We start from the raw sequence: 56582 nt of genomic DNA on the forward strand, positions 1-56582 counted from the left end.
AGTCTTTGACGACTGCTTGCTTGAATCGTGCGCTGTGCTTGCTCATGAAAAAACACCCCAAATCGTTGGACTGGTGTCCAACTTTTGGGGTGCAGTTCAGATGCGTCACGGGTTTTTCTTTGTCGATGAACATTGTCTGAGCCATGACCGCAATCGGCCCATCCGAGATTCTGCAAAGCGTTGAGAACTTGAACATCTGGCGACGCAATGGCGAGCGAGCGCCTCACAAGCCGCTTCTGATACTGATGGCGCTTGCCTTGTTCCAGCAGGGCGTCAGGGACATAGCTTTTCGCGAATATGAGAGTCGTCTGTGCGAACTCTTGAGAGAATTCGCGCCCCAGCGTCGCACGCTCTATCCCGAGCTTCCCTTCGTACGCTTGAAGAATGACGCGATCTGGGAGGTCACGCTCGGCGCAAATCGCAATATCGTCCTGCGCGAAAACGATTTGACCAAAGGGCAACTGCGAAACCTGGACGCAACCGGACATTTCTCACCCGACGTTCAGACATTCCTGCAAAGCGACCCCAAGGCAATCACGACGATTGCCCGCGTACTGCTCACTGCTCATTTCCCGGAGAGCATCCATAGCGACATTCTTGATGCCGTCGGTCTCGTCCTCGATGACCCAACCGCACACACGAATGGAGCCGATATCGCCGAAGCGAAACGCCGCCGCAACCCCGCATTCCGCGAAGCGGTCCTGACCGCCTACCAGTATCGATGCGCCCTATGCGATCTGGACTTGCGCATCGGCAACATCACAATCGGTCTCGAAGCCGCACACATCAAGTGGCACCAGGCGAGCGGCCCGGATGTCGTCGAGAACGGTATCGCGCTGTGCTGCCTGCATCACAAGCTCTTTGATATCGGCGCCTTCACGCTCGGCGATCATCGGCGCGTGCTGGTTTCGGAGAAAGCCCACGGCGGCCGAAGTTTCGAAGAGATTCTCCTCCGACACCACGGCGGCCAACTAAACGCGCCCGTGCGAACCGAACACCACCCGGCGGGAAGCTTCGTCGAGTGGCATCGAGAGCAGGTGTTCAAGGGCAGCGCGCGGCCGCTCTGAAGCCCAAGCTCAAACCACCTCCGCCCCTCGCGCCGTCAACAGCTCCCGCAACACCGAGCGATGACACCGCGCCTCATCCTCGCAATAGCATCCCAGCGCCATGTTCGTCTGATGCGACAGTGCGGCCAATAGATCCAGCGTCCTGCTCGCATCCGGCGCGGCCATCTCCGCCTTGAACTTCCTCACGAACGCGTGCCATTCCTTGTCGCTCTCGGCATGAAGCGCTGCGGTCACCAAGTCCTGCGTCGGCGACAGCACCGGATACCACACGTCATAGAAATCGCGCTTCGCGAATTCCGCCTTGGGCACCCCACGCGGCGGCCTGCGCACCGTGCCGATACGCAAGCCTTCATCCGCTGCGCGCGGCGTTCCCAGTCTCACGATTCGAATCGCCATCTCTCGTTCCCCCTTGGCAGGCGCCATCGCCCGAGCATAACCCCGGAAAGCCATCTGAAAGCCCTCCATCCCTGCCTCAGCGAAAACCGCCGTCATCCCGTATCGTTTCGGATTATTCCTCTTCCGCTTAATCCGGATTCAGCGCCGTGCCCACCGACGAACGTCCTCAAGACCAAGACCTGCCCCACGATCCCGACGCCCCGATGACCCCGCTCGAACGGCGCGGCATGGCGGCGATCCTGTTGTCGGTCGCGCTCGCGACGCTCGACACGGCCATTGCCAACACCGCGCTGCCGGCCATCGCCGCCGATCTGCATACGACGCCCGCCGCGTCCGTCTGGATCATCAACGCGTATCAGCTCGCGATGGTCGCGACGCTGCTGCCGTTCGCCGCGCTCGGCGGCATTCTCGGGCATCGTCGCGTGTACCTGGGCGGCCTGGTGCTGTTCCTGATCTCGTCGGCGCTGTGCGCATTCTCCTGGTCCCTGCCGACGCTCGTCGCCGCGCGCCTGCTGCAAGGGCTCGGCGCGAGCGCCATCATGAGCGTCAACGCCGCGCTCATCAGCGCCATCTTTCCGCCGCATCGGCTGGGGCGCGGCGTCGGGCTGAATGCGCTGGTCGTGGGCATCGCATTCGCGGTCGGGCCGACGGTCGCGTCCATCGTGCTCTCGCTCGGCACCTGGCCGTGGCTGTTCGCGGTGAATCTGCCGGTCGGCGTGTTCGCGCTGATGATCGCGTGGCCGTCGTTGCCGCAGACGAAACGTGCCGAGCACGGCTTCGATCGCGTGGCCGCCTTGCTCAACGTCATCACGTTCGCGTCGCTGATCTTCGCGCTCGGCGAGGCGTCGCAGCGCGCGCCTACGCAGATCGTGATCGCATCGTTCGGCGTGACGCTGGTGGCGGGCGTGCTGCTGTTGCGCCGCGAACGCGGTCATCCCGCGCCGATGCTGCCCGTCGATCTCTTCCGCCGCCCCATGTTCGCCCTCTCGACGATGACCGCCATCTGCTCGTTCGCCGCGCAGGGGCTCGCGTTCGTGTCGTTGCCGTTTTTCTTCGAGAGCGTGCTCGGCCGCAGTCAGGTCGAAACCGGATTCCTGATGACGCCGTGGTCCGCGCTGGTCGCGCTGATGGCGCCGATCGCCGGCCGTCTGTCCGATCGGCAATCGCCAGGCTTGCTGGGCGGAATCGGGCTCGCGCTGCTGTGCGTGGGGATGGTGTCGCTGGCCATGCTGCCCGCGCAGCCGCACGTGCTGGAGATCTGCATCCGCATGGCCATCTGCGGCGCGGGCTTCGGATTCTTTCAGTCGCCGAACCTGAAGGCCTTCATGTCGAGCGCGCCGCGTGAACGCAGCGGCGGCGCGAGCGGCGTGATCGCGACCTCGCGTCTGATCGGACAGGCGACGGGCGCGGCGCTCGTCGCCTTGTGCTTCAGCATTGCCGGCAAGCATGGACCGACGCTCGCGCTGTCGCTGGGCGCGGCCTTCGCGGGCGCGGGCAGTATCGCGAGCGGCCTGCGGTTGATGACGCGCAATCCCGCGAACCCGACGTCCAAGCCGGACAACATCGCCGGCGGTCCCTCGCAGAAAGTCTGAACCTGCCTACATGCGGCGCACTTTCACCTTGCGCCCCTTGAGCTTGCCATTGCCGAGCCGGCGCACGGCGTCATCGGCGACGCCGCGTTCGACCGCCACGTAAGTGACCATGTCCATCACGTTGATCTTGCCGATCTGCTTGCCGTCGAAGCCCGCTTCGCCGGTGAGCGCGCCTAGCACGTCGCCGGGACGGATCTTGTCCTTGCGGCCGCCGAGGATCTGAAGCGTCGCCATCGGCGGCTTGAGATGCCCGGGCTCGGCCGACGTCAGTTCGGCCAGCGGATGCCACTCCACCTCGGCGCGCTGCGCCTGTTCGATCGACCCGACGCGCCCCATTTCATCCATGCTCGCCAGCGACAGCGCCCAGCCTTCCTGATCCGCCCGTCCCGTCCGGCCGATGCGATGCACGTGCACTTCCGGATCCGGCGTGACATCGACGTTGATGACCGCTTCGAGCTGGGCGATGTCGAGACCGCGCGCGGCGACATCGGTTGCAACCAGCACCGAGCAGCTGCGGTTGGCGAACTGCACGAGCACCTGATCGCGCTCGCGCTGTTCGAGTTCGCCGTGCAGCGTCAGTGCTTCAAAGCCCTGTGCAAGGAGGACATCGAGCAGATCGCGGCATTGCTGCTTGGTGTTGCAGAACGCGAGCGTGCTGACCGGGCGATAGTGATCCAGCAACAGGCCGACGGCATGCAGGCGTTCGTGATCGGCGACCTCATAGAAGCGCTGCTTGATTTTCGCGTTGCTGTGTTGCTCGACGAGCTTGATCTCGCGCGGATTGCGCAGGAACTGCTGGCTCAGCTTGGCGATGCCTTCCGGATAGGTTGCCGAGAACAGCAAGGTCTGGCGATCCTTCGGACATTGACGCGCGACCGATGCGATGTCGTCGAAGAAGCCCATGTCGAGCATGCGGTCGGCTTCGTCGAGCACGAGGGTGCGCACGGCGTCGAGTGCGAGCGTGCCGCGCCCGAGGTGATCCATGATGCGCCCCGGCGTGCCGACGGCAATATGCGCGCCGTGTTCGAGGCTCGCGATCTGCGGGCGCATCGGCGTGCCGCCGCAGAGCGTCAGCACTTTCACGTTGTCCTCGGCGCGCGCGAGACGGCGGATTTCCTGCGTGACCTGGTCGGCGAGTTCGCGGGTCGGACAGAGCACGAGGGCTTGCACGGCGAATTGCTTCGGATCGAGCTTGGCGAGCAGCGGCAGCGTGAACGCGGCGGTCTTGCCGCTGCCGGTCTTCGCCTGCGCAATGAGGTCGTGGCCCGCGAGTGCCGGCGGCAGACTGGCGGCCTGGATCGGCGTCATCGATTGATAGCCGAGCTGCTGCAGGTTCGCCTGCATCGCGGGCGTGAGCGGCAGGCTGCTGAAAGAGGTGTCGGTGGTCATGTCGATCAGCGCTCGCCGTGGGGCGGGACGTCGCGAAGTTGTTCGTAGGAGACTTGGCCGTCGGCCGCTTCGTGACGGGCGACGTAGTTGCGCGCGCCGCACATCGGGCAGCGGAACAGGAGGCCTTGGCCCTCGTTCTTGATGACGACGTCCGACGGCTCCCACTGTGCTTCGCAGGACTGGTTTCGGCAGGTGAACATGTTCGATGGTTCTCGTTGTTGCATCGCGCGCGGGCGCGGTGTGCGCTCGGCGGCGTGATTGCTTCGTTCAAACACGGAAGTGTACGCGTCTCGCGAGGCGAGGCGGGCGGTCGGCGTGGGCTTTTGGGGCGTCGTGGAAAGTCAGCAAGAAATGCTAAAGCGGGTCGTGCTACTTTTTGAGCATCGAACTGACTTGTTCCCGGAGCACGGCATGAGCGAGAAGCTTTACGAGACGCGGCTCGCGCGCGTGGTGACTTATATCCACGATCATCTCGACGACGAACTCGATCTCAATCGTCTCGCCGAGGTGGCGTGTCTGTCGCCGTATCACTGGCATCGGATCTATCACGGATTCTATGGCGAGACGGCGGCGGCGACCGTGCGGCGCTTGCGTTTGCATCGTGCGGCGAACGAGTTGCTGCATGGTGAGGCGCAGATCGATTCAATCGCCACGCGGGCCGGATACAGCAGCGCGCAAGCGTTCTCGCGGGCGTTTCAGGCGAGTTACCGGATGGCGCCGGGGCAATTCCGGAACGAGGGCGGCGCTTCGATGTTCGGAGCGATCGATGGAATCCGATCGGAGGAGGGAGCGATGCAACAACATCAGGTCGATATTCGTACGCAGGAAGGATTCAGTGTCGCGGCGATCGAGCATCGGGGCGATTACATGGGCATCGGTCGCGCGTTCGAGATGCTGTTTCACTGGCTGGCGACGCGCGGTCTCATCGATCCCCGGGCAAGGTCGCTCGGCATCTATTTCGACGATCCCTCAGCGGTGCCGGCTGAGGAACTGCGGTCGATGGCATGCTGCGAGCTGTTCAAGCCCGATGAAGTGACATTCGAGGCGCCGGTGTCGCGCGTCGAGGTTCCGGGTGGGGAGTTTGCGGTGCTCACGCATGTCGGGCCTTATGCGCAGCTTTGCTTCGCGTATCAGTGGCTGTATGGGGCGTGGCTGCCGAAGTCGGGCAGGGAAACCGGCGATGCGCCGGTGTTCGAGGTGTATCTCAATGACCCGAGAGAGACCGCGCCGGCGGATCTTGTGACGGAGATTTGGGTGGGGGTGAGGTAGGTGATTCGACAGATCCCCGGAAAGCAAAAAGCCCAGTCACGAGGACTGGGCTTTTGCATGAATCGGGTGGTGGGGCGTGAGTGACTCGAACACTCGACCTACGGATTAAGAGTCCGCTGCTCTACCAACTGAGCTAACGCCCCAACAGAAGCGAAATTATAGCGGTGGTTTTCTGGACAGCGCAAGCCCATTTGCGCAAATTTCTGAAAAATTCCTGTGCATCGCGTCATCGCGGAGAGGCCCAACCCACCTCACCCGCCCGTTATCATTGGCGAATTCCCCGCCCTACGCCCAAGCCAAAACAAACCTCATGGACGATCCCGCCATCCGCGCCTTGCTCGACAGCATTCTCGCGCCCTGGGTCAAAGACCTGCACCTCACTCCGGCCGATATCACCGCCGACGCCGTCACCCTCCGCCTGCCCCATTCCGATCACTTGCGCCATGCAGGCGGCGTCATCTGCGGCCAGGTCTTCATGGCCGCCGCCGATACCGCAATGGTCGTCGCCATCTCGCACGTGATGGGCGGTTTCTCGCCGATGACCACCGTCTCCCTGAACACCACCTTCATGCGCCCGGTAAAGTCCGGCGACGTCCTCGTCACCGCCCGCGTGCAAAAGCGCGGCCGCAATCTCGTTTTCGGCGACATCGAAATGCGCGACGCGCAAGGCGAGCTCGCCGCCCACGCCACCACAACCTACGCACTCATCAACCAATAAATGTTCGACCAAGTCGTATTCGCGGGCGGCGGCAACCGCTGCTGGTGGCAAGCCGGCTTCTGGGACGTCATCCGGCCCGAGCTGAATCTGAAGCCGCGAATCATCGCGGGCATCTCGGCGGGCGCCGCCACGGCCTGCATGCTCTACACGAACGAATCGCGCCGCGTGATGGCGTACTACGCCCACGTCCTGCGCGACAACACGAGAAACGCCTACTGGGGCAACCTGCTGCGCGGCGAGTCGGTGTTCCCGCATTACCGCATCTACCGGCAGGCGCTGCTCGACATCTTCGCGGACCGCTTTGCTGAACTCCGGCATGCGCCCGAGATCCGCATCGGCGTGTCGCATCTGCCGCGCTGGCTCGGCGCGCGCAGTGCGGTCGCGGCCGGTCTCATCGCGTACAACATCGAGAAGTACCTGCGCAAGACGCTCCATCCGACGCTCGGCCAGACGCTCGGTTTCCATCCGGAGTTCGTCAAGGCACAGGACTGCGCCACGGTCGAGGATCTCGCCGACCTCATCCTGCAATCGTCGAGCACGCCGCCGTTCACGCCGATCCTGCGCCGCCAGGGCCGTCCCGTGCTGGACGGCGGCATGGTCGACAACGTGCCCGTCTCCGCGCTCGATGCCGCGCCGGGTCTCGTCCTCGTCATGGTCACGCGGCTCTACCCGCGCGAGCGCATGTTCGTCGTGCCGCATGGCGCGCAGCGGCGCATCTACATTCAGCCGTCGCGCAAGGTGCCGATTTCAAGCTGGGACTACACGAGTCCGTCCCAGATGCAACATGCTTACGACCTGGGCCGCGCCGACGCCGATGACTTCCTCGAACGCCTGCCGCGTCTCATGGAAACCGCATCGCAACCTGTCTGAAGATGAGGAGCACATCGTGGCGAAGCAGCACACCTATGAACTGACCGTCGACTGGACGGGCAACCTGGGATCGGGCACCTCCGCCTACGACGCCTATTCGCGCGATCACCTCGTGCGCATCGGCAGCAAGACGGCGATAGAAGGATCGAGCGATCCCGCCTTCCGCGGCAACCCCGCGCGTCACAATCCGGAGGAGTTGTTCGTGGCGTCGCTGTCGTCGTGCCACATGCTCTGGTATCTGCATCTGTGCGCGACGAAAGGCATCGTCGTGACCGGCTACGTCGATGAAGCCGTCGGCACCATGCAGGAGGAAGCGCAGGGCCATGGCCGCTTCGTCGATGTGCTGCTGCGCCCGCACGTGACCATCGGCGCGGGCGGCGACCCGGCTCTCGCGGCGCGCCTGCATGAAGAGGCGCATCGCTATTGCTTCATCGCCAACTCGGTGAACTGTCCGGTCCGTTGCGAGCCCGCCATCGATATATCAACGCTATGACACCGCGCTAGCGCCGTCGCACGTGCTGCAACGCTTCCTTGTTTGAGACGCTCGACGTGTCGCCCGCATCGAACGCAAGGATGTTCTTGAACGCGGCGCTGAAGTACAGCTCGTAGCTCTCGCGCTCCACATACCCGATGTGCGGCGTGCAGATCACGTTCTCCAGCCGCAGCAGGCCATAGCCTTGCAGGATCGGCTCGCTCTCGAAGACATCCACCGCCACCATGCCCGGCCGGTTGTGATGCAGCGCGTTCAGCAGCGCATTGTCTTCCAGCAGTTCGGCGCGGCTCGTGTTGACGAACAGCGCCGTGGGCTTCATCCGCATCAGATCGTCTTGCTTGACCATGCCCGTGGTCTCTTCGGACAGACGCAGGTGCAGCGTCAGCACGTCGCTCTGTTCGAAGAGCGCTTCGCGGCTCTCGGCGACCGCATGACCGTCTTCACGCGCGGCAGTCTGTGAATGCTCGCGGCCATACACGAGCACGTTCATGCCGAACGCCTTGCCATAGCCCGCCACCAGCTTGCCGATCTTGCCGTAGCCCCAGATGCCGAGCGTCTGGCCGCGCAACACCTGGCCGAGACCGAAATTCGGCGGCAGCGCCGACGTCTTCAGGCCGGATTGCTGCCACGCGCCCTGTTTGAGATTGGCGACGTACTGCGGAATGCGTCGTTGCGCCGCCATGATGAGCGCCCACGTAAGCTCCGCCGGCGCCACCGGCGAACCCGTGCCCTCGAGCACCGCGATGCCGCGTTCGGTACAGGCATCGATATCGATGTGCCCGCCGCCCGCGCGTCCGGTCTGGCTGATCATGCGCAGCTTCGGGCACTTGTCGAGCAGCTGCGAACTGATGCGCGTCCGTTCGCGAATCAGCACGAGGGCGTCGACTTCCGAAAGTCTGCTGGCCAACTGTCCGAGCCCGCGCACCGTGTTATTGAAGACTTTTACCTCATGGTCATCGAGCAGATGGAAGCAATCGAGCTTCCGGACGGCGTCCTGGTAGTCGTCGAGGATGGCGATTTTCATGGGCATTGGTTGGCTTTTGTTAGGCATCAAACGTGCTGTATTTCGGGCAAGCGCGAGAATAGAGCACTTGAATTCGGGTTAATACCGACAAATTGTGCTCCGGCGGCCCTGCTGCGATGCATCACGGCACCCGCGCGATGCGATGTTATGCTTGACTCCCACATTTCAGGAGCCCTGTATCTCAGCGCCAAAAGAAAGAATTTCAGCGCAACTTGCGGAAACCACGGTAATCCGCGACGAGACCGGCCACTTAGTATCTCTTTTTAACAGTTTGTTCCTTCGCGACGCAAGCCGTGGAGCAGTACGGCACTTATGCTGAAGGATTCATGCCCGTGACGCCGCAACGGCTGGCGAACCGCATTTCGTGCGATGAATCCGTCCATCGCGACCGCACGAAAACGCCCGGCGGTTCGCCTCGCAAGCCTCTCGCACGCAGCGTCTGAGGGCCCAGGTTTTCATTGCAGAGAACGGAGACAAGCTCGATGAACCAGCCCGCAGTAGTCGAAGATCACAATAACAAGTCCATCGAAGTCGATGCGCCGGCGCATGTCCGGCACCGCAAGCTCATCGAATGGGTGCAGCGCATCGCCGCCGTGACCAAGCCGGACCGTATCGAATGGTGCGACGGCTCGCAGGAAGAATACGACCGGCTCTGCCAGCAGATGGTCGATGCCGGCACGATGAAGAAGCTCAACCCCGAGAAGCGCCCCAACTCTTTCCTCGCGTGCTCGGATCCGTCCGACGTGGCGCGCGTCGAGGACCGCACGTTCATCTGCTCGCAGCGTCGTGAAGACGCCGGCCCCACAAACAACTGGATCGATCCGCAAGAAATGCGCGTCACGCTCGACGGCCTGTTCGACGGCTGCATGCGCGGCCGCACCATGTACGTCGTACCGTTCTCGATGGGCCCGCTCGGCTCGCCGATCGCGCATATCGGCGTGGAGTTGTCGGACAGTCCGTACGTCGTGACGAACATGCGCATCATGACGCGCATGGGCCGCGCGGTGTACGACGTGCTCGGCGAGGAAGGCGAGTTCGTGCCGTGCGTGCACTCGGTGGGCGCGCCGCTGGCGGACGGTCGCCAGGACGTGCCCTGGCCGTGCAACGACACGAAGTACATCGTCCACTTTCCGGAATCGCGCGAGATCTGGAGCTTCGGCTCGGGCTACGGCGGCAATGCGCTGCTCGGCAAGAAGTGCTTTGCGCTGCGCATCGCCTCGACGATGGGCCGCGACGAAGGCTGGCTCGCCGAACACATGCTGATTCTCGGCGTGACGTCGCCGCAGGGGCGCAAGTATCACGTCGCGGCGGCGTTTCCGTCGGCGTGCGGCAAGACCAACTTCGCGATGCTGATTCCGCCGAGCGACCTGAACGGCTGGAAGGTGACGACCATCGGCGACGACATCGCGTGGATCAAGCCGGGCCGCGACGGCCGCCTGTACGCGATCAATCCGGAAGCGGGCTACTTCGGCGTCGCGCCGGGCACGAGCGAGAAGACCAACTTCAACGCGATGGCCACGCTGAAGGAGAACGTGATTTTCACGAACGTCGCGCTCACCGATGACGGCGATGTCTGGTGGGAAGGCATGACGGATACGCCGCCCGCGCATCTGATCGACTGGCAGGGCCGCGACTGGACGCCGGCGATCGCGAAGGAAACGGGCGCAAAGGCTGCGCATCCGAACGCGCGTTTCACGGCGCCGGCGTCGCAGTGTCCGTCGATCGACGCGGACTGGGAGAATCCGGCCGGCGTGCCGATCGACGCGTTCATCTTCGGCGGCCGCCGCTCCAACACGGTGCCGCTGGTGACGGAAGCACGCGACTGGAACGAAGGCGTCTACATGGCCGCGACGATGGGCTCCGAAACCACGGCGGCCGCGGCGGGGCAGCAGGGCGTCGTGCGCCGCGACCCGTTCGCGATGCTGCCGTTCTGCGGCTACAACATGGCGGACTATTTCGGCCACTGGCTCAAGATGGGCGAGCGCCTGGACGCGATGAACGCGAAAGTGCCGAAGTTCTTCTGCGTGAACTGGTTCCGCAAGGGCGACGACGGCAAGTTCGTGTGGCCGGGTTTCGGCGAAAACATGCGCGTGCTGAACTGGATGATTGGCCGGATCGAAGGCACGGCGCAGGGCGAGGAGCACGCGTTCGGCATTTCGCCGCGCTACGAGGACATCGACTGGGGCGCGCTCGGTTTCTCGCGCGAGCAGTTCGAACAGGTCATTTCGGTCAATGACACGGCCTGGCGCGACGAACTTGCCCTGCACGACGAGCTCTTCACGAAGTTGCAGCAGGGACTTCCAGGCGCTTTGCCGCAGGCCAAGGCAGGGATGGAGAAGCGTCTGGCGGCTTGAACCGGTTTGATCGGCGGGGCGATCGGTCGCGGCATGTGCCGGATTGGTAACGCCGATCAAATCAATCCCCAATATAGGGCCCGCCGTCGCGGGCCCGTTTTCTGCGCATCTACACCGGCAAAATCCGCCGCGCCAGCCTCGACAAAATTCCGCCTGCAGGAATCCGGCCGATCAAGCGTTGTGTGATCCGCAACAATCGGTGATCTTTCATCTGCGTAACAGGTCCCGCCGACCGTTTTTTTTCGACTTTTTCCGGTTTCCCGGCAACTTCTGCACGAAACGCCCAGTCCTAGGATAATCCTGAATTGCGTTGCAGCAGAATTCAAGCCGCATGGCGGCAGGAGTTGTCTTATGGATCATTTGCAGTCGATGAGAGTGTTCGTCCGCGTCGCCGATCTGGGGAGTTTCGCCCGGGCCGCGAGCGCGATGGACATCTCCAATGCAGTGGCGACCCGTCACGTTGCGGACCTCGAAGGTCGCCTCGGCACGCGTCTTCTGAATCGCACGACGCGCAGTCTCTCGCTCACCGAGTCCGGTCAGGTTTATCTGGAGCGGGCGCGGCAAATTCTCGACGAACTCGAAGACGTCGAACAAATGGTGGTGGCGCGCAATCACGAACCGCTGGGTTCGCTGCGAATCGTCGCGCCGGTGGTCTTCGGCTTGCACAATCTCGCGCCGGTGTTGCAGACCTACGCCCAGCGCTATCCGAAAGTCATTCCGGACGTGACGCTGGTGGACCGCCAGGTCGATCTGGTCGAGGAAGGCTTTGATGTCGGCATCGTCATCGCGCGGCAGGTGAAGAGCGCGAGCGTCGTGACGCGGCGCCTGACGACGGGTTGCATGACCGTCTGCGCGACGCCCGCGTACCTGGAGAAACACGGTACGCCGACGCGCCCCGAACATCTGCTCGAACATCCGTGCCTGAGCCTGCCTTCGGAATACTGGGGCGACGAGCGCGTGTTCACGGGTCCGGAAGGCGAAGTGCGCGTGCGGCCGCAGAACGTGATCATCGCGAACAACACCGAGATGCTGAGACAGTTCGCGCTGCTCGGCATGGGCATCGCGATCCTGCCGAGTTATCTGATCGGCAACGATACGACGCGCGGCCAGCTCGTGCGCCTGCTCGGCGATCATCAATTGCCGCAGGTCGAGATCAATGTCGCGTATCCGAGCCGGCGTCACTTGCCGGCGAAGGTGCGTACCTTCATCGATCATCTGGTCGAGCATTTCAGCCAGACGCCGAATCACCAGCTCGGCGAGCAATGGATTCGCGACGGCCGTGGCCAGCCGGTCGCGCCGGCGGCTCAGTCGCACTACGAGCACGCCGACGACGAACCGGCCCCGCCTCCGCGTGCGCGTCCGATCGATGGCGAACTGGGCCCCAAGCTCGCCAAGCCCTCACGGACGCGTGGGCGGGTGCCGGCGGCATCGCCGTTCTGAAAGGCTCGCGCCAGGCGCAGATGAAAAACAACCCCCGCGAAGATGCTTCGCGGGGGTTTTTCTTTGGGACCGGCGGAACCGGCTGAACCGCCGGCCAGGGAACTGAAACGCGCTCAGCTCGTCTTGCGCGCCGTGGTCTTCTTCGCGGCAGCTTTCTTCGCGGGCGCCTTCTTGGCGGCGGCAGGCTTGACGCGCGTGGTCTTGGCGGCCACGGCGACGTCGCTGTCGCCGGCATCGTCGCCGCTGTCCACCGGCGCTTCGGCCGACGCCGCGCCACGCTTCGCAGCGGCCGACTTCGCCGCCGGCTTGCCTTCCTTCTTCTCGAATTCGAAGCCGATCTTGCCGTCCGGCTGCTTGACGAGAAACGCCTTGAAGTTACGTCCGGTACGCGACGACTTGAAACCCGTCAGCAGGTCCGTGCGGCCTTCGCCGAGCAGCTTCTGCATCTGCTCACGCGCGATTTCCTGCTGCAGGATGACCTTGCCCGAACGGAAGTCGCAGGTCTTCGGATTCGCGACCGAGTTCTCGCAGACATAGCTCATGCCGTGCTCGAACACGCGCGCCCGGCACTTCGGACAGGCGCCGACCGGCGTCTGCTCGGAGAAATCGGGCGGTTCGCCGTCTTCGCCGCCGCTGTCCTGGCCGAAGTCGAATTCGAGCTTGTAGTTCTTGATTTCGTCGTCGAGCGCGAGTTTGAGAATGGCCGAGAACGGCCGGCCCATCTTGCTGCGGAAACCCGACAGCGGGCCGATGGTCTTCTCGCGCAACAACTCCTCGACTTCCGGAATCTCGAACTGCCGGCCGCCCGGAATCTTCGAGATCGAAAATTCGCACTTGGTGCAGGCGAAGCGGCGATAGTTCTCCTTCACCTGCGAGCCGCAGTGCGGGCAGGGCGTTTCGAGCGTCGCGTAATCGCCGGGGATCGTGTCGGAGTCGTATTCCTTCGCCCGCTTGACGATGGTCTGCGTCATGCGCGCGATTTCCTGCATGAAGGCATCGCGATGCAGGTTGCCGCGTTCCATCTGCGAGAGCTTGTGCTCCCATTGACCGGTCAGCTCGGGCGCGGTGAGTTCCTCGACGCCGAGACCGCGCAGCAGCGTCATCAGCTGGAACGCCTTGGCGGTCGGAATCAGCTCGCGGCCTTCGCGCACCATGTACTTTTCGCCGAGCAGCCCTTCGATGATCGCCGCGCGCGTGGCCGGCGTGCCGAGCCCCTTCGCGGCCATCGCATCGCGCAATTCTTCGTCTTCAACGAGCTTGCCCGCGCCTTCCATGGCCGAGAGCAGCGATGCTTCGTTGTAGCGCGCCGGCGGCTTGGTCACGAGGCCGTGAGCGGCGACCTTCTCGACATCGACCTTCTCGTCCTTCTGCACCGGCACGAGATTGCCGTCCTCGCCCGCGGCTTCGCGGCCGTAGATCTGCAGCCAGCCCGGCTCGACGAGCACCTTGCCTTCGGTCTTGAAGTGATGCCCGGCGACCTCGGTGATACGCGTGGTCACGAGGAATTCCGCAGCCGGGAAGAACACGGCCAGGAAGCGCTTGACCACCAGGTCGTACAGCTTCTGCTCCGGCTCGGACAGCGCCTTCGGGGCCTGGAGCGTCGGGATGATGGCGAAGTGATCGCTGATCTTCGAGTTGTCGAAGATGCGCTTGTTCGGCTTCACCCAGCCCTTGTCCAGCACCTGCTTGGCAAACGGCAGATAGTTATTGCTGTCCTTGAGCATGGTCATGGTGTCCTTGACTGTGCTCAGGTAGTCCTCGGGCAGCGCGCGTGCATCGGTACGCGGATAGGTGAGGACCTTGTGCTTTTCGTACAGCGCCTGCGCGAGACCGAGCGTGTTCTTCGCCGAGAAGCCGAAGCGGCTGTTGGCTTCGCGCTGCAAGCTTGTCAAGTCGAACAGCAGCGGCGACATCTGCGTGGACGGCTTCGATTCTTCCGTGACGGTGCCGGTCTTGCCACGGCAGGCCGCCACGACCGATTCCGCCGCCGCCAGGCTCCACAGGCGCGAATCGCGCTGCTCGGGGTCGTTCTCGACCCGCTTGAACTTCGGATCGAACCAGCGACCTTCATACAGGCCCTTCGCGGCGATGAATTCGGCGCGCACTTCCCAATAGTCGCGCGGCACGAAGCGACGGATTTTCTCTTCACGTTCAACAACGATCGACAAGGTTGGCGTCTGAACGCGTCCGACCGTGGTCAGGAAGAACCCGCCGCCCTTGCTGTTGAACGCGGTCATCGCGCGCGTGCCGTTGATGCCGACCAGCCAGTCGGCTTCGGAGCGGCAGCGGGCGGCGTCGGCGAGCGGTTGCATGTCGGCGTCGCTGCGCAGGTTCGCGAAACCTTCGCGGATCGCGGCGGGCGTCATCGATTGCAGCCAGAGCCGCTGGACCGGATGCTTGGCCTTCGCGTGCTGCGCGATCAGGCGGAAGATCAGTTCGCCCTCGCGCCCCGCGTCACATGCGTTGATGAGACGGTCGACGTCCTTGCGCTTCATCAGCTTGGTCAGCACCTTGAGGCGCGACTCGCTTTTGGCGATCGGATTCAGGTCGAAATGCGGCGGAATGACCGGCAGATTGGCAAAGCTCCACTTGCCGCGCTTGACGTCGTATTCCTCGGGCGCGGCGATCTCCAGCAAGTGGCCGACGGCCGACGAGAGCACGTAGTCGTCGCTCTCGTAGTACTCGTCATGCTTGGTGAAGCCGCCCAGCGCCCGCGCGATGTCGTTCGCGACGGAGGGCTTCTCAGCGATGATCAGGGCTTTGGACATGACTCAATAAATTTGGTAACTGGCAGCGGCCCAGTTTGGGCTGCTTCAACGACCGCTTTATAGCACAGGCTTTGCGCGGTGGGCGCCGAAGCGCGATGGCGGCGTTGCGGCCGGCTGCCTGAAAAGGTGAATTGAACATGGCGTTGCGCGCGATTCGTGCCCGCATTTTGTCCGCTCCCTGTCCCTTTTTACGCGCTCGCTTCACATCCCGCGCCGGGCCGGGCGACGGTCACGCCATGGCAAGCGTGGGCCGCAGCTTGGGCGCGCCGGCCATATCGGGCAGCGCGGTGAGATCGGTCAGCAGACGCTGGACGATCGACGCTTGCGGCAGCACGGTGCCGAAGAAACGGGTCGTGACCGAATCCTCGATCAGAATCGTCGGAAAATTTTCCACGTCGAGGTCGTCGAGAAGGTCGGCATGATTTTCAATGTCGATCCACGCGAAACAGATGTCGGGATGAGAGTCCGCCAGCGCGTTGAACCCATCCAGATACTCGCGGCACGTGCCGCACCATTCGGCGCACAGGCAGGCGACGAACAGCGTGCCGGGCTCGGCGACGCGCTCAGCGATGCGCTCGGCATCGGTATCGAGATTCAGCGCGGGCATGGTTTCAACGAAATCCTCTTGTTCGACGGCGGGGACAGCGCATTTTTTCGCGAATGTAGCATGACGCCGCGTTACGGTCGCCCTACTGCCATGTAGCGCCCGCCCGGCAGCGGCGCCACGTGGCCGCTCATCTCGAGCTGTAGCAGCATGCCTTGCAGCGCCGCGCCGTCGAACTGGGTGCGCGCGGCGAGTATTTCAAGGGTTGCCGGCGCGTGGCCGAGCGCGGCGAGCACTCGCGCGGTCTGTTCGCCGGGTTGGCTTTCCGAGGGCAAGCGCGCCGAAGCCCACGACGCGCTGACCGGCTGCGGTGCCGTGCTGCGGCTTGCGGCGGCGGTGGCTGGCGTCGGAAAGCCGAATTCCTCGAGGATCTCCTCCGGCGTTTCCACAAGCTTGGCGCCTTGCTTGATCAGCCGGTGGCATCCCTGGGCCAGCGGCGCGTGAATGGAACCGGGAAGCGCGAAGACGTCGCGCCCCATTTCGTTGGCGAGGCGGGCCGTGATGAGCGAGCCGGAGCGCATCGCAGCCTCGACGATCAGCACGCCGCCCGACAGGCCCGCAATCAGCCGGTTGCGTTGCGGAAAGTTGGCCGACCGCGCGGGCGTGCCGAGCGGCCATTCGGACAGGATGGCGCCGTCCCGGGCGATCTCGTGCGCGAGCCCGCGATGCGCAGCCGGATAGACGAGATCCGCGCCCGTGCCGATCACGGCGACGGTGCCGGCGGCGCTGCCCAGCGCGCCGCGATGCGCGGCGGCGTCGATCCCGAGCGCCAGCCCGGAAATCACGGCGAGCCCCGCGCCCGACAGCGCATGCGCGAACCGGCGCGCGTCCTCAAGACCTTGCGGCGTGGCATGCCGACTGCCGACGATGGCCACCGCGCGTGCCTGCAGCCGCTCGAGCCGGCCTTTTGCGTACAGCAGCGCGGGCGGATCGGGCATGTTGAGCAAGGCCTGCGGATAGTCGCTGTCGGCGAGCGTCAGGATGCGGTTGCCCGGCTCGGCCGCCCACGCCAGCGCCCCTTCAATATAGCGGCCGAACGGTGTCCCTTCGATTTCGGCCGGCGGCCCCAGCACGGCTTCGGCGGCGCCCGGACCGGCGACCTGCGCGAGCGACGCGAAACTCTTCGTCAGCACTTCGCACGGCCCGCCGAAAGCCGCGAGCAACAGACGCAGAGCGAGTGGCCGCAATCCGCGGGCATGCGCGAGCCGCAGCCACGCGCGAAGTTCTTCGGCGGCGGGCGTCGAGGCGCTGGCCTCGGTCGGCGGGGCGGCGGTCGTCATGTTAAGATTTTTGATCCGAAAGGCATTGAAAGACGTCGCTTGGCCTCTTGCTCAGGCCTGATGCGACGCGTACGGGCCGCTTGCCGGCGGCGTTGAATCCAGCAGATTCACCCGCATATTTTTTGGCAGGCCGCCCCTTCCCCGCAACCTGGCCGAATGGCCGATTTACACGCGTCGCGGCGCGCGTAGACAATCCGAATCATGGCTCTGCTCAAGATACTCAACTACCCGGACAAGCGCCTGAACAAGGTGGCGAAGCCCGTCGCCGTCGTGGACGACCGCATCCGCAAGCTCGTCGCCGACATGGCCGAGACCATGTACGCCGCACCGGGCGTCGGCCTTGCCGCAACTCAGGTGGACGTGCATGAGCGCGTGATCGTGATCGACACCTCGGACGCGCATGACGAGCTGATGGTCTTCATCAATCCGGAAATCGTGTGGTCGAGCGAGGGCAAGAAGGAGTGGGAAGAAGGGTGTCTGTCGGTGCCGGGCATCTATGACTTCGTGGAGCGGCCGGACAAGGTGCGCGTGAAGGCGCTCAACGAAAAGGGCGAAACCTTCGAGATCGACTGCGAGGGGCTCCTTGCCGTGTGCATCCAGCACGAAATGGATCATCTGGCAGGTCACGTGTTCGTCGAATACCTGTCTACGCTCAAGCAGACGCGCATTCGCGGCAAGATGAAGAAGCTGGAAAAGGCGCTGTAATCCATGAGCCAGTCGCTGCGTGTGGTTTTCGCCGGTACGCCCGAGTTCGCTGCCGCCGCGCTGGCGGCCATTCATGCAGCGGGCTTTGCCGTGCCTCTTGTGCTGACGCAGCCGGACCGGCCAGCGGGACGCGGCATGAAGCTGACTGCCAGCCCGGTCAAGCGTTTTGCCGTCGAGCACGGTCTGGCCGTCGCGCAACCTACGTCGCTGCGCCGCGCGGGCAAGTATCCGCAGGAAGCCGCCGAAGCCATCGATCTGTTGAAGGCCACGCCGCATGACGTGATGGTGGTCGCCGCGTATGGCCTGATCCTGCCGCAGGAAGTGCTCGACATTGCGCCGCGCGGCGCCATCAACATCCACGCGTCGCTGCTGCCGCGCTGGCGGGGCGCCGCGCCGATCCATCGCGCGATTGAGGCGGGCGACGCCGAAACCGGCATCACGCTGATGCAGATGGACGCCGGCCTCGACACGGGCGCGATGATCCGCGAAGGGCGCACGGCCATTCTTCCCGACGATTCCACTGCGTCGCTGCACGACCGGCTCGCGCAGATGGGCGCGGAACTGATCGTGGCTGCGCTGCGCGACCTGGAACGCGACGGCGCGCTGCCGTCCACGCCTCAGCCGGAAGAGGGCGTCACATATGCCGAGAAGATCGCCAAGAACGAAGCGGCGCTCGACTGGCGACGCTCCGCCACGGAACTCGGGCGCCAGATCCGCGCGCTCGATCCCTTCCCCGGCGCGGTCGGCACGCTGGACGGCGCGGCGATCAAGATCTGGGCGGCTCGGCCCGTCGAGTCTGACGCGTCTCAGGGCGACGCCGGCACGATCGCAGAGATCGGTCCGGACGGCATTGTCGTGACGTGCGGCAGCGGCGCGCTCAGGCTCACGCAACTGCAAAAACCGGGCGGCAAGCGTCTGCCCGTGCGCGAGTTTCTTGCCGGCGCACCGCTGGTCAAGGGGCAGCGTTTCACGCTGATCTGACGGACGTTCAAACAGGCGCGGCGCTAAAATAAAGAGTGGTCAACACGCGCCTGTCGGTCTGGAGTTCCCGATGCTCGGCATCACCGGTTTCACCCTCTTCCTCATCGCTGTTTTCCTGCTGAACGTCACGCCGGGTCCCGACACGGCCTATATCGTCGGGCGGAGCGTCGCGCAGGGGCGCGGCGCGGGCGTCGTGTCGGCGCTCGGCATTTCCGCAGGCTGCATCGTGCACACGCTTGCCACTGCGTTCGGCCTGACGGCGATTCTCGCGGCATCGGCTACGGCTTTCACCGTCGTCAAGATTGCCGGCGCGATTTATCTGATTTATCTCGGCGTCCGTTTGCTGTTCGCGACGCACGAGGACACGGCCGCTTCCCGCGAGGCGCAAGCGCCCCAAAGGTCCGCGCCGAAGCCGCTGCACCGGCTGTTTGCGCAAGGCTTCATCACCAACGTGCTGAATCCAAAAGTCGTGCTGTTCTTTGTCTCCTTCTTTCCGCAATTCGTTGCCGCCGATAGTCAGCACAAGACGCTCGCCTTCCTGACGCTCGGCATGGTGTTCATTGCCATGAGCACGGTCTGGAACAGCTTCGTTGCCTGGATTGCAGGCAGCGTGACTGAACGCTTCGCCGGCAAGACGGGGGTGCGCAAATGGCTCGACCGCACGGTCGGCGGCGCCTTTGTCGGGCTGGGCATCAAGCTCGCGACGTCGCATCGATAAATCTCGTCCGGCCAATTGAATTATCGACGAACACCCCTATCTAACATTTTGCTTACAATCATCGTTCCGGCCACCTTGGCCGGGAGCACCGCGCCTCGGGCGCACCGTACATAGGGAGAGGAGTTCCGCGTATGTTCAACTGGGTCAAAACCGCGATGCTGATGGCTGCGATCACGGCCCTCTTCGCCGTGATCGGCGGCGTGATCGGCGGGTCGAAGGGCATGATGCTCGCGCTGCTCATCGCGCTGGGCATGAATTTCTTTTCATACTGGTTCTCGGACAAGATGGTCCTGCGCATGTACAACGCGCAGGAAGTGGACGAGACAACCGCGCCGCAGTTCTATCGCATGGTGCGGGAGCTGGCCACGCGGGCGCAGCTGCCGATGCCGCGCGTCTACCTGATCAACGAAGACGCGCCGAATGCGTTCGCGACGGGCCGCAATCCGGAGCACGCTGCCGTGGCGGCGACCACGGGCATTCTGCGCGTGCTGTCCGAGCGTGAAATGCGCGGCGTTATGGCGCACGAACTGGCGCACGTGAAGCACCGCGACATCCTGATCTCGACCATCTCGGCCACCATGGCCGGCGCCATTTCCGCGCTCGCGAACTTCGCGATGTTCTTCGGCGGACGTGACTCGGAAGGCCGGCCGTCGAATCCCATCGCGAGCATTCTGGTGGCGATTCTCGCGCCGATCGCGGGCGCCATGATCCAGATGGCCATCTCGCGGGCGCGCGAGTTCGAAGCGGATCGCGGCGGCGCCGAGATTTCGGGCGATCCGCAATCGCTCGCGAGCGCGCTCGAGAAGATCCACGCCTATGCGTCCGGCGTGCCGTTCCCGGCGGCGGAAGCGCATCCGGCCACCGCGCAGATGATGATCATGAATCCGCTCTCGGGCGGCGGCATCGCCAATCTGTTCTCGACGCACCCGGCCACCGAAGAGCGCGTCGCGCGCTTGATGGAAATGGCGCGCACGGGCCGCTTCTGACGCTTCCAGGCGTGTGACGAAGGCCGTTCCGGTCATGCCGGAACGGCCTTTTTTTGCGTGTCGAACATGTCTCGCCGCTGCGTGTCCGGGCGCCCGAATCCTGCACGTTACAATCCCCGTTCCACGCAAGCTGTCCGCTTGCCGTCCGACCGTTTCCGTTTCCTCATGACCGAACAGCCTTCCCGCCGGCCCGCCGCCGCGCACGCACGCCTGAGCGCGCTTCGCCTCGCGCCCGATTCACTCGGGTTCGCGCTCGATTGCGCGGCGCAGGCCGTCGGCGCGGTGCGTGCGGGCTCGGCATTGCCGGCGGCGTTGCAGACGGTCATCGCGGCATCGAAGCAGGCGAGCGCGCGCGGCGCGGTGCAGGACATCGCGTATCGCACGATGCGCCGCCTCGCCCTCGCCGACGCCCTGCTGCGCAAGCTCGTGAAGAAGGCGCCGCCGCCGCACGTCGGCAACGTGCTGTGTTGCGCGTTCACGCTACTCGCCGATGACGAAGCCCACGCCGCCTACGCGCCCTTCACCGTGGTGGATCAGGCGGTGGGCGCAATCGCGGCGCGCCGCGAGTTCGCCTTCGCGAAGGGCCTGGTGAACGCAGTGCTGCGCAGCTTCCTGCGCGAGCGCGACGCGTTGATCGACGAAGCCCGCGCGCAGCCCGTCGCGCGCTGGAACTACCCGCAGTGGTGGATCGACGCGGTGCAGCGCGCGCAGCCCGAGGTCTGGGAACACATTCTCGAAGCGGGCAACCATCAGGGGCCGCTGACCTTGCGCGTGAATGCGCGCCGGGCGAGCATCGAAGCGTACCTGGCGCGCCTGCATGAAGCCCATCTCGAAGCCGATGTCGCCGGCCCGCACGCAGTGCGGCTGAGAACGCCGCTTGCCGTGGACCGCATTCCCGGTTTCGACGAAGGCGTCGTCTCGGTGCAGGACGCGGGCGCGCAAGTCGCCGCGCAACTGCTCGGCGCGCAGGACGGCATGCGGGTGCTCGATGCCTGCGCGGCGCCCGGCGGCAAGACGGGTCATATCCTCGAACTGGCGAATGTCGATCTGATCGCGCTGGAGAGCGACGCCGAGCGGGCCAGGCGCATCAGAGAGAATCTCGTGCGTCTGAAGCTCGAAGCGCACATCCAGACCGGCGACGCCGGCGAACCGGCGCACTGGTTCGACGGCAAGCCGTTCGACCGCATTCTCGCCGACGTGCCCTGTTCGGCCTCGGGCATCGTGCGTCGTCATCCGGACATTCGCTGGCTGCGGCGCGAGTCGGACATTGCCGCGCTCGTCGCCGAACAGCGGCGCATCCTGTCCGCGCTGTGGCCGTTGCTGGCGAAGGGCGGCGAGCTGCTCTACGTCACGTGCTCGATCTTTCCCGAGGAAGGCGAGGAGCAGGCCCGGTGGTTTGGAACGGTCCATGAAGATGCGGTACGATTGGACGCGCCGGGGCAATTGCTGCCGACAGCGGCGCACGCAAGCGCGGGCGCGGCGCACGGTTTACCGGACGGTACAAATCTCGCAGGCTCTGTTCCGGTCGAGGCGCCAGGCGCCGGTTCATCGTCCGGTCGGCACGCGGCGGCCATCGCGGATCACGACGGATTCTTCTACGCGCGCTTTCAGAAACGGTGACGATCAAACGCTTCCTTCCGCTCAGGCTCGCGGCTGTCATCTGGACTGCGCTGGCGTTCTGGCTGAGTTTCGCCGCGCCCAATGCCGCCCACGCCGAAACCATCGGCGTGCAGCGCGCATCGTTGCAGGCGGACAGCAACGGCTGGAGCCTCGACGCGCATTTCGACTTCGACCTCAACAGCAGCCTCGAAGAAGCCGTGAACCGCAGCGTGCCGCTCTATTTCACGATCGACTTCAATTTGTCGCGGCCGCGCTGGTACTGGTTCGACGAAGAGCCGGTCAACGTGTCGCAAAGCATTCGCCTGTCCTTCCAGCCGCTGACCAACGAATATCGCGTGTCCACGGGCGGCTTGCAGTTGCGTTTCGCCTCGCTCGACGAAGCGCTCGCCGTCATCAAGCATGTCACTTCGTGGCATGTGATCGACCGCAATCAGGTGCATGGCGGAGAAACCTATACCGCATCGGTGCGCATGCAACTCGACATCGCGCTGATGCCCAAGCCGTTCCAGATCGACGCAGTGAACAACCGCGACTGGAACCTCGCTTCCGACTGGAAGCGCTTCACCTTTACGGCGGCAGAACGTGCGAAATAGATTTCGACGCGGCCGCACGGACATGAAGAGTTTCGTTGTCCGCTTGCTGGTCTCCACGGTGGCGATCACGGCAGTGCTCCTGCTCGTGATGCTCGCGCTCGCAAGCGCGAACACGGAGTTCTTCGACCGCTACTACGGCTGGCTGTATGCGGCCAACGTCGCGGTGGCCATCGTCTTCATGCTGATCGTCATCGCCCTGTTCATCATCATCGTGACGCGGGTGAGACAGGGGCGCTTCGGCACGCGGCTGCTCGCCAAGCTCGCGTTCATCTTCGCGCTCGTCGGCGTGGTGCCGGGCGCGATCATCTATGTGGTTTCGTATCAGTTCGTCTCGCGCAGCATCGAGTCGTGGTTCGACGTCAATGTGGAAACCGCCCTCACGTCGGGCCTGACGCTCGGGCGCGGCATGCTCGAAACCTCGCTCGCCGACTTCAAGAACCGCGGCCGGCAAATGAGCGACCAGCTCGCGAGCGCGGATCCGTCGAGCCTCACGCTCGCGCTGCTGCGTCTGCGCGACCAGTACGGCGTGCAGGATGCCGTGGTGTTCGAGCGGCCGCGCGATCAATACAACCGCGAAGACCTGTCGGTGAATGGCGGCTCGTCGCGCGTGCCGGGATTGCGCACGGTCGCGCAGGCATCGGGCAACTACTACGCGCTGCTGCCCGCCAACGAGCCCACCGGCACGATGCTCAAGCAGGCGCAGGATCATCCGTATGGCGCGATCGAAGGCGAGATCGACGGCGATCCAAGCTCGAACGGGCCGAAGGGCGCATTGCGGCTGCGCGTGGTCACGAAGATTCCCGATCCGTCCACCACGACGGAATTCCAGCACGTCGACCGCTTCCTGCAGATCGAGCAGCCCGTCAGTCAGGAGCTCGCGCGCAACGCGGATGCCGTGCAGCGCGCGTATCGCGAGTATCAGGAGAAGCGCCTCGGGCGCACCGGTCTGCGCAAGATGTATATCGGCACGCTGACGCTCGCGTTGTTCCTCGCCACCTTCATTGCGATGATGCTGGCGCTCGCGCTCGGCAATCAGCTCGCGCGGCCGCTGTTCCTGCTGGCGCAGGGCACGAAGGAGGTCGCGGAAGGCGACTACACGCCGAAGCGGGAAATCAATTCGCGCGATGAACTCGGCTTCCTCACGCAGTCCTTCAACGCGATGACGCGCCAGCTGTCCGAGGCGCGCGCGGCGGTCGAGAACAATCGCATTGCGCTGGAACATTCGAAGGCTTATCTCGAAAGTATTCTCGCGAACCTGACGGCGGGCGTGTTCGTGTTCGATCGCCAGTTCCGTCTCACTACCGCGAATCGCGGCGCGGAACGCATCTTCCGCCAGCAGTTCGGCGCGCTGCTGAATCACCCGCTCGACCAGATCGGCGTGCTGGCCGAATTCGGCGCGATGGTCAGGAAGGCGTTTGCCGAACGCGATGCGGCGGCGGGCGGCAGCGATCATCGGATCGGCGACCGCGGCCACTGGCAGCAGCAGGTGGCGGTGACGGTGCCGGGCGAGAACGATCCGCTTACGCTGCTGGTGCGCGGCACGCAGCTGCTGGGTGTGACCGAGAGCGATTCCGACGATGCGGAAACCACCGGCTACGTGGTCGTGTTCGACGACATCTCCGATGTCATCTCCGCGCAGCGTTCGGTGGCGTGGGGCGAAGTCGCGCGGCGGCTCGCGCACGAGATCAAGAATCCGCTCACGCCCATTCAACTCTCGGCCGAGCGCCTGCAGATGAAGCTCGCCGACAAGCTCGCGCAGCCGGATGCCGAGGTGCTGAAGCGCGCGTCGACCACCATCGTCAATCAGGTGCAGGCGATGAAGCAGATGGTCGACGACTTCCGCGAATACGCGCGCACGCCGCCCGCGGTGCTCGGCAACCTGCAACTGAACGATCTCGTCGCCGAGGTGCTGACCTTGTATGGCATCGAAGACGGCAAGACGCCGATCAAGGTCGATCTCACGAAACTGCCGGTGATCCGCGGCGATGCCACGCAGATCCGCCAAGTGATTCACAACCTGCTGCAGAACGCACAGGATGCGGTGGCGGAGGTCGCGGAGCCGCGCGTGCTGCTCGAAACGAGGACAGTAGAATATGGCGAGCCCGATGCCTCCGGACATGCGCGTGTCGCGGTTCGGCTGACGGTATCGGACAATGGTCCGGGCTTTCCGGCGCGCATTCTGTCGCGCGCGTTCGAGCCTTACGTGACAACGAAGGCGAAAGGCACGGGCCTGGGACTTGCAACGGTGAAGAAGATCGTCGATGAGCACGGCGCGCGCATCGACATACGCAACCGCTCGAAGGCCGCGGATGTGGTTGAAGGCGCGCAGATATCGATCCTGTTTCTCCAGCTGGCGGACGATACCGCGGCGCCCGGCGCCACGGCATCGGGCGGCGGAGCGGCGGCGAGTCACGGAACGACAAAAGCAACAGTGCAGACAAGGGCAGCGTAAATGGCAACCATCCTGGTGGTAGACGATGAAATGGGGATCCGGGAACTGCTTTCGGAGATCCTGAGCGACGAGGGCCATGTCGTGGACGTGGCGGAAAACGCGCAGCACGCGCGCGACTACCGTCTGCAACAGACGCCCGATCTCGTGCTGCTCGACATCTGGATGCCCGATACCGACGGCGTCACCCTGCTCAAGGAGTGGGCCGCGCAGGGCAAGCTCACGATGCCGGTGATCATGATGTCGGGTCACGCGACCATCGACACGGCGGTCGAGGCGACGAAGATCGGCGCGCTCAATTTCCTGGAGAAGCCGATCGCGCTGCAGAAGCTGCTGAAGGCGGTCGAGCAGGGTCTGGCTCACGGCACGGCGCCGGCGCCGGTCGCGATCCCGGCGAAGCCGCCGGCGGGCGCGGGCGCGGTGGGCGTGCCGGTGGCCGCGGCGCTGCCGAGCGCGTCGGGCATGGGCGCCGGCTTGTCGAGCGAGGCGGCAGCGGGCGCGGCGCAAGGGCAGGCGGGACAAACGGCGTCCATCTCGTTCGACATCCCGTTGCGCGATGCCCGCGACGCCTTCGAACGCGCCTACTTCGAGTATCACCTCGCGCGCGAGAACGGCAGCATGACGCGCGTGGCGGAGAAGACCGGCCTGGAACGCACGCACTTGTATCGCAAGCTGAAGCAACTGGGCGTGGACCTCGGCAAGAACAAGAACGAAGTCTGATCCGCTGGCTTCGTCGTGTGCGCCGTGCATTCCAACGCCTCTTTGCACCGCAGCGAGCAAAAAGTTGCGTCAGGGGGCTTGAGGCGTGTGTCGGATGCTGCTATAGTTTCACCTCTTCGTTGGCCCGGTAGCTCAGTTGGTAGAGCAGCGGATTGAAAATCCGCGTGTCGATGGTTCGATTCCGTCCCAGGCCACCAGAATGCTAAAAGCCCGAGAGTCTTATCGCTCTCGGGCTTTTTCTTTGTGGCGTGTCGCCAGAGGGTCCTTCATAGGATCCAGCGCAGTTGCTTTGCAGTTGCGTTATCCGGTCCCGCGCCCAGCTCGGCGAATCCCTGCCTCGCGTGCTAAAATTCGCGCCGAATTAAGGACTTGCCTCGTCCTCGGACCCGCAAGTCCTTTTCTTTTCGACGCTCCGAGCGGTCGCACCGTGCATCGCGCGGCATCATGCGAGCTTTCCCGTTCCGCTATCGACGGCATAAAAGGGCGTGCAGGTCCGGGCGCAGGTCGCCGGCCTATACTGGACGCGCGGGGCGTCGCCGCCCGCGCCGCTCATCGCGAATTCCGGTCGTTCCGACTTCCTGACGGCGCGCGACGCCATTCTCATACACGCAGTACGGAGTTTTCACGGTGACTCGGACAGACGCTAAAGACAGTGCGCTCGTGCTGTTCTCGGGCGGCCAGGATTCGGCCACGTGCCTGGCCTGGGCGCTCGAACGCTACAGAACGGTTGAAACGCTGGGCTTCGATTACGGGCAGCGGCATCGCGTCGAACTGGAATGCCGCGACGGTTTTCGCGCCGCGATCGCGCGCGAATTTCCGCAGTGGAGCGAGCGTCTTGGCGAGGATCACATGGTCGATCTCTCGGTGCTCGGCGCGATCAGCGAAACCGCAATGACGCGCGAGATCGAGATCGAGGCCACCGCGAACGGGCTGCCGAATACCTTCGTGCCGGGCCGCAATCTGCTGTTCATGACGATTGCTGCGGCGCTGGCGTATCGGCGTGGATTGAAGGTGCTGGTCGGCGGCATGTGCGAGACGGATTTCTCGGGCTATCCCGATTGCCGCGACGACACCATGAAAGCGCTGCAAGTCGCGCTCAATCTGGGCATGGAGACGCGCTACGCGCTGGAGACGCCGCTCATGTGGCTCGACAAGGCCGACACCTGGCGTCTCGCGGAAACGCTCGGCGGCGAGGCGCTGGTCGAACTGGTGCGCGTCGAAACCCATACCTGCTATGTCGGCGAGCGCGCGGAACTGCATGACTGGGGTTTCGGCTGCGGTCAGTGTCCGGCCTGCAAGCTGCGCAAGCGGGGTTACGAGGCGTATCGCGCGGGCGAGCAGGTCACCGAAGCGCCGGTCTGATTTTTTATTCGAGGTTCACAGGGCAGTCATGACGTACGCGGTCAAGGAAATCTTCTACACGTTGCAGGGCGAAGGCGCCAACGCCGGGCGTCCGGCCGTGTTCTGCCGTTTTGCGGGCTGCAACCTGTGGTCGGGGCGCGAGGAAGATCGCGCGGAAGCCGTCTGCCAGTTTTGCGACACCGATTTCGTCGGCACCGACGGCGAGAATGGCGGCAAGTACCGCACGCCCGCCGACCTCGTCGCGAAGATCGCCTCGCTGTGGCCGGAAGGCGCGCAACACAAGTTCGTCGTGTGCACCGGCGGCGAGCCGATGCTGCAGATCGACGCGCCCTTCGTCGACGCGCTGCATGAAGCCGGCTTCGAGATGGCGATCGAGACGAACGGCTCGCTACCCGTGCTGGAGAGCATCGACTGGATCTGCGTGAGCCCGAAGGCGGACGCGCCGCTCGTCGTGACGAAGGGCAACGAACTGAAGGTCGTGGTGCCGCAGGACAACCAGCGACTTGCCGACTACGAGAAGCTCGACTTCGACTACTTCCTCGTGCAACCGATGGACGGTCCGTCACGCGACCTGAACACGCGGCTCGCAATCGACTGGTGCAAGCGTCATCCGAAATGGCGGCTGTCGATGCAGACCCACAAATACCTGAACATCCCCTGAAACGCCGTGCAGACGATCACCCGAAAACTCGAATTCGACGCGGGCCACCGCATTCCCGATCACCGCAGCCAGTGCCGTAATCTGCATGGCCATCGCTATGTGCTCGAAATCACGCTGCAAGGCGATCTCGTCGACGTGGAAGGCGCGCCGGACCGCGGCATGGTGATGGACTTCGCCGACGTCAAGGCGCTCGCGATGGAGCATCTCGTCAACCAGTGGGACCATGCGTTCATCGTCTATTCGGGCGACACCAAGGTGCGCGAGTTCCTGCAAACGCTGACGGATCACAAGACGGTCGTGCTCGACCGCATTCCGACGGTGGAGAACCTGGCGGCCGTCGCGTTCGACATCCTCGCCAACGTCTACGATGCGCATTACGGCGTCAATCTGAAGCTGAAGCGCCTGCGCCTGTACGAGACGCCGAACTGCTGGGCCGACGTCGAGCGCAGCTGAAGCGTCGGGCCGTCGCGGGCGAGAGCACGTCCGACGCCCGCGCTTGTGTCACGGTATGATCGTCCGGTAAGTCGCCACCCTCCACGGCGACACGACACGGAGCGCACGCATGCCGTCACTTCTTTCGTCGTTCTTCTCCCTGCGGCCGCGCGCAGTGTCCCTCTCACTCCACGAGGGAGCCGCGCGATGAGCACCTTCACGAATCCCATCAAGCAGCGGCTCGCCGAGCCGGGTCCCCTCTTCGGCCTGTGGCTGTCGCTCGGCAGCGCCGATGGCGCCGAAGCGCTCGCGCACGCGGGCTTCGACTGGCTCTGCATCGACATGGAGCACTCGCCGAACGATAGCGTCGACGTGGTCGCGCAACTCCGCGCGATCGCCGCCGCGCATCTGCCGAGCGAGCCGATCGTGCGCGTGCCATCCGGCGAAGGCTGGCTCGTGAAGCGCGCGCTCGATGCGGGCGCGCGCACGCTGATGTTCCCCAACGTGCAATCGGCGGAAGAGGCGGCGCGCATCGTGCGCCTCACGCAATATCCGACCGAGGCGGCGCTCGATGGCCTGCGCGGCGTCGCGGGCGCGGTGCGCGCCGCGGCCTTCGGCATGCGGCGCGATTACGTGACGACGGCCAACGCGCAGATCGTGACCATCGTGCAGATCGAATCGGTGGCGGCGCTGGACGCCGTCGATGAGATCGCGGCGACGCCGGGCGTCGACTGTCTGTTTATCGGGCCGGCCGATCTGGCGGCGAGTCTCGGCCATCTCGGCGACGGCAAGCATCCCGACGTGCAGGCCGCGATCACGAAGATCGCCGACGCGGCGCAGCGCGCGGGCATCGCGAGCGGCATCTTCGCGATGGATGCCGCCAGCGCGAAGCAGTACGCGCAGGCGGGCATCAAGCTGGTCGCGATCGGCGCCGACGTGATGTGGCTGTTGAAGGCGACGCGCCAGGCGTTGCAGGAGGCGAGATCATGAACACCGCGCCGGCATGGGTGATCGCGGCGATGAGTCTGTCGCTGGCGGCAGCTTGGGCGCATGCCGACACCGCGCCCAAGCCGACCGATCTCGCCACGCAAAACGCCGTCGCCGATTACAACGCCGGCAATCTCGCCGCGGCGCGTTCGGAATTCCGGCGCGCGGCACAAAAAGGCAGCCGGCTCGCCGAGTTCAATTACGCGATGATGCTGCTCAACGGCGAAGGCGGTCCGGCGGATGTGCCCGAAGGCAAGAAGTGGCTGCGGCGCGCGGCGGACGCCAACATGACGCACGCGCAGTACGTGTACGGCAAGATGTACGACGATGGCCAGTTCGTCGATAAGGATCCGGCGGAAGCGCATCGCTGGTTCCTGCGCGCGGCGAATCAGGGGCACGTGCAGGCGGAACTGGCGCTCGCCAACCAGTTTCTCGATGGCCGCGGCACCGCGCGCGACAACACGCAGGCTTTCACCTGGTACAAGAAGGCCGCGCAGGGCGGCGACATGACGGCGCAGTACGTGGCGGGATCGTTCTATGAACGCGGCGGCGATGGCGTCGAACGCAATTTGAACGTGGCGCGGGCCTACTATGCGGCGGCGGCGGCGCAGGGCGATCCGGCCGCGAAGCTCAAGTATCTGCAACTAAGCGCCGAGCTCGAACAGCAGAAACCGCAATAAGTCGCGGTGTGGACTAGCTCTGCATCAGCCGCTTCTGCCGCGCGACGCTCATGATCAGTCCGACCGCCACGCCGAGCGTCGCGAGCGCGGTTCCGCCGTAGCTCATGAACGGCAGCGGCACGCCGACCACCGGCAAAATTCCGCTCACCATGCCGATGTTCACGAACGCGTAGGTAAAGAACGCAAGCGTGAGCGACCCGGCCAGCAGCCGCCCGAAGAAGGTCGCGCCGTTCGCCGCGATGAACAGCCCGCGCGCGACCAGCGCCATGTAGAGGAAGAGCAGCACGAGCCCGCCCGCGAGCCCGAACTCCTCGGAGAACACGGCGAAGATGAAGTCGGTGTGCTTCTCGGGAATGAACTCCAGGTGGGCCTGCGTGCCCTGCAGCCAGCCCTTGCCCAGCGTGCCGCCCGAGCCGATGGCAATGACCGCCTGAATGGTGTGGAAGCCCTTGCCGAGCGGGTCGGAAGTCGGATCGAGCAGTGTGCAGATGCGGTGCTTCTGGTAGTCGTGCATCATCGGCCAGTTGACGTCCGGCTGGCAGATGCGGTTCTGGAACACCGCGACGCACGCAATCACCACGACGCCTGCCGCGAGCACCGGCAGGATCAGCTTGAAGCTGAGACCCGCGAAATAGATGACGAACACGCCCGCCGCGAACACGAGCACCGCCGTGCCGAGATCGGGTTGCTTGGCGATCAGCGCGACCGGCAGCATCAGGATCACGAAGCCGACCACGTAATCCCACCAGCGGATGTTGCTCTCGCGCTTCTGGTAGTACCAGGCGAGCATCAGCGGCATCGCGATCTTCATGATCTCCGAGGGCTGGATCACCACGCCGACGTTGAGCCAGCGTTTCGCGCCCTTGCGCGTGAGTCCGAAGGTGGCGACCGCGATCAGCAGCGCGACGCCGACCGTATAGAGCGGCACGGCGAAGCGCATCAGGGTTTGCGGCGGGATGTTGGCGAGCACCCACATCAGGCCGAAGGTCAGCATGATGTTGCGCAACTGGTCTTCCACGCGCCCGGGCACGTCGAGACTCGCGCTGTACAGCGTCACGATGCCGACGCACAGCAGCAGGAACACGATGAGCGCGAGCGGTTTGTCGAAGCCCGCGAACATGCGCTTGGCGCGGTCGAGCCACTCGCGCTTGTCGAATTGCATGTGCAGTTGCATGACGGTTTCCTTTATTCGTCGATGCCGCCGGTCGGCGCAAGCACGCGCACGCCGTCGTTTTCGTTGCCGCGCACCATCGAGGGCGCGCTTTCCGCCGGGCGTTTCTTCGGCGCGGGCGTGCGGCCGGGCGCGGACGCGGGCAGCGCCGCGGCGGACGCGGCGCGCGGCTTCTGCGCTTTCGCCGCGGAGGCGGGCTGCGCCGGCGCCGAAGCCGCTTTCGCGACAGCGGGATTCGAGGCCGCCTGCGGCGAAAACGCCGGCGACGACTTCGCGACCGACGCGGGCAACGCAGCCGCGGCGGGCGACTCGGTGCCGCCGATCATCGGCAGGCCGGCATCAGTCGTGGCGGACGCCGCGGCGGCCACGGCAGCCGCTTCGGCGCCCGGCTTGAGGCGGTCGACGAGGTAGTAGTCGAGCACCTTGCGCGCGATCGGACCCGCCGATTCCGCGCCCCAGCCGCCGTTCTCGACGATCAGCGCAAGCGCGATCGTCGGATGGTCTGCCGGCGCGAACGCAGTGAACAGCGCGTGGTCGCGCAGATGCTCGGCGAGCGCATGGCCCTTGTAGTTCGAGCCTTGCAGCGAATAGACCTGCGCCGTGCCGGTCTTGCCCGCCGCCTGATACGGCGCGCCCGCGAACACTTTCGCTGCGGTGCCGTTGTTGACGACGCCTTCCAGCGCGCGCTTGATGAAGTCGATGTCCTTCTGCTGCACGTTGATCTTGTTGCTCGGATCGCGCACGACGACGCGCATGGCCTTGCTGATCGGATTCTCGATGTCGCGCACGAGGTGCGGCTTCATCACGACGCCGTTGTTCGCCAGGGTGGCCATCGCGTGCGCGAGTTGCAGGATCGTGAACGAGTTGTAGCCCTGGCCGATGCCCAGGCTGATGGTTTCGCCCTCATACCAGCGCTGCTGTTCCGGCCGGCGATACGCCTTGCGCTTCCATTCGGTGGACGGCAGGATGCCGCGCGCCTCGCCCGCGATGTCGATGCCGGTGATCTGGCCGAAGCCCCACGGCTTCATGAAGTTGGCCATCGCGTTCACGCCGAGGTCGTGGGCCAGCATGTAGAAGTAAGTGTCGTTGGATACGACGATCGCGCGGTTCATGTCCACCCAGCCCTGACCCGAACGCACGTCGTTGCGGAAGGTGTGACCGCCGAAGGTGTACGAGCCCGGATCCTGGAAGCCCCAGCCCGGCGTGCGCTTGTGCAGCGTGAGCGCGGCCAGCGCCATGAACGGCTTGTAGGTGGAGCCCGGCGGATAGGTGCCGTGCAGCGGCCGGTTCAGCAGCGGGTGATCCGGCGAGTTGTTGAGCGCGTCCCAGGTCTGCTGGTCGATGCCGTCGACGAAGGAGTTAGGATCGAAGCTCGGCGCCGAGACGAACGCGAGCACGTCGCCGGTGGACGGCTCGATTGCGACGAGCGCGCCGCGCTTGCCCGCGAAGGCCTGCTCGGCCACCTGCTGCAAGCCGATGTCCAGCGACAGCACGAGGTTGTTGCCAGGCGTGGCCTGCGTGCGCGACATCGTGCGCACCGGACGGCCGCCCGCCGTCACTTCCACTTCCTCGAAGCCGGTCAGTCCGTGCAGCTCGGTTTCGTAACTCTGCTCGACGCCGATCTTGCCTACGTAATCCGTGCCCTTATAGTTGTTGGCATCGAGGCGCGGATCGTAGTGGTCGGAGTTTTCGTCGTTGGCGTCGCTGGCGTCGTCGATGCGTTCCTGATCGCGCTGCGAAATGCGCCCGATGTAACCGATCACGTGTGCGGCCGTCATGCCGAGCGGATATTGCCGGAACAGCCGCGCGCGCACTTCAACGCCGGGAAAGCGGAAGCGCTGCGCGGTGAACTTGGCGACTTCGTCGTCGGTGAGACGCGTGCGGATCGGCAGGCTTTCGAAGTTCTTCGAGTCTTCCAGCAGCTTCTTGAAGCGCCGGCGGTCGCGTGAGTCGATCGGGATGACTTGCGCGAGCTCGTCGATCACTTCGTCGAGCGTGCCGTTGATCTTCGATGGCGTGATTTCGAGCGTGTACGCCGAGTAGTTCTTCGCCAGGATCACGCCGTTGCGGTCGGTGATGATGCCGCGATTCGGGACGATCGGCGCCACGGAGATGCGGTTCTCGTTCGCCTGCAATGAATACTTGCTGAAGTGCCAGACCTGCAGATACAGGAAACGCAAGCCGATCAGCCCGAAGCAGACGAACACGAACAGGCCCGCCGCCGCGACGCGGAGGCGGAACCTGGACAACTGCTGCTCGGTGTTCTTGATTTCGGTCATGCGCGTTGTGTGCTTCTTGTGTGCTTCTCGTGCGATTCGTGTGCGATCCGGTCGGCTCGGGTCTCGCGATTCAAGTGTAGTCCGCGCGCGGGCGCTGCATCGGCTGGCGCCAGATTGCGGCGGCGGGGCCGGTCAGATCGGGCGGGTGTCGTCCGGATCGGCGGCGCGGCGCTGCGGCATCAGCAGGAAGAAGCTCGCGACCGGCCACAGCAGCGCTTCCACGAAACCGTTGATCAGATAGCTCCAGCCCGGAAAGGCGGCGCCCGTCATCAGGCGGATCACGAACGGCACCAGATGCGCGCCGACCAGCAAAGGCGCCACGACGAACATCTGCACCGGCAGCGCCATCCACAGCACGCGACGGTGGATGGTGATCGCGCCGTAGGACAGCAGCGTGTAGGCCAGCGCGTGCTCGCCCAGCAGGTTGGCATTGTGGACGTCCATCAGGATGCCCAGCATGAACGCGATGCCCATGCCGACCTTGCGCGGCTGATGCACGTTCCAGAACAGCAGCACGAGCGCGACGAAGTCCGGCACGCCGATCAGGCGTCCCCACGGCATCAGGTTCAGCAGGAAGGCGGCGGCCAGGCTGAAGGTGATGAAGTACGGATTGACCGGCTGCAGGATGTATTGCGGGCGGTTCATCGCGCGGCTCCCGATGACGCGGGCTTGGGCATGTGCGCTTTCTTCGACGGCCGCGCCGCCGGATTCGATGCCGCCTTCGGCGCGGCGGACTTCGCGGCGGGTTTTTCAGCCGGCTTCCCTGCGGGCTTTTCCGCCGCTGCGGGCGCGGAGCCCGCAGCTGGCGCCGATGCGCCGCTGGCCCCGGCTGCCACCGCCGCCGATTTCGCCGCGGGCTTCTTCTTGCCCTTGTTTTCCTTCGCTTCCTTGGCCGCGGCGGCAGCTTCCACTTCGACCGGATTCGGCGGCTCGTTACGGTTGTAGTGCAGCACGAGCAGCTGGCGCGCGCCGCGCACCGCCGCCACCGGCACACAGACCACGCGTGCGAACGCCGTGTCGGCCTGCTTGTCGACGCGCAGCACCTTCGCGACCGGCAGCCCCGGCGGATAGATGCCGTCGAGGCCGCTGGTCACGAGGTCGTCGCCGGCCTGCACGTCGGCGCTGATGGGCACGAAGCGCAGGTCGAGCGTGTCGCCCTTCGGCGTGCCGTAGATGACGCTGCGCAAGCCCGTGCGGGCGATCTGCACCGGCACGGCCTGATCCTTGTCCGTGAGCAGTGTGACTTCCGACTGCAACGGGAACACGCGCGTCACCTGGCCGATCACGCCGTCTTCAGTGACCACCGGCGCGCCGTCCTGGATGTTCTGCTGCGAACCCTTGCCGATCACGACCTTCTGCGTGAAGGGATCGCGCGTGTCGTACTGGATCTCGGCGGGGGTTTCGTCGGTCGAGGCGCGCGATTGCAGGTTCAACAGCGCGCGCAGATGCGCGTTCTCGACGGCGAGTTGCGCCGCGTCGCCGGCCTTCACGGAGAGTTCGAGGTTCTTGTCGGCGAGCTTCTTGTTCTCGCTGCGCAATGTGGCGCTGGTCACGGCGAGATCCGCCGCGCCCATGAAGATGTCGCGCGGCACGAGCGCGGCGCGCTGCAGCGGATAGAGCCCCGCGCCGAGCATGCCGCGCACGATTTCCAGCGTGCTGAAACGCGCGTCCGAGACGAGCAGTGCGATCGCAAGGACCACAAAGAAGATCAGGCGCGCGAGCGCGGAAGGGCCTTGCTTGAAAAGGGGCGGCGGACTGTATTCCATGGTCGGCGCCGAGGGCGTGAACGGATGGATCGATGCTGCAGGCTTGGCCGCTCGAAGCGGGGCCTGCCCTACGCGGGTTCGACAACGGCCCGGACGCCTGCCGGACCGTGTTCGCGTCGCGTTACGCGGGACATTGTAGTGGCCGTGCCGGAGGCCGCGCAGATTGTCCGCAGACGGGTGTCCGCGCAAGTATCAGCGGGCGTTGCGGCGGCACTGCCACGGAGCGGCACGGAGCGTCTTACTCGTAGGAGAAGATGCTGCCGAGCTTGTCCATGCGCTCGAGCGCCATGCCCGAGCCGCGCACCACGCAGGTCAGCGGGTCTTCGGCGACGAGCACCGGCAGGCCGGTTTCTTCGGCGAGCAGGCGGTCGAGGTCGCGCAGGAGGGCGCCGCCGCCCGTCAGCATCATGCCGCGCTCGGCGATGTCCGCGCCGAGTTCCGGCGGCGTCTGTTCCAGCGCGATCTTCACCGACGACACGATCTGGTTCAGCGGATCCGTCAGCGCTTCGAGAATTTCATTGCTCGAAATAGTGAAGCTGCGCGGAATGCCTTCCGAGAGGTTGCGGCCCTTGACTTCCATTTCCTTGACTTCGGAGCCGGGGAAGGCCGAGCCGATTTCCTTCTTGATGGCTTCGGCGGTTTGCTCGCCGATCAGCATGCCGTAGTTGCGGCGGATGTAGTTGACGATGGCTTCGTCGAACTTGTCGCCGCCCACGCGCACCGAGCCCTTGTACACGATGCCGCCCAGCGAGATGACGCCGACTTCCGTCGTGCCGCCGCCGATGTCGACCACCATGGAGCCGGTGGCTTCCGACACGGGCAGGCCCGCGCCGATGGCCGCGGCCATGGGTTCTTCGATCAGGTACACCTGGGAGGCGCCGGCGCCGTGCGCGGCTTCCTTGATGGCGCGGCGCTCGACCTGGGTGGAGCCGCACGGCACGCAGATGATGATGCGCGGCGACGGCGAGAACATGCGGGATTCGTGCGCGGTCTTGATGAACTGCTTGATCATCTGCTCGGTGACGGTGAAGTCGGCGATCACGCCGTCCTTCATCGGCCGGATGGCTTCGATGTTGCCGGGCACCTTGCCGAGCATCTGCTTGGCTTCCTTGCCGACCGCCTGGATGGTCTTCTTGCCGTTGGGACCGCCTTCCTGGCGAATGGAAACGACCGAGGGCTCGTCGAGGACGATGCCTTTGCCGCGCATGTAGATCAGCGTGTTGGCGGTGCCGAGGTCAATCGCCAGGTCGTTGGAGAAATAGCTGCGCAAAAAACCGAACATTCAAAAATCCTGTCTCGCTGGGGATGGCCGTTCGTCGCTCGGAGCGCCGGAAACGGCAGCGGAAAAGTAACGGTTTGCGGGGCGGCGAACCGACGCCGCAAGCTGCAAAACCGGGAGAAATCTACCGCAGATTGGATGGTCCGATGCAAACGTTTCTCGCAAGGGACGAATCCAGGGAGAAAGCCGCTGACAGGCCGATCCAGAGGTGAGTCGAACGTGTAATGATACCTTATAATTTGGGGGCATCTACAGGAAATGGATGGCATCCGCCGTCATCCCCAAGCCTGGTTCCGAGGGCTCCTTCCAGATTCGTAACTGGCTGACGCAGCTAGAGTTTTCGCAACTGGGGCTGTCCACGCTTTTCTCCGGTGATCCCATGCCTTTGACCCTGACCGACGTAAAACGCATCGCGCATCTGGCGCGGCTCGAACTGCCCGACCACGAAGCCGAACCCACACTCGCGCGGCTCAATGACTTCTTCGGCCTCGTCGAGCAGATGCAGGCCGTCGATACAACCGGCATCGAACCGCTCGCGCATCCGATCGAACAGATCGAGGAAGTCGCGCTGCGTCTGCGCGACGACGCTGTCTCAGAGCGCGTTGATCGCCAAGAGTTCCAGCGTTCCGCGCCTGCCGTGCAGGACGGCCTGTATCTCGTGCCCAAGGTGATCGAATAAGTCACGGCCGCCGGCGCCCTGCGCCGGACTGGGCGACACAGCGACATCGCGCGCGGCCACACCAGGACCGCGCCCATCAGGGAACTGCAATGCATCAAAAAAGCTTGACCGAATTGCGCGCCGCGCTCGACTCGAAGGACATCTCCGCAGTCGAGCTGGCGCAAACGTATCTGCAGCGCATCGAGGCCGCGAAGGACCTGAATGCGTTCATCGGCGTGGATCGCGAACTCACGCTCGAACAGGCGAAGGCCGCCGACGCGCTCATCGCCCAGGGCAATGCCGGCGCGCTGACCGGCGTGCCGGTGGCGCACAAGGACGTGTTCGTCACGCGCGGCTGGGCGTCCACGGCCGGCTCGCGCATGCTGGAAAACTATGCGAGCCCGTTCGATGCCACCGTCGTCGCGCGCCTGAAGCAGGCCGGCATGGTCACGCTCGGCAAGACCAACATGGACGAGTTCGCGATGGGCTCGTCGAACGAGAACTCGTACTTCGGCGCGGTCAAGAATCCGTGGGACACGAAGGCCGTGCCGGGCGGCTCGTCGGGCGGTTCGGCGGCGGCGGTGGCCGCGCGTCTCGCGCCTGCCGCGACCGGCACCGACACCGGCGGTTCCATCCGCCAGCCCGCGTCGTTCTCGGGCATCACGGGCATCAAGCCTACGTATGGCCGCGTGTCGCGCTACGGCATGATCGCGTTCGCGTCGTCGCTGGATCAGGGCGGCCCGATGGCGCAGAGCGCCGCCGACTGCGCGCTCCTGCTCAACGCAATGTCCGGCTTCGACGAGCGCGATTCCACCAGCCTCGAACGCGAGAGCGAGGACTACACGCGCCATCTCGGCACGAGCTGGAACGGTTCGGACGACGCGAGCCAGCCGCTCAAGGGCCTGCGCATCGGCTTGCCGAAGGAGTATTTCGGCGCGGGCCTGGCCGACGACGTGCGCGCGTCCATCGACGCCGCGCTGAAGCAATACGAAGCGCTCGGCGCCACGCTCGTCGACGTCTCGCTGCCGCAGACCGAGCTCTCCATCCCGGTGTACTACATCATTGCGCCGGCGGAAGCGTCGTCGAACCTGTCGCGTTTCGACGGCGTGCGCTACGGGCATCGCGCGGCCGATTACCGCGACCTGCTCGACATGTACAAGAAGTCGCGCGCGGAGGGCTTCGGGCCGGAAGTGAAGCGCCGCATCCTGGTGGGCGCCTACGTGCTGTCGCACGGCTACTACGACGCGTACTACCTGCAGGCGCAGAAGATCCGCCGCATCATCGCGCGTGACTTCCAGGAAGCGTTCACGAAGTGCGACGTCATCATGGGGCCGGTGGCGCCGTCGGTGGCGTGGAATCTCGGCGAAAAGGCCGACGATCCCGTGCAGATGTATCTCGCCGACATCTACACGCTGTCCGTGAGTCTCGCGGGCCTGCCCGGCATGAGCGTGCCGTGCGGCTTCGGCGCGGGCGCGAACGCGCAGCGCCCGGTCGGCCTGCAGATCATCGGCAACTATTTCAACGAAGCCCGGATGCTCCAGGTCGCTGACGCGTATCAGCGCGCGACCGACTGGCACCGTAAGGCACCATCGGCAGCGGGAGTCTGATCATGCAGTGGGAAGTCGTCATCGGTCTGGAAACGCACGCGCAGCTTTCCACCGTCTCCAAGATTTTTTCCGGCACGGCCACGCAGTTCGGCGCGGCGCCGAACACGCAGGCCAGCCCCGTCGATCTCGCGCTGCCCGGCGTGCTGCCGGTGATGAACCGCGGCGCCGTGGAGCGCGCGATCCGCTTCGGCCTCGCCATCGGCGCGCACATCGCGCCGCGCAGCATCTTCGCGCGCAAGAACTACTTCTATCCGGACCTGCCGAAGGGCTATCAGATCAGCCAGTACGAGATTCCGGTCGTGCAGGGCGGACAACTCACCATCCAGGTTCCGGCCAACGAAAAGGCCGGCAAGGAAGCCTATTCGAAGACCGTCAACCTGACGCGCGCGCATCTGGAAGAGGACGCGGGCAAGTCGCTGCACGAAGACTTCGCGGGCATGACGGGCATCGACCTGAACCGCGCGGGCACGCCGCTGCTCGAGATCGTCACCGAGCCGGAAATGCGCAGCGCCGCGGAAGCGGTCGCGTATGCGAAGGCGCTGCACGGTCTCGTGATGTGGCTCGGCATCTGCGACGGCAACATGCAGGAAGGCTCGTTCCGCTGCGACGCGAACGTCTCGGTCCGGCCGATGGGGCAAGCCGAGTTCGGCACGCGCGCCGAAATCAAGAACCTGAACTCGTTCCGCTTTCTCGAAGAAGCCATTCAGTATGAAGTGCGCCGCCAGATCGAACTGATCGAGGACGGCGGCACGGTGGTGCAGGAGACGCGTCTGTACGACCCGGACAAGCGCGAAACCCGCTCGATGCGCAGCAAGGAAGACGCGCACGATTACCGCTATTTCCCGGACCCGGACCTGATGCCGCTGGTGATCGAGGCGTCGTGGATCGAGCGCGTGAAGGGCGAGATGCCGGAGCTGCCGGCGAACATGCAGCAGCGCTTCGTCGAGTCCTACGGCCTCACGCCGTACGACGCGGGCGTGCTGACGGCATCGAAGGCGATGGCGTCGTACTTCGAGGCGCTCGTGCAGAAGGCCGGCGCGAACCAGGCGAAGATCGCAGCGAACTGGATCATGGGCGATGTGTCGGCCCAGTTGAACCGCGAGTCGCTGGAGATCGGCGAGTCGCCGGTGTCGAGCGCGCAACTGGCGCTGATCATCCAGCGCATCGCGGACGGCACCATCTCGAACAAGATCGGCAAGGACATCTTCCTGTCGATCTGGGAAGAGAAGGCCACCGACGAAGGCGCGGCGGACCGCATCATCGAGGCGAAGGGACTGAAGCAGATCTCGGACACCGGCGCGCTCGAAGCGATCATCGACGACGTGCTCGCGGCGAACCAGAAGTCGGTCGAGGAATTCCGCGCCGGCAAGGAAAAGGCGTTCAACGCGCTGATCGGCCAGGCGATGAAGGCGACAAAGGGCAAAGCCAACCCACAGCAAGTCAACGAATTGCTGAAGAAGAAGCTATCCTGAGCATCCGAATCACGCATGAACGGGCTGCTGCCGGTTAAGCCTGGCCGCAGCCCGTTTTCATTGGCGACGCCAAAGAACAGACATGGCAAAGAAACCTGAACTGGACGATTTCCGCGTCCCTTTCTTCGACGCGGACAAGAAGCTGAAGCCCTTCGACCTGAGCGCCGTCGATCCCGCCGCGAAGCCGTTTTCGCTCGGCTCGAAGGACGCGGACCGCGAACGGCTCGCGGCGATCGGCGCGCAGCTCGACGACCTGCAGGAAAAGCTCCATGCGCAGCGTCGTCAGCGCGTGCTGCTCGTGCTGCAAGGCATGGACACGAGCGGCAAGGACGGCACCGTGCGCGCGGTGTTCCATGACGTCGATCCGCTCGGCTTGCGCATCGTGCCGTTTCGCGCGCCGTCGGAACGCGAAGCCGCGCATGACTTCCTGTGGCGCGTGCACGCGCAGGCGCCGATGGCCGGCGAATTCGCGGTCTTCAACCGCAGCCACTACGAAGACGTGCTCGTGCCGCGCGTGCTGAAGACCATCGACGCCGACGAATGCGAGCGCCGTTATCGTCATATCCGCGACTTCGAGGCGCTGCTCGCGGACAGCGGCACGACGATCGTCAAATGCTTCCTGCATATTTCGAAGGACGAGCAGCGCGAACGCTTGCAGGCGCGCATCGACGATCCGACCAAGCACTGGAAGTTCGACGTCTCCGACCTCGAAGCGCGCAAGCAATGGGACGCGTATCAGGACGCCTACGCCGCCGCGCTCGGCGCGACCTCGACGGAAGAAGCGCCGTGGACCATCATTCCGGCCGACTCGAAGACGCATCGCAACCTGATGGTGGCGGAACTGCTGCTGCGCACGATGCAGGGCATGAAGCTGGAATTCCCGGCGGCAAAGGAATCGCTGAAGGGCGTGAAGGTGGAATGAGTCGGGAAGATCGAGAAGAACAACCCAGGCAACGAACCCAACAAAAAGGAAGCGTATGTTCCGCGTGATCACCGCCAATCTCAACGGCATCCGTTCGGCCGCGAAGAAAGGCTTTTTCGACTGGTTCGGCGAGCAGAAATCCGACGTCGTGTGCGTGCAGGAAATCAAGTGCTCGCAGGACGACCTGACGCCCGAATTCCTCGCGCCGCACGGCTTTCAAGGCTACTTCCAGCATGCGGTGAAGAAGGGCTACAGCGGCGCGGGCCTGTACACGCGCCATGAACCGGACGACGTGATCATTGGCTTCGGCTCGGCGGAATTCGATCCGGAAGGGCGCTATGTGGAAGCGCGCTTCGGCAAGCTCTCGGTGGTCTCCGTGTACGTGCCGTCCGGCTCCAGCGGCGACGAGCGCCAGCAGGCGAAGTACCGCTTCATGGACGAGTTCATGCCGCATCTCACCGAGCTTTCGCAAGAGCGCGAAGTGATCGTGTGCGGCGACGTGAACATCGTTCACAAGGAAATCGACATCAAGAACTGGAAGAGCAACCAGAAGAATTCAGGCTGCCTGCCCGAGGAGCGTGCGTGGCTCACGAAGCTCTTCGACGACGTCGGCTATGTCGACGTGTTCCGCACCCTCGACACGCGCCCCGAGCAGTACACGTGGTGGAGCAATCGCGGCCAGGCGTATGCGAAGAACGTCGGGTGGCGTATCGACTATCAGATCGCAACGCAGGAAGTGGCCGCCACGGCGAAGCAGACCTCGGTCTTCCGCGACATCAAGTTCAGCGATCACGCGCCGCTGACCGTCGATTACGACTGGAAACTGGGCAAGAAGAAGTAATGCAGGCGGGGCTCAGCGGCCGGACTTCTTGAACCGGCCGAGTCCCGCATAGTTCGGCAACTGGTCGATGGTCTTGCCGACCGCCTTCGCATACAGCGGCATCATGTCCGGCATGCGCTTGAGCAGATCCTGCCTGCGGTCCGGCCCGTAGGGATGCAGCCAGATGAAACCGTCGTCGCTGCGGCGCGTGCCGGTATCGATCTTGTTCCACAACGTGACGGCTGCGCGCGGATCGTAGCCCGCGCGCGATGCAATCTCGCTGCCGATGACATCGGCCTCGGTTTCGTCGGCGGGGGAATAGCGCATCGACATCAGTTGGTCGCCGATATCCGGCTGTTGCGACCCATAGTTCGACAAACCCAGATACTGCGGCATCGCGCCCGCGCCCAGTTGCGCGGCCTGCTGCCTGCCGAGCCGCTCGCGCGCGTGCTCGCGCAGCGCGTGGGCGATGTCGTGGCCGATCATCATGCCGATCTCGTTGTCGTTCAGATGAAGCCTGTCGATCAGCCCGCTATACACGATGATCTTCCCGCCCGGCAGACACACCATGCGCTCGTCGGACGACTTGATGACGTTGATTTCCCACTTCCAGTTCTTCGCGCGGTCGTTCCACTTGAGCGCGAACGGAATCTCGTGATTCGCGATGTCGCGCACGCGCTTGACCAGCGGATTCGTGTCCGGCAGAAGCGTCTTGTCGCGCTGGGCGTCGTGGATGACCTGCGCGTATTCCTGCGCGGATTGTGCTTCGAGCGTCGCGGGCGGAATCAGATTGCGAAACAGTGCGGTATTGCCGAAACGAATCTGGTTGTTCGGCGCGGTGTACGGCGCCGGCATGCTCTTCTCGTCCTGAGCGTGCGCGGACAAGGGCGCGCAAGTCGCCCATGCCAGTACGCAAAGCAAGGCTCGGCGCGAGTAAGACACCGTCATCGTTGAGTCCTCCAGGGCGCGATTTTGGGCAACAGTAACATGCCCGGCAGCGACAGCGCGACGCAGATCAGGAAGTACGGAAACCAGCCGGCCTCGCTCACGAGATAGCCGCTGCCCGCTGCGGCAAAGGTGCGCGGCACGGCCGCGAGGCTTGTGAAAAGCGCGAATTGCGTCGCGGTGTAGCGCGGGTCCGTGGTGCTCGCAATGTACGCGGTGAAGGTGGCGAGCGTGAGGCCGGTCGCGAAGGTTTCGAAGCCGTACAGCACGGCGAGCGCCAGCGGCGAAGGCCCGATCTTCGCGAGCCACGCGAAGCCGAGCGTCGCGATGATCTGCAATGCGCCGAAGATCCACAACCCGCGCGCGATGCCGATCTTCACCAGCGCAATGCCGCCGAGCAGGCCGCCCGCGATGCTTGCCCAGAACGCGACCGCCTTGGCGATCACGCCGATCTGCGTGAGCGAGAAGCCGATGTCGAGGAAGAACTTGGTGGCGAGCGCGGTCGCCATGGTGTCGCCGAGCTTGTACAGGAAGATGAAGCCGAGCACGAGCAGGGCGGCGCGCCAGCCGTCGCGCGTGACGAATTCGTGAAACGGCTCGACGATCGCTTCGCGCAGGCTCTTCGGCGGCGTGCCGTGAATCTGCGGCTCCTTGACGACGAGCGTCATGATGAGCCCCGGCAGCATGAAGGCGGCGGTGATGATGAACACCGTCTTCCACGGCAGGAAGCCCGCGAGGATCAGCGACAGCGAGCCGGGCACCAGCCCCGCGACCTTGTAGGCGTTGACATGGACGGCATTGCCGAGACCTTGCTCGGTGTCGGCGAGCAGTTCGCGCCGGTAGGCGTCGATGACGATATCCTGACTGGCGCCGAAGAACGCCACCAGCGCGGCCACTGCCGCCACGGACCAGATGTTCTGTTCCGGCGAGAAGAACCCGAACGAGCCGATCGCCAGCATGACGAGCACTTGCGTGACGAACATCCAGCCGCGCCGCCGGCCCGGACGCCAGCCCGGAAAGCGCGGGACGAAGCGGTCCATCAGCGGCGACCAGACGAACTTCCACGTGTACGGCAGTCCGATCAGCGCGAACAGGCCGATCTCCTTCACATTGACGTGAGCGGTGGTGAGCCAGGCCTGCAACAGGCTGAACAGCGTGAACAGCGGCAATCCGGACGTGAAGCCGAGAAAGACGCAGATGAGGATGCGCGTGTTGAGAAACGCGCGCCAGCCTGGATGTTCTTCGTGAGCGGTTAGAGCGGGCGCCTCGTGTGGCGTATCGGGCATGTCGTGTACGGGCAGTGGTCGATGCGTGAGCGCACCGGCGGCTTTTACCGGCGCTTCACGCGATAGACCGCAAGACTACCACGCCAGTTCGCGCCCCAACGGACCACCTGCCCGCCATGCAGCACCACGCGATCCAGGATCTCGATGCCCACTTCCGGCGCCAGCGCCTCGAAGTCCTCGATGGTCAGCACGCGCACGTTCGGCGTGTTGTGCCATTGATAGGGCAGCGAGCGCGACACCGGCATGCGTCCCTGCAATACCGAGAGCCGGTGCTGCCAGTAGCCGAAATTCGGAAACGACACGATGCATTGACGCCCGACGCGTACGGTTTCGCGCAGGATCGCGGCCGTCTGGTGAATGGTCTGCAAGGTCTGCGAGAGGACCGCGAAGTCGAAGCTGTCGTCCTCGAAGAGCCGCAGGCCGTCTTCGAGATTCTGCTGGATCACGTTCACGCCCTTCTGCGCGCACGCGAGCACGCCGGCATCGTTGATCTCGATGCCATAGCCCGTCACGTCGAGCTCCTCGCCGAGCAGCGAGAGCAGTGAGCCGTCGCCGCAGCCGAGATCGAGCACGGTCGAGCGCGGCTCCACCCAGCGCGCGATGGCGCGAAAATCCGAACGCAGCGCGAGCGAATCGAGTGTGTTCTGGTTCATGCGCCGATCTCCGTGGCAATGCGCTCGTAATAGGCGCGCATCAGGTTGTGATAGCGCGCGTCGTCGAGCAGGAAGGCGTCGTGGCCGTGCGGCGCATCGATTTCGGCGTAGCTCACCGTGCGCTTGTTGTCGAGCAGCGCCTTGACGATCTCGCGCGAGCGCGCCGGCGCGAAACGCCAGTCGGTCGTGAAGCTCGTGACGAGATACTTGGCCTGCGTGTTGGCCAGCGCCTTCGTGAGATCGCCGTCGAAAGCCTTCGCGGGATCGAAATAATCCAGCGCGCGCGTGATCAGCAGGTAGGTGTTCGCGTCGAAGTATTCCGCGAACTTGTCCGCCTGATAGCGCAGATACGACTCCACTTCGAACTCGACGTCGAAGTTGAAGTTGTAGGCATCGAGCGCGCCTTCGGCTCGCCGCAGCGCGCGGCCGAATTTCACGGCCATGTCGTCGTCGGAGAGATAGGTGATGTGGCCGATCATGCGCGCGACGCGCAGGCCGCGGCGCGGCTTCACATCGTGCGCGTAGTAGTCGCCGCCGTGGAAGTCGGGATCGGAGAGGATCGCGGAGCGCGCCGTTTCGTTGAACGCGATGTTCTGCGCGGAGAGCTTCGGCGTCGAGGCCACGACGATGCAATGCCCGAGCCGCTCCGGATACATCATGCTCCACGCCATCGCCTGCATGCCGCCGAGACTGCCGCCCATCACCGCTGCGAAGCGCTCGATGCCGAAGCGATCGGCCACGCGGGCCTGCGCATGCACCCAGTCTTCCACCGTGATGACGGGAAAGCGCGCGCCGTAGGGTTTGCCGGTGGCGTGATCGACGCTCATCGGGCCGGTCGAGCCGAAGCACGAGCCGAGATTGTTCACGCCGATGACGAAGAAGCGGTTCGTGTCGAGCGGTTTGCCCGGCCCGACCATGTTGTCCCACCAGCCGACGTTCTTCGGTTCGCCGGCATACACGCCCGCGACGTGATGCGAGGCGTTGAGCGCATGGCACACGAGCACGGCATTCGAGCGCGCGGCGTTGAGTTCGCCATAGGTTTCGACGACCAGTTCATAGTCGGCGAGCGACGAGCCGTTCTGCATGGCAAGCGGCTCGGTGAAGCGCAGGGTCTGGGGCGTGACGATGCCGATCGATTCCATTCATTCCGCCTTGTTCGAGCGGCTAAACGGGTGTCGGCGATGCGCGAGGGAAAGCGTGCGCGGCTGACGACCTCTTTAGCCGCATTTATAGTGAACCTCGCGATGATGCCCCGTGAGGTTCGCGCGCCCGCAATCGAGTCAGCAAATCGGCGCGTGTGAGTGATACGAGAAAATCTCGTTAGCGAGGAAGTATAGCGGAAAACGTCATAAGGCCGCCGGGGCGGCGCCTGGCTCAGCGCATTGCGCTGCCGCGCATGCCGAGCGTCAGTGCGCGCAGCGAGCGCACCGTGCGGTCCACGTAATGCGGCCGTCCGATGCCCGGCAGGCGCGTCGACAAACCGCCGCTCGAGGTCTTCGCCACCGGCAAGTGCCCGACGATCCACACCGTGCGGATGCCGAGCCGCCGGTAACTCTTCAGATGGCCGCGCGTGTCCTCGACCAGGATCGCGTCGCGCAGATGCACGTGGGCGCGGCGCATTTCCCGGCGCAGCATCGTCGCGTCGGGCTTGGCGCGCCAGCGCTCGCCTTCGCGCATGTCCTCGATGGCGATCACGCGCTCGAACAGCCGGCCGATGCCCAGTTCCGCCATGACCGCGCGCGCATAGAGCGTCGGCGCGTTGGTGAGCACGATCTTGCGGCCCGGCAAGGCGCGCAGCATGCGCGTGAGGCCGCGCTCGGCGCGCACCATCGAAGGCAGGTCGGGAAAGGTGTGCACCACGCGCAGGAAGTCGGCGGGATCGACGCCATGATGCTTGACGAGACCCAGCAGCGTCGCGCCGTAGCGCACCGTGTAGCCGACGCGCAGCCGGTTGGCTTCGTCGATGTCCACGCCCAGCCGGTCGATGATGTACTGCGTCATGCCGCGGTTGATCGCCGGGAAGATGGCGTGCGAAGCGTGATGGAGCGTGTTGTCGAGGTCGAAGAGCCAGACAGGGCCGCGCGTTTTCACGTGACGACGGCGAGCGGGACGTTGCGGAGTCATGGTGTTGTTGCCGGGCGCCAAAGAAAACGCCCGCGCGGGGCGGGCGTCGGGAGGGATGCGATGCGGCTCAATGCGAGCGGATCATCGTGCCGAACGGCTGTTCGGTCAGGATTTCGAGCAGCACCGAATGTTCGATGCGGCCGTCGATGATGTGCACCGAGCGCACGCCGCTCTTCGCGGCGTCGAGCGCGGAGGAGATCTTCGGCAGCATGCCGCCGGAGATGGTGCCGTCCGCGAACAGCGAGTCGATCTCGCGTGCGGACAGGTCCGTAAGCAGGTTGCCTTCCTTGTCCATCACGCCGGGGATGTTCGTCATCATGACGAGCTTTTCGGCGTTGAGCACGACGGCGAGCTTGCCCGCGACGAGGTCCGCGTTGATGTTGTACGAGAGGCCGTCTTCGCCGAAGCCGATGGGCGAGATGACCGGAATGAACGCGTCGTCCTGGAGCGCCTTCACGACAGCCGGATTGATCGCCTCGACTTCGCCCACCTGGCCGATGTCGATAAACTGGCCCGGATTATCGCGATCCGGCATCATCAGCTTGCGCGCGTGGATCAGGGCGCCGTCCTTGCCGGTCAGGCCCACCGCGTGACCGCCGAAGTGATTGATCAGCGTGACGATGTCCTGCTGCACTTCGCCGCCGAGCACCCATTCGACCACTTCCATGGTTTCTTCGTCGGTGACGCGCATGCCCTGGATGAAGGTGCCCTGCTTGCCGATCTTCTTCAGCGCCTGGTCGATCTGCGGACCGCCGCCGTGCACGATCACCGGATTGATGCCGACCAGCTTCAGCAGGATCACGTCGCGCGCGAAGCCCTGCTTGAGGCGCTCTTCGGTCATGGCATTGCCGCCGTATTTGATCACGACCGTCTTGCCGTGATACTGACGGATATAGGGCAGCGCCTCGGCCAGGATTTCGGCCTTCAGGGTCGGGGCGATTTGCGTGAGGTCGGGAAGCTCGGACATGGCGGCAAATGAGGCGAGGAGCGTTTAAACACGCGGAATTGTACAGGACTGACGCGACGCAGCAGGACGAATTGCCGCGTGCCGCCTCAGCGTCTCCGGCGGGCTGCCGGGCATGCGATCATCGTTCAGGCAGAACCGTGACGAGATGATGAACATGGCTTTCGAAAAGACCGCCGCACAGACGCCGCCGGTCACGCCGGCCGGCGCACAGACCTGCGCGATTTGCGGCGCGGCGTTTCGCTGCGGCGTTTTGGCCGGCGACCCGGCCTGCTGGTGCGCGGCGCTTCCGGCATTGCCGCCCGACCGGCTGCAGGCGGGCGCTACGTGCCTGTGTCCGTCGTGTCTTGCAGCCGCGCTCGAGCGTGCCGGCCTTCCCGGTTAGCAGAGCGCATGCCGTGCCGCCCGGGTGCGACAAATCGCGCCAGATGCCGCTGCAAGCCTGATGCAAGCGGGATAATGTCGCCAGGGCGCACGCCTGTGCCCGGCGTTCCGCCACGCGTCGACGGATACTCAATCAGATGCATCGCATAACCACCACCGGACGGGTCAATCTCGGTCATCTCTTCTGGCTTCGCTCGCTCGCGATCATCGGCCAGCTGACGAGCATCGCCGTCGTGCAGATCTTCTACGGCGCGAAACTGCCGCTGCCGGCCATGCTGCTCGTCATCGCGCTCGAAATGCTGTTCAACGGCCTCACCTGGCTGCGGGTCTCGCGGGCACGGCCGGAGACCAACATGGAGCTGTTCGGCCAGATGTGCGTCGATCTCGGCGCGCTCTCGGCCCTGCTGTTCCTCTCGGGCGGCGCAACCAATCCGTTTGTCACGCTCTATCTGCCGTCGCTGGCCATTGCCGCCGCGATCCTGCCGTGGGTCATGATGACCTGCCTCGCGCTGTTCGCCGTCGCCTGCTACGCGCTGCTCAGCTACAACTACGTGCCGCTCAATATCGAGAACCCGGCCAACCTGTTCGATTATTTCCGCATGGGGTTGTGGGTCAACTTCATGGTAAGCGTCGGGCTGATCGGCTGGTTCGTCGCGCGCATGTCGCGGGCGCTGCGCGTGCGCGACGCCGCCCTCGCCGACGCCCAGCAGCGCCACCTGCGCGACGAACGGGCCGTGGCGCTCGGCGTCCAGGCCGCCACGGTGGCGCACGAAATGGGCACGCCGCTGTCGACCATCGCGATGCTGTCCGAGGAACTGCGCGATTCCGCCGCCCACGACCGCAACCTCGCGCCCTACGCCGCGGATTTCGAACTGCTCGAACAGCAGATGGCGCTGTGCACGTCGGCGCTCGCGCGCCTGCGCAGCCGCGCGACCGGACCGTCCAGCCGCCAGGCGCTGGACGAATGGCTCGCCAGCTTCATCGAGCAATGGCGGCTGCGGCATCCGCAGGTGAAGTTCGCGCAGATTGGCGCGGCGCCCGCGGAGGCGTCGATCGACGACCCGGTGGCCGTCGGCCAGATCCTCACCATCCTGCTCGACAACGCTGCGCGCGCCAGCAGTGAATCAGTGACCTTGCAGGCGAGCGCCGAAACCATCGATGCCGCGCCGTGCGTGCGTTTCGACGTCGCCGACCGCGGCCCCGGCATTCCGCCCGCGTTGCGCGTGGCGCTCGGCGCGGCACCGGTGGACAGCACGCAGGGCGGACATGGCGTCGGTCTGTATCTGGCGTTCGCGGCGGCGGCGCGGCTGGGCGGATCGATCGAACTGCACGATGGCGAGCCGCACGGCACGCGCGCGGTGCTGCGTCTGCCGAATCGCGGCGCGGCGGCGCAGGCGGAACGAACTGAACGAAGCAAGGCGGCCTGAACTCGAATCGGGACGCTACGGGTGAATCACGGAGAAAACAGCATGAGCGATACCAACTTTCTGATCATCGACGACGACGAAGTCTTTGCCGGCATCCTCGCCCGCGGTCTCACGCGGCGCGGATACACCGCGCATCAGGCGCACGACGCGGATGAAGCCCTGAAGCTCGCGAACCAGCACAAGTTCGGGCAGATCACGGTGGACCTGCATCTCGGCAACGATTCCGGCCTGCGGCTGGTGGCGCCGCTGCGCGATCTGCAACCCGATGCGCGCATTCTCGTGCTGACCGGTTACGCGAGCATCGCGACGGCGGTGCAGGCCGTGAAGGACGGCGCGGACAACTATCTGGCGAAGCCGGCGAACGTCGAGACGATTCTCGCGGCGCTCCACGAGCAGGCCAGCGAGCAGACGGCCGAGGAAGCCATCGAGAACCCGACGCTGCTGTCCGTGGCGCGGCTCGAATGGGAACATATCCAGCGGGCGCTGGCCGAGAACAACGGCAATATCTCCGCGACGGCGCGCGCGCTCAACATGCATCGGCGCACGCTGCAGCGCAAGCTGGCGAAGAAGCCGGTACGGCAGTAAGCGGGAAGCGGCTTTTGGGGGCATGACTGTGGCGGTCTCACGCCACAGTCAAAACGCAAACCGATCGCTCAAAAAAAACGCCCAAGCCGGGGAGGCCATGGGCGGGAATCGGAGAGTTGCAACGACACCATGCGCGAACGGAATGTGCCAACTTCGTGCGCGAACATCGACACACGCGCACAAACAGCATACGTGCCGCGTTTCCCCCTCCCTATCAGAGAACTCTCAATCAAGGGAAGGTCTGGACTCAGCCGCTGCAATCAGATCGCAGCGGCCTGAAATCCCTGCTTCTGGATCACTTGTTTACAAGCGCCTTCCAGCGCATATCCCGCCCGCGTTATCTCCTCCATACGCACTCAAGAACGTCCGACGCCCAGCCGTAACCACGCTGTGCGCGGACCGGCGTTCGCGCTGCGCTGTCCATGGACGCCGTCCGTGGAGCGTGCAAGAGGAGACATCGATGAAATGGTTTGACCGCCTGTCCGTGCTCAACAAGCTGTTGCTGTCGTTCGCGGTGGTGATCCTGTTCACTGCGTGCGTGGGCGCCACCGGCGTGGTGTCGCTCGCGAAGATGAACGGCCTGATCGGCGAGATCGGCGAACGTCATCTGGACGGGGTGTATTGGGTCGAGGAAATCAACAAGCACAAGCTCGACACGGACCTCGCCGCCGCGAACCTGACTTTCGCCGACGACGCCGGCAAGACCAAACTGAAGGAAGGCATGTCGACGTCGCTCGACGACATGCACCGCGCCTTCGAACGCGTGCGTCCGACGATTCTCTCCGCCGAAGGCGCCGCGCTCTACGATGCCGCGCATCAGTCGGTGTCGGCGTGGGAGGACATTGTGCTGATGCAGATGGGCAAAAAGCCCATGCCGATCGACGTCGACCAGATGGGCCTCATTGGCCGCGCGATCGCGTCGAGCGAGAAAGCGCGCGCTTCGCTGGAGCGGCTCGCCGACTTCAAGCGCAAGCGCGCGACCGAGGCGCGCCAGCATGCGGCGTCGGAGTACGAGACGATGCGCGCCGTGATGCTGGCGCTGGTGCTCGGCGCGATGGCCGCGGGCGCGTTGCTCGCGGTGCTGATCGGCCGGCGCCTGGCGGCGCAGCTCGGCGGCGAGCCGGGCTATGCGGCGGACATCGCCGACCGCATCGCGCGCGGCGACCTGACCACGCGTGTCGCCACGCGTCCCGGCGACGAGCGCAGCATGCTCGCGAGCCTCGGCAACATGAGCGTGAAACTGGCGGACATCGTCGGCGGCATTCGTCATTCGAGCGATTCGATCCTGCATGCGTCGCGCGAGATCGCGCAGGGCAACACGGATCTGTCGCAGCGCACCGAGGAACAGGCGGCGTCGCTCGCGGAAACGGCGTCAAGCATGGAGCAGCTCACGCAGACGGTACGCCAGAACGCCGATCACGCAGATGAGGCCAGCGGTCTCGCGCGCGGCGCATCCGACATCTCGGCGCGCGGCAGCGAACTCGTCGGCGACGTGGCCGGCACCATGCGCGAGCTGGCCGCCGGGTCGAGGCGCATGACGGACATCATCGGCGTGATCGAGGGCATCGCGTTCCAGACCAACATCCTCGCGCTGAATGCGGCGGTGGAAGCGGCGCGCGCCGGAGAAGAAGGGCGCGGCTTTGCGGTGGTCGCGGGCGAAGTGCGTGCGCTCGCGCAGCGCAGCGCGACCTCGGCGAAGGAAATCAAGGAGCTGATCGAGGCGTCCACGGCGCGTGTCGACAGCGGCGCGGCGCTCGCCGAACGCGCCGGCACGACGATGGCTGAGGTCACCCACGCCGTGCAGCGCGTGACGGACATCATGGCGCAGATTTCGTCGGCATCGCACGAGCAGAGTTCGGGCATCGAGCAGGTGAACCTGGCCGTCGCGCAGATGGATCAGGTGACGCAGCAGAACGCGGCGCTGGTCGAAGAGGCCGCCGCGGCCGCCGGCGCGATGGCCGATCAGGCCGAGCAACTGAAGCACGCGGTAGCGGTGTTCACCTTGCAGCACGCCTGAGCGGGCGGGCGCGTGGCGGGCAGGCGACGCCCGAACGGCCGTATCATCGGCTCGCTTGCCACCCGACAGCCCGCTCCGTACACTCGCGCCTGATTTTTCATCAGAGCGCCGCACGGACGGCGCTTCATCGCCGCACAGGAGGCCCGCCCATGTCCGATTCCTTCTTCCCCCGCTGGCCGGTCCAGCCCGATGCCCGCGAGGGCCGCGTGGTGGCGCCCGACGAGCGTCTGCCCTGGCCGCAGATGATCGCGATGGGCGTGCAGCACGTCGTCGCGATGTTCGGCTCGACCGTGCTCGCGCCGCTCCTGATGGGCTTCGATCCCAATCTGTGCATCTTCATGTCGGGCATCGGCACGCTGCTGTTCTTCGTGCTCGTCGGCGGGCGCGTGCCGAGCTATCTCGGTTCGAGCTTCGCGTTCATCGGACTCGTGATCGCGGTGACGGGCTACGGCGGACACGGGCCGAACCTCAACATTCCGGTGGCGCTGGGCGGCATCATCGCGTGCGGCGTGGCTTACGCGATCATCGGCGTGATCGTTGCGGCGGTCGGCACGAAGTGGATCGAGGCCTTGATGCCGCCGGTCGTGACGGGCTCCATCGTCTGCGTGATCGGGCTGAATCTGGCGCCGATCGCCGTCAAGGGCGTGATGGGCAGCAGCTTCGAGTCGTGGATGGCGCTGGTCACCGTGCTGTGCGTCGGCGCGGTCGCGGTGTTCGCGCGCGGCATGGCGCAGCGCCTGCTGATCCTGATCGGCCTCGCCATTGCGTATCTCATCTATGCGGCGCTGACCAACGGCATGAGCATGGGCAAGCCCATCGACTTCGCGGTGGTCGCGAATGCCGCCTGGTTCGGCATGCCGCACTTCACCGCGCCCGTGTTCGAAGCCCCCGCGATGACCCTGCTCGCGCCCGTCGCGATCATCCTGGTCGCGGAGAATCTCGGCCACATCAAGGCGGTCGGCGCGATGACCGGCAAGAGCCTCGACAAGTACATCGGCCGGGCGTTCATCGGTGACGGTCTCGCGACGATCGTTTCCGGCTTCGCAGGCGGCACTGGCGTGACGACGTATGCCGAGAACATCGGCGTGATGGCGGTCACCAAGATCTATTCGACGCTCGTGTTCGTGATCGCCGCGCTGTTCGCGATCGTGCTCGGTTTCTCGCCGAAGTTCGGCGCGCTGATCCAGACGATTCCGGGCCCGGTGCTGGGCGGCGTGTCGATCGTCGTGTTCGGGCTGATCGCGGTGACGGGCGCGCGCATCTGGGTCGTCAACAAGGTCGACTTCTCCGACAACCGCAATCTGATCGTCGCGGCGGTCACGCTCGTGCTCGGCACCGGCGATTTCACGCTGAAGCTCGGCGGCTTCGCGCTCGGCGGGATCGGGACCGCGACGTTCGGCGCGATCATTTTCTATGCGCTGCTGCGCCGTCGCGGGGCGGGGGTGGTCTGAAGCAGGTCGCCTGCCGGTCTGCGTGAACGCGCGGACTGGCGGCGCTTACCCCGCCGTCCCCCGCTTCCGGTTCACGATCGCCGTCTCCGACAGATCCACTTCCCGCAGCAGCTTGTTCAAGGTCTCGTCGTTGATGTCCTGCGCGGCGCGCAGCCGGAGCAGCTCGGCCCGCTCCGCGCGCAGCGCCGCCATCTTCAGCCGCGTTTCCATCAATTCGCTCTTCTTCGCGGCCACGCGCGGCGCTTCGTCTTCGCCGAGCGACTCCAGCCTGCGCCGGTACATGCCCATCACGCGCGCGGTGGAATCGGCGCAGCGCGCGGAAGCGGCGGCATCCATCTCCTCGATCATTTCGTCATGACTTTCGTCGATGGCGCGAATCGCCGCCTGCGCCGCGCGGCGGCGCGCCATGCGTTCCTCCGCCGCATGCGGATTACGCTCGCGCTCGATGCCGTTCAGCATGATCGGCAGCCCGACCACCGCGATCAGCAGCGACACCAGAATCACCGCCGACGCAATGAAGATCGCCAGATCGCGCCCGGCGAGCGGCGCGCCGTTGTCGAGCGTCACCGGCAGCGAGAGCACGCCCGCGAGCGTCACCGCGCCGCGCACGCCGCTGATGGTCGTCAGCGCGAGCGTCCGAAAACCCGGCTCGGCGCTTTCGAGTCCCTGCTTCGCGGTCCGGCGCGCCGCGAGCCAGCGCAGCGAATATACCCACACGAAGCGCAGCGCATACAGCGCGACCAGCGTGGCGACCACATAACCGAGCAGCAGGCCGACCTGCGCGTTGCCGTCGCGATGCGCCTCGATCAGCGCCCGCCCGAGGATGTGCGGGAACTGCAGGCCGAGCAGGATGAAGACCATGCCGTTGAAGACGAACTCGATCATCGTCCAGGTGCTGGTCATGCGCACCCGCACCGCGCTCGGGAGGCTGGGGCGCAGGCTCTGGATGTTCATCACCATGCCCGCCGACACCGCCGCCAGGATGCCCGAGCACCCCGCGCGCTCGGCGACGACATAGGCGGCGAACGGAATCAGGATGGTCAGGATGACGCCCGCGGCGGGGTCGTCGTCCTCGGAGAACTTGAGCAGGCGCGCGGGAATCTCGGTCACGGCCCAGCTGATCACCGCGCCGATCGACAGCCCGCCCGCCGCGATGAGGAAGAAGCTGATGGTGGCGTCGCGCATCGAGAACATGCCAGTCAGCGCGGCGGCGATCGCGAATTTCAGCGCGACGAGGCCGGACGCGTCGTTCATCAGCGCCTCGCCTTCGAGGATGTTCATGAGGCCCGCCGGAATGCGCTTGCGTCCGGCAATGCCCGTCAACGCGACGGCGTCGGTCGGCGAGAGCACGGCGGCGAGCGCGAAGGCGACGGGCAGCGGCATCGCCGGAATCATGGCGTGCAGGAAATAGCCGAGCACGCCGACGGTGAGGAACACCAGCCCGAGCGCGAGCATCAGGATCGCGCGGCGCTGCAGATAGAGCTCGCGTTTCGGAATGCGCCAGCCGTCGGCGAACAGCAGCGGCGGGATGAACAGCAGCATGAACAGATCGGGATCGAACGTGACGTGCAGCCCGAACTTCGGCCAGGCGAGACACGCGCCGATGGCAATCTGGATCAGCGGCAGCGGCAGCTTGACCGGCAGCAGGCTCAGGCCGAGGCCCGAGAGCGCCACGGCCAGCAGCAGGATGAGGACGGTAAAGACGATTTCCATATGTGCGCTACAGCACGACGCCTGCGCCCGGCGGGCGCGCGCGGCGTCTAGCATTGATGGGACGAGCCGAAAGTTTAGCCCGTGCGTGCGCCGCAGGCAGCGGCGGGGGCACTTCGGCTTTTGCACCGATGCGGTGCGTTTGCACGACGAATGGCCTGAGGACGGTGCATTCCGGCGGCAAAAGCACGACGAAACGGGCCGCGCTTTGAGCATGGAGCTTGCTTTAGCGAAAGCCACGGGACACCGAGACTCCCGACGAGATCATCGAGGGCTGTTCTTATGAAGACGTTACGGGACGGATCCGGCAAGGGTCCGGCGGCAGCAACGACGCAAGGCACGCGCAGGTCGAGCGCGCTTCGCCGAACGCAGCAGGCGAGGGTATCGACATGGTGATCGCAAACCCCGAGAAGTCGACGATTTCCGCGCGCAGTTTCGAACTGGGCGTGATGTCGGGTTTCGACCGCTATTCGGTCGAGCATGGCGACTGGACGCTCTCCAGCGTGTTCCAGCCGGTCTTCAGCCTCTCGCACATGCGCGCGGTCGGGTATGAAGGCTTGCTGCGCGCGCACGACGGCTTCGATCGGCCGGTGTCGCCGCTCGACGTGTTCGGCCAGGCATCGCGCGTCGGCGAGGCGCTGCAGATCGACCGGCTCGCGCAGGCCCTGCACCTCGAAAACTTCAAGATGCTCGGCGCGCAGACCGAATGGCTGTTCCTCAACGTGCATCCGGGCGCGCTGACCGAGCCGTACCACGCCGCCGCGCTGATGGCGAACCTCAAGCGCCTGCACATCGAGCCGCGTCGCGTGGTGCTCGAAGTGCTGGAGCAAAGCGCGGAAGACATCGAGCGGCTCGCGCTCGCCGTGCAGCAGTTCCGCGAGCAGGGCTTCTTGATCGCGCTCGA

Annotated in this window: 51 protein-coding genes and 2 tRNA genes (1 of these 53 running past the window's edge); 33 read left to right on the forward strand and 20 right to left on the reverse strand. The window is 65.0% G+C overall.

Annotated features, from left to right (window positions below):
* Positions 1-143: 143 nt before the first annotated feature.
* Positions 144-1067 (forward strand): phosphorothioated DNA-binding restriction endonuclease, encoded by a 924-nt coding sequence (locus QCE64_RS00005; RefSeq protein ID WP_310002393.1) that lies wholly within the window; start codon positions 144-146, stop codon positions 1065-1067.
* 9 nt (positions 1068-1076) lie between these two features.
* Here QCE64_RS00005 and QCE64_RS00010 read toward each other — a convergent pair whose 3' ends face one another.
* Positions 1077-1463, reverse strand: a complete 387-nt coding sequence (locus tag QCE64_RS00010) for a DUF488 family protein (protein WP_309811220.1) — start codon at positions 1461-1463, stop codon at positions 1077-1079.
* 203 nt (positions 1464-1666) lie between these two features.
* Here QCE64_RS00010 and QCE64_RS00015 point away from each other — a divergent pair, with 203 nt between their 5' ends.
* Positions 1667-3055: an MFS transporter gene (locus QCE64_RS00015; RefSeq protein ID WP_310004093.1), complete on the forward strand. Its 1389-nt coding sequence runs from the start codon at positions 1667-1669 to the stop codon at positions 3053-3055.
* 6 nt (positions 3056-3061) lie between these two features.
* Here the strand turns inward: QCE64_RS00015 and dbpA are convergent, their stop codons facing one another.
* Together dbpA and QCE64_RS00025 are read right to left on the reverse strand one after the other, a co-directional pair.
* Complete coding sequence (gene dbpA, locus QCE64_RS00020; protein ID WP_309928774.1) at positions 3062-4444, reverse strand: ATP-dependent RNA helicase DbpA; 1383 nt, start codon at positions 4442-4444, stop codon at positions 3062-3064.
* A gap of 5 nt (positions 4445-4449) precedes the next feature.
* Positions 4450-4644: a hypothetical protein gene (locus QCE64_RS00025; RefSeq protein WP_309811225.1), complete on the reverse strand. Its 195-nt coding sequence runs from the start codon at positions 4642-4644 to the stop codon at positions 4450-4452.
* 211 nt (positions 4645-4855) lie between these two features.
* Here QCE64_RS00025 and QCE64_RS00030 point away from each other — a divergent pair, with 211 nt between their 5' ends.
* The gene (locus QCE64_RS00030) at positions 4856-5713 is read left to right on the forward strand and encodes an AraC family transcriptional regulator (protein WP_310004095.1); all 858 of its coding nucleotides are present in this window, start codon (positions 4856-4858) and stop codon (positions 5711-5713) included.
* A gap of 67 nt (positions 5714-5780) precedes the next feature.
* Here QCE64_RS00030 and QCE64_RS00035 read toward each other — a convergent pair.
* Positions 5781-5856: transfer RNA gene (locus QCE64_RS00035), tRNA-Lys, on the reverse strand.
* Positions 5857-6023: 167 nt separating this feature from the next.
* On the opposite strand from QCE64_RS00035, the gene QCE64_RS00040 reads away from it, so the two are divergent.
* Genes QCE64_RS00040 through QCE64_RS00050 form a run of 3 tightly spaced genes read left to right on the forward strand, consistent with a single transcriptional unit; the run spans position 6024 to position 7794 of the window.
* A complete protein-coding gene (locus QCE64_RS00040; RefSeq protein ID WP_309913004.1) occupies positions 6024-6431 on the forward strand; it encodes a PaaI family thioesterase in 408 nt (135 codons plus the stop codon).
* On the forward strand, positions 6432-7301 hold the full coding sequence (locus QCE64_RS00045; RefSeq protein WP_309928776.1) for a patatin-like phospholipase family protein: 870 nt from the start codon (positions 6432-6434) through the stop codon (positions 7299-7301).
* A gap of 16 nt (positions 7302-7317) precedes the next feature.
* The gene (locus QCE64_RS00050) at positions 7318-7794 is read left to right on the forward strand and encodes an OsmC family protein (protein ID WP_309928779.1); all 477 of its coding nucleotides are present in this window, start codon (positions 7318-7320) and stop codon (positions 7792-7794) included.
* 7 nt (positions 7795-7801) lie between these two features.
* Here QCE64_RS00050 and QCE64_RS00055 read toward each other — a convergent pair whose 3' ends face one another.
* Positions 7802-8818: a D-2-hydroxyacid dehydrogenase family protein gene (locus QCE64_RS00055; protein ID WP_309913011.1), complete on the reverse strand. Its 1017-nt coding sequence runs from the start codon at positions 8816-8818 to the stop codon at positions 7802-7804.
* A 482-nt stretch (positions 8819-9300) separates the two neighbouring features.
* Between QCE64_RS00055 and QCE64_RS00060 the strand changes: the two genes are divergently transcribed.
* Complete coding sequence (locus tag QCE64_RS00060) at positions 9301-11172, forward strand: phosphoenolpyruvate carboxykinase (GTP) (protein WP_309913014.1); 1872 nt, start codon at positions 9301-9303, stop codon at positions 11170-11172.
* 351 nt (positions 11173-11523) lie between these two features.
* Positions 11524-12612, forward strand: coding sequence for a LysR family transcriptional regulator (locus QCE64_RS00065; RefSeq protein ID WP_309913017.1), 1089 nt, complete (start codon positions 11524-11526; stop codon positions 12610-12612).
* 113 nt (positions 12613-12725) lie between these two features.
* Here the strand turns inward: QCE64_RS00065 and QCE64_RS00070 are convergent, their stop codons facing one another.
* The 3 genes from QCE64_RS00070 to dprA form a co-directional block, all read right to left on the reverse strand.
* Positions 12726-15380, reverse strand: a complete 2655-nt coding sequence (locus QCE64_RS00070) for a DNA topoisomerase III (RefSeq protein ID WP_310002394.1) — start codon at positions 15378-15380, stop codon at positions 12726-12728.
* A 229-nt stretch (positions 15381-15609) separates the two neighbouring features.
* Positions 15610-15987 carry a thioredoxin family protein gene (locus QCE64_RS00075; protein WP_309913022.1) on the reverse strand — a complete coding sequence of 126 codons (378 nt, stop codon included), beginning with the start codon at positions 15985-15987 and terminating at the stop codon, positions 15610-15612.
* 71 nt (positions 15988-16058) lie between these two features.
* Positions 16059-17264, reverse strand: coding sequence for a DNA-processing protein DprA (gene dprA, locus QCE64_RS00080; protein WP_310002395.1), 1206 nt, complete (start codon positions 17262-17264; stop codon positions 16059-16061).
* A 201-nt stretch (positions 17265-17465) separates the two neighbouring features.
* On the opposite strand from dprA, the gene def reads away from it, so the two are divergent.
* The 14 genes from def to QCE64_RS00150 all read left to right on the forward strand — a co-directional run bounded on the left by def (position 17466) and on the right by QCE64_RS00150 (position 30158).
* Positions 17466-17969: a peptide deformylase gene (def, locus tag QCE64_RS00085; RefSeq protein ID WP_309806926.1), complete on the forward strand. Its 504-nt coding sequence runs from the start codon at positions 17466-17468 to the stop codon at positions 17967-17969.
* Positions 17970-17972: 3 nt separating this feature from the next.
* The gene (gene fmt / locus QCE64_RS00090) at positions 17973-18950 is read left to right on the forward strand and encodes a methionyl-tRNA formyltransferase (protein ID WP_309913028.1); all 978 of its coding nucleotides are present in this window, start codon (positions 17973-17975) and stop codon (positions 18948-18950) included.
* A gap of 70 nt (positions 18951-19020) precedes the next feature.
* Positions 19021-19668 carry a LysE family translocator gene (locus tag QCE64_RS00095; RefSeq protein WP_310002396.1) on the forward strand — a complete coding sequence of 216 codons (648 nt, stop codon included), beginning with the start codon at positions 19021-19023 and terminating at the stop codon, positions 19666-19668.
* Between the two features lie 131 nt (positions 19669-19799).
* Complete coding sequence (htpX, locus tag QCE64_RS00100; RefSeq protein ID WP_309806929.1) at positions 19800-20654, forward strand: zinc metalloprotease HtpX; 855 nt, start codon at positions 19800-19802, stop codon at positions 20652-20654.
* Between the two features lie 165 nt (positions 20655-20819).
* Positions 20820-22274, forward strand: coding sequence for a 16S rRNA (cytosine(967)-C(5))-methyltransferase RsmB (rsmB, locus tag QCE64_RS00105; protein ID WP_310002397.1), 1455 nt, complete (start codon positions 20820-20822; stop codon positions 22272-22274).
* Entirely contained in the window at positions 22271-22867 is a 597-nt protein-coding gene (locus QCE64_RS00110; protein WP_309913035.1) for a DUF4390 domain-containing protein, read from the forward strand. Before rsmB ends, QCE64_RS00110 begins: the two co-directional genes overlap by 4 nt.
* Positions 22868-22889: 22 nt before the next feature.
* On the forward strand, positions 22890-25319 hold the full coding sequence (locus QCE64_RS00115) for a PAS domain-containing sensor histidine kinase (protein ID WP_310002398.1): 2430 nt from the start codon (positions 22890-22892) through the stop codon (positions 25317-25319).
* Positions 25320-26036 carry a response regulator transcription factor EsaR gene (gene esaR, locus QCE64_RS00120; protein ID WP_309913040.1) on the forward strand — a complete coding sequence of 239 codons (717 nt, stop codon included), beginning with the start codon at positions 25320-25322 and terminating at the stop codon, positions 26034-26036.
* Between the two features lie 121 nt (positions 26037-26157).
* Positions 26158-26233, forward strand: a tRNA-Phe gene (locus tag QCE64_RS00125).
* A gap of 430 nt (positions 26234-26663) precedes the next feature.
* Positions 26664-27398: a 7-cyano-7-deazaguanine synthase QueC gene (gene queC, locus QCE64_RS00130; protein ID WP_309806934.1), complete on the forward strand. Its 735-nt coding sequence runs from the start codon at positions 26664-26666 to the stop codon at positions 27396-27398.
* A gap of 28 nt (positions 27399-27426) precedes the next feature.
* A complete protein-coding gene (gene queE / locus QCE64_RS00135; protein ID WP_309806935.1) occupies positions 27427-28059 on the forward strand; it encodes a 7-carboxy-7-deazaguanine synthase in 633 nt (210 codons plus the stop codon).
* 6 nt (positions 28060-28065) lie between these two features.
* Complete coding sequence (gene queD / locus QCE64_RS00140; protein WP_309806937.1) at positions 28066-28512, forward strand: 6-carboxytetrahydropterin synthase QueD; 447 nt, start codon at positions 28066-28068, stop codon at positions 28510-28512.
* A 186-nt stretch (positions 28513-28698) separates the two neighbouring features.
* Positions 28699-29481 carry an aldolase/citrate lyase family protein gene (locus QCE64_RS00145; protein WP_309928796.1) on the forward strand — a complete coding sequence of 261 codons (783 nt, stop codon included), beginning with the start codon at positions 28699-28701 and terminating at the stop codon, positions 29479-29481.
* Positions 29478-30158, forward strand: coding sequence for a tetratricopeptide repeat protein (locus tag QCE64_RS00150; RefSeq protein ID WP_309928798.1), 681 nt, complete (start codon positions 29478-29480; stop codon positions 30156-30158). Before QCE64_RS00145 ends, QCE64_RS00150 begins: the two co-directional genes overlap by 4 nt.
* Before the next feature lie 13 nt (positions 30159-30171).
* On the opposite strand, the gene rodA is transcribed toward QCE64_RS00150, so the two are convergent.
* The 5 genes from rodA to QCE64_RS00175 all read right to left on the reverse strand — a co-directional run bounded on the left by rodA (position 30172) and on the right by QCE64_RS00175 (position 36656).
* A complete protein-coding gene (gene rodA / locus QCE64_RS00155) occupies positions 30172-31320 on the reverse strand; it encodes a rod shape-determining protein RodA (RefSeq protein WP_309919514.1) in 1149 nt (382 codons plus the stop codon).
* 23 nt (positions 31321-31343) lie between these two features.
* Positions 31344-33608, reverse strand: coding sequence for a penicillin-binding protein 2 (mrdA, locus tag QCE64_RS00160; protein ID WP_309806940.1), 2265 nt, complete (start codon positions 33606-33608; stop codon positions 31344-31346).
* 132 nt (positions 33609-33740) lie between these two features.
* Entirely contained in the window at positions 33741-34253 is a 513-nt protein-coding gene (mreD, locus tag QCE64_RS00165) for a rod shape-determining protein MreD (RefSeq protein WP_309806941.1), read from the reverse strand.
* Positions 34250-35374, reverse strand: coding sequence for a rod shape-determining protein MreC (gene mreC / locus QCE64_RS00170; RefSeq protein ID WP_309913127.1), 1125 nt, complete (start codon positions 35372-35374; stop codon positions 34250-34252). The genes mreD and mreC overlap by 4 nt, the downstream gene beginning before the upstream one ends.
* 238 nt (positions 35375-35612) lie before the next feature.
* A complete protein-coding gene (locus QCE64_RS00175; protein ID WP_004189550.1) occupies positions 35613-36656 on the reverse strand; it encodes a rod shape-determining protein in 1044 nt (347 codons plus the stop codon).
* Between the two features lie 376 nt (positions 36657-37032).
* Between QCE64_RS00175 and gatC the strand changes: the two genes are divergently transcribed.
* The 5 genes from gatC (at position 37033) to QCE64_RS00200 (ending at position 42153) form a co-directional block, all read left to right on the forward strand.
* Positions 37033-37332, forward strand: coding sequence for an Asp-tRNA(Asn)/Glu-tRNA(Gln) amidotransferase subunit GatC (gatC, locus tag QCE64_RS00180; RefSeq protein WP_310004098.1), 300 nt, complete (start codon positions 37033-37035; stop codon positions 37330-37332).
* Between the two features lie 89 nt (positions 37333-37421).
* Entirely contained in the window at positions 37422-38918 is a 1497-nt protein-coding gene (gene gatA / locus QCE64_RS00185; RefSeq protein WP_309913129.1) for an Asp-tRNA(Asn)/Glu-tRNA(Gln) amidotransferase subunit GatA, read from the forward strand.
* Positions 38918-40390: an Asp-tRNA(Asn)/Glu-tRNA(Gln) amidotransferase subunit GatB gene (gene gatB, locus QCE64_RS00190; RefSeq protein ID WP_309919516.1), complete on the forward strand. Its 1473-nt coding sequence runs from the start codon at positions 38918-38920 to the stop codon at positions 40388-40390. Before gatA ends, gatB begins: the two co-directional genes overlap by 1 nt.
* 82 nt (positions 40391-40472) lie before the next feature.
* The gene (locus QCE64_RS00195; RefSeq protein ID WP_309913131.1) at positions 40473-41312 is read left to right on the forward strand and encodes a PPK2 family polyphosphate kinase; all 840 of its coding nucleotides are present in this window, start codon (positions 40473-40475) and stop codon (positions 41310-41312) included.
* A 55-nt stretch (positions 41313-41367) separates the two neighbouring features.
* The gene (locus QCE64_RS00200; RefSeq protein WP_309913133.1) at positions 41368-42153 is read left to right on the forward strand and encodes an exodeoxyribonuclease III; all 786 of its coding nucleotides are present in this window, start codon (positions 41368-41370) and stop codon (positions 42151-42153) included.
* A 12-nt stretch (positions 42154-42165) separates the two neighbouring features.
* Here QCE64_RS00200 and QCE64_RS00205 read toward each other — a convergent pair whose 3' ends face one another.
* The 6 genes from QCE64_RS00205 to argB all read right to left on the reverse strand — a co-directional run bounded on the left by QCE64_RS00205 (position 42166) and on the right by argB (position 48107).
* Positions 42166-42987, reverse strand: coding sequence for a M48 family metallopeptidase (locus tag QCE64_RS00205; RefSeq protein WP_309913135.1), 822 nt, complete (start codon positions 42985-42987; stop codon positions 42166-42168).
* Between the two features lie 89 nt (positions 42988-43076).
* Positions 43077-44363 carry an AmpG family muropeptide MFS transporter gene (locus QCE64_RS00210; RefSeq protein ID WP_309913136.1) on the reverse strand — a complete coding sequence of 429 codons (1287 nt, stop codon included), beginning with the start codon at positions 44361-44363 and terminating at the stop codon, positions 43077-43079.
* 44 nt (positions 44364-44407) lie between these two features.
* Positions 44408-45016: a methionine biosynthesis protein MetW gene (metW, locus tag QCE64_RS00215; protein ID WP_309806948.1), complete on the reverse strand. Its 609-nt coding sequence runs from the start codon at positions 45014-45016 to the stop codon at positions 44408-44410.
* Positions 45013-46158 (reverse strand): homoserine O-acetyltransferase, encoded by a 1146-nt coding sequence (locus tag QCE64_RS00220; RefSeq protein ID WP_309913140.1) that lies wholly within the window; start codon positions 46156-46158, stop codon positions 45013-45015. Before QCE64_RS00220 ends, metW begins: the two co-directional genes overlap by 4 nt.
* 232 nt (positions 46159-46390) lie before the next feature.
* Positions 46391-47140 (reverse strand): pyrimidine 5'-nucleotidase, encoded by a 750-nt coding sequence (locus QCE64_RS00225; RefSeq protein ID WP_309913142.1) that lies wholly within the window; start codon positions 47138-47140, stop codon positions 46391-46393.
* Positions 47141-47207: 67 nt separating this feature from the next.
* Positions 47208-48107, reverse strand: a complete 900-nt coding sequence (gene argB / locus QCE64_RS00230; RefSeq protein WP_309806951.1) for an acetylglutamate kinase — start codon at positions 48105-48107, stop codon at positions 47208-47210.
* Between the two features lie 154 nt (positions 48108-48261).
* Here argB and QCE64_RS00235 point away from each other — a divergent pair, with 154 nt between their 5' ends.
* The 5 genes from QCE64_RS00235 (at position 48262) to QCE64_RS00255 (ending at position 53968) form a co-directional block, all read left to right on the forward strand.
* Positions 48262-48489: a cysteine-rich CWC family protein gene (locus tag QCE64_RS00235; RefSeq protein WP_309913145.1), complete on the forward strand. Its 228-nt coding sequence runs from the start codon at positions 48262-48264 to the stop codon at positions 48487-48489.
* A 136-nt stretch (positions 48490-48625) separates the two neighbouring features.
* Complete coding sequence (locus tag QCE64_RS00240) at positions 48626-49915, forward strand: ATP-binding protein (protein WP_310002399.1); 1290 nt, start codon at positions 48626-48628, stop codon at positions 49913-49915.
* Positions 49916-49957: 42 nt separating this feature from the next.
* The gene (locus QCE64_RS00245) at positions 49958-50500 is read left to right on the forward strand and encodes a response regulator transcription factor (RefSeq protein WP_309806955.1); all 543 of its coding nucleotides are present in this window, start codon (positions 49958-49960) and stop codon (positions 50498-50500) included.
* Positions 50501-50960: 460 nt separating this feature from the next.
* Positions 50961-52517, forward strand: a complete 1557-nt coding sequence (locus QCE64_RS00250) for a methyl-accepting chemotaxis protein (RefSeq protein WP_309913150.1) — start codon at positions 50961-50963, stop codon at positions 52515-52517.
* 149 nt (positions 52518-52666) lie between these two features.
* The gene (locus QCE64_RS00255) at positions 52667-53968 is read left to right on the forward strand and encodes a solute carrier family 23 protein (RefSeq protein WP_309913152.1); all 1302 of its coding nucleotides are present in this window, start codon (positions 52667-52669) and stop codon (positions 53966-53968) included.
* 45 nt (positions 53969-54013) lie between these two features.
* Here QCE64_RS00255 and QCE64_RS00260 read toward each other — a convergent pair whose 3' ends face one another.
* On the reverse strand, positions 54014-55681 hold the full coding sequence (locus QCE64_RS00260) for a Na+/H+ antiporter (RefSeq protein ID WP_310002401.1): 1668 nt from the start codon (positions 55679-55681) through the stop codon (positions 54014-54016).
* Between the two features lie 386 nt (positions 55682-56067).
* Between QCE64_RS00260 and QCE64_RS00265 the strand changes: the two genes are divergently transcribed.
* Positions 56068-56582 carry the 5' portion of an EAL domain-containing protein gene (locus QCE64_RS00265; protein WP_309913158.1) on the forward strand. It continues 805 nt past the right edge of the window, so 515 of the gene's 1320 nt are visible here — the first part of the coding sequence; its start codon is at positions 56068-56070; the stop codon falls past the right edge of the window.

It is taken from the genome of Caballeronia sp. LZ043 (genome assembly GCF_031451075.1).
Taxonomy (GTDB): domain Bacteria; phylum Pseudomonadota; class Gammaproteobacteria; order Burkholderiales; family Burkholderiaceae; genus Caballeronia.

What these genes read in the sequence shown, in the direction of transcription:
- QCE64_RS00005 (WP_310002393.1), top strand. Translation starts at nt 144, where the DNA reads ATGACCGCAATCGGCCCATCCGAGATTCTGCAAAGCGTTGAGAACTTG.
- QCE64_RS00010 (WP_309811220.1), bottom strand. Translation starts at nt 1,463, where the DNA reads ATGGCGATTCGAATCGTGAGACTGGGAACGCCGCGCGCAGCGGATGAA.
- QCE64_RS00015 (WP_310004093.1), top strand. Translation starts at nt 1,667, where the DNA reads ATGACCCCGCTCGAACGGCGCGGCATGGCGGCGATCCTGTTGTCGGTC.
- dbpA (WP_309928774.1), bottom strand. Translation starts at nt 4,444, where the DNA reads ATGACCACCGACACCTCTTTCAGCAGCCTGCCGCTCACGCCCGCGATG.
- QCE64_RS00025 (WP_309811225.1), bottom strand. Translation starts at nt 4,644, where the DNA reads ATGTTCACCTGCCGAAACCAGTCCTGCGAAGCACAGTGGGAGCCGTCG.
- QCE64_RS00030 (WP_310004095.1), top strand. Translation starts at nt 4,856, where the DNA reads ATGAGCGAGAAGCTTTACGAGACGCGGCTCGCGCGCGTGGTGACTTAT.
- QCE64_RS00040 (WP_309913004.1), top strand. Translation starts at nt 6,024, where the DNA reads ATGGACGATCCCGCCATCCGCGCCTTGCTCGACAGCATTCTCGCGCCC.
- QCE64_RS00045 (WP_309928776.1), top strand. Translation starts at nt 6,432, where the DNA reads ATGTTCGACCAAGTCGTATTCGCGGGCGGCGGCAACCGCTGCTGGTGG.
- QCE64_RS00055 (WP_309913011.1), bottom strand. Translation starts at nt 8,818, where the DNA reads ATGAAAATCGCCATCCTCGACGACTACCAGGACGCCGTCCGGAAGCTC.
- QCE64_RS00060 (WP_309913014.1), top strand. Translation starts at nt 9,301, where the DNA reads ATGAACCAGCCCGCAGTAGTCGAAGATCACAATAACAAGTCCATCGAA.
- QCE64_RS00065 (WP_309913017.1), top strand. Translation starts at nt 11,524, where the DNA reads ATGGATCATTTGCAGTCGATGAGAGTGTTCGTCCGCGTCGCCGATCTG.
- QCE64_RS00070 (WP_310002394.1), bottom strand. Translation starts at nt 15,380, where the DNA reads ATGTCCAAAGCCCTGATCATCGCTGAGAAGCCCTCCGTCGCGAACGAC.
- QCE64_RS00075 (WP_309913022.1), bottom strand. Translation starts at nt 15,987, where the DNA reads ATGCCCGCGCTGAATCTCGATACCGATGCCGAGCGCATCGCTGAGCGC.
- dprA (WP_310002395.1), bottom strand. Translation starts at nt 17,264, where the DNA reads ATGACGACCGCCGCCCCGCCGACCGAGGCCAGCGCCTCGACGCCCGCC.
- def (WP_309806926.1), top strand. Translation starts at nt 17,466, where the DNA reads ATGGCTCTGCTCAAGATACTCAACTACCCGGACAAGCGCCTGAACAAG.
- fmt (WP_309913028.1), top strand. Translation starts at nt 17,973, where the DNA reads ATGAGCCAGTCGCTGCGTGTGGTTTTCGCCGGTACGCCCGAGTTCGCT.
- QCE64_RS00095 (WP_310002396.1), top strand. Translation starts at nt 19,021, where the DNA reads ATGCTCGGCATCACCGGTTTCACCCTCTTCCTCATCGCTGTTTTCCTG.
- htpX (WP_309806929.1), top strand. Translation starts at nt 19,800, where the DNA reads ATGTTCAACTGGGTCAAAACCGCGATGCTGATGGCTGCGATCACGGCC.
- rsmB (WP_310002397.1), top strand. Translation starts at nt 20,820, where the DNA reads ATGACCGAACAGCCTTCCCGCCGGCCCGCCGCCGCGCACGCACGCCTG.
- QCE64_RS00115 (WP_310002398.1), top strand. Translation starts at nt 22,890, where the DNA reads ATGAAGAGTTTCGTTGTCCGCTTGCTGGTCTCCACGGTGGCGATCACG.
- esaR (WP_309913040.1), top strand. Translation starts at nt 25,320, where the DNA reads ATGGCAACCATCCTGGTGGTAGACGATGAAATGGGGATCCGGGAACTG.
- queE (WP_309806935.1), top strand. Translation starts at nt 27,427, where the DNA reads ATGACGTACGCGGTCAAGGAAATCTTCTACACGTTGCAGGGCGAAGGC.
- QCE64_RS00145 (WP_309928796.1), top strand. Translation starts at nt 28,699, where the DNA reads ATGAGCACCTTCACGAATCCCATCAAGCAGCGGCTCGCCGAGCCGGGT.
- QCE64_RS00150 (WP_309928798.1), top strand. Translation starts at nt 29,478, where the DNA reads ATGAACACCGCGCCGGCATGGGTGATCGCGGCGATGAGTCTGTCGCTG.
- rodA (WP_309919514.1), bottom strand. Translation starts at nt 31,320, where the DNA reads ATGCAATTCGACAAGCGCGAGTGGCTCGACCGCGCCAAGCGCATGTTC.
- mrdA (WP_309806940.1), bottom strand. Translation starts at nt 33,608, where the DNA reads ATGACCGAAATCAAGAACACCGAGCAGCAGTTGTCCAGGTTCCGCCTC.
- mreD (WP_309806941.1), bottom strand. Translation starts at nt 34,253, where the DNA reads ATGAACCGCCCGCAATACATCCTGCAGCCGGTCAATCCGTACTTCATC.
- mreC (WP_309913127.1), bottom strand. Translation starts at nt 35,374, where the DNA reads ATGGAATACAGTCCGCCGCCCCTTTTCAAGCAAGGCCCTTCCGCGCTC.
- QCE64_RS00175 (WP_004189550.1), bottom strand. Translation starts at nt 36,656, where the DNA reads ATGTTCGGTTTTTTGCGCAGCTATTTCTCCAACGACCTGGCGATTGAC.
- gatC (WP_310004098.1), top strand. Translation starts at nt 37,033, where the DNA reads ATGCCTTTGACCCTGACCGACGTAAAACGCATCGCGCATCTGGCGCGG.
- gatA (WP_309913129.1), top strand. Translation starts at nt 37,422, where the DNA reads ATGCATCAAAAAAGCTTGACCGAATTGCGCGCCGCGCTCGACTCGAAG.
- QCE64_RS00195 (WP_309913131.1), top strand. Translation starts at nt 40,473, where the DNA reads ATGGCAAAGAAACCTGAACTGGACGATTTCCGCGTCCCTTTCTTCGAC.
- QCE64_RS00200 (WP_309913133.1), top strand. Translation starts at nt 41,368, where the DNA reads ATGTTCCGCGTGATCACCGCCAATCTCAACGGCATCCGTTCGGCCGCG.
- QCE64_RS00205 (WP_309913135.1), bottom strand. Translation starts at nt 42,987, where the DNA reads ATGCCGGCGCCGTACACCGCGCCGAACAACCAGATTCGTTTCGGCAAT.
- QCE64_RS00210 (WP_309913136.1), bottom strand. Translation starts at nt 44,363, where the DNA reads ATGCCCGATACGCCACACGAGGCGCCCGCTCTAACCGCTCACGAAGAA.
- metW (WP_309806948.1), bottom strand. Translation starts at nt 45,016, where the DNA reads ATGAACCAGAACACACTCGATTCGCTCGCGCTGCGTTCGGATTTTCGC.
- QCE64_RS00220 (WP_309913140.1), bottom strand. Translation starts at nt 46,158, where the DNA reads ATGGAATCGATCGGCATCGTCACGCCCCAGACCCTGCGCTTCACCGAG.
- QCE64_RS00225 (WP_309913142.1), bottom strand. Translation starts at nt 47,140, where the DNA reads ATGACTCCGCAACGTCCCGCTCGCCGTCGTCACGTGAAAACGCGCGGC.
- argB (WP_309806951.1), bottom strand. Translation starts at nt 48,107, where the DNA reads ATGTCCGAGCTTCCCGACCTCACGCAAATCGCCCCGACCCTGAAGGCC.
- QCE64_RS00235 (WP_309913145.1), top strand. Translation starts at nt 48,262, where the DNA reads ATGGCTTTCGAAAAGACCGCCGCACAGACGCCGCCGGTCACGCCGGCC.
- QCE64_RS00240 (WP_310002399.1), top strand. Translation starts at nt 48,626, where the DNA reads ATGCATCGCATAACCACCACCGGACGGGTCAATCTCGGTCATCTCTTC.
- QCE64_RS00245 (WP_309806955.1), top strand. Translation starts at nt 49,958, where the DNA reads ATGAGCGATACCAACTTTCTGATCATCGACGACGACGAAGTCTTTGCC.
- QCE64_RS00250 (WP_309913150.1), top strand. Translation starts at nt 50,961, where the DNA reads ATGAAATGGTTTGACCGCCTGTCCGTGCTCAACAAGCTGTTGCTGTCG.
- QCE64_RS00255 (WP_309913152.1), top strand. Translation starts at nt 52,667, where the DNA reads ATGTCCGATTCCTTCTTCCCCCGCTGGCCGGTCCAGCCCGATGCCCGC.
- QCE64_RS00260 (WP_310002401.1), bottom strand. Translation starts at nt 55,681, where the DNA reads ATGGAAATCGTCTTTACCGTCCTCATCCTGCTGCTGGCCGTGGCGCTC.